This window comes from Natronoflexus pectinivorans (assembly GCF_004345615.1).
In the GTDB taxonomy this organism is placed as follows: Bacteria; Bacteroidota; Bacteroidia; order Bacteroidales; family Marinilabiliaceae; genus Natronoflexus; species Natronoflexus pectinivorans.
Map to the genome: position 1 here is coordinate 1 of NZ_SLWK01000002.1, position 57,671 is coordinate 57,671.

The 57,671-nt window shown below is 41.4% G+C and carries 32 protein-coding genes and 1 tRNA gene (1 of these 33 running past the window's edge); 19 read left to right on the forward strand and 14 right to left on the reverse strand.

Translation table 11 applies throughout. From position 1 onward, the window contains the following. Window positions 1-360 precede the first annotated feature (360 nt). A complete protein-coding gene (locus tag EV194_RS03575) occupies window positions 361-1,122 on the forward strand; it encodes a hypothetical protein (protein ID WP_132432235.1) in 762 nt (253 codons plus the stop codon). Between the two features lie 146 nt (window positions 1,123-1,268). Here the strand turns inward: EV194_RS03575 and EV194_RS03580 are convergent, their stop codons facing one another. The 3 genes from EV194_RS03580 to EV194_RS03590 form a co-directional block, all read right to left on the reverse strand. Continuing rightward, window positions 1,269-1,844 carry a DUF975 family protein gene (locus EV194_RS03580; RefSeq protein WP_132432237.1) on the reverse strand — a complete coding sequence of 192 codons (576 nt, stop codon included), beginning with the start codon at window positions 1,842-1,844 and terminating at the stop codon, window positions 1,269-1,271. 72 nt (window positions 1,845-1,916) lie between these two features. Beyond that, window positions 1,917-4,484, reverse strand: coding sequence for a T9SS type A sorting domain-containing protein (locus EV194_RS03585; protein ID WP_165921793.1), 2,568 nt, complete (start codon window positions 4,482-4,484; stop codon window positions 1,917-1,919). Between the two features lie 40 nt (window positions 4,485-4,524). Continuing rightward, the gene (locus EV194_RS03590; RefSeq protein WP_132432241.1) at window positions 4,525-5,424 is read right to left on the reverse strand and encodes a hypothetical protein; all 900 of its coding nucleotides are present in this window, start codon (window positions 5,422-5,424) and stop codon (window positions 4,525-4,527) included. A gap of 478 nt (window positions 5,425-5,902) precedes the next feature. Between EV194_RS03590 and EV194_RS03595 the strand changes: the two genes are divergently transcribed. From EV194_RS03595 to EV194_RS03605, 3 genes are all read left to right on the forward strand, one after another. Then, window positions 5,903-9,517: a PAS domain S-box protein gene (locus tag EV194_RS03595; protein ID WP_132432243.1), complete on the forward strand. Its 3,615-nt coding sequence runs from the start codon at window positions 5,903-5,905 to the stop codon at window positions 9,515-9,517. A gap of 70 nt (window positions 9,518-9,587) precedes the next feature. Further along, window positions 9,588-10,442 (forward strand): hypothetical protein, encoded by an 855-nt coding sequence (locus EV194_RS03600; protein WP_132432245.1) that lies wholly within the window; start codon window positions 9,588-9,590, stop codon window positions 10,440-10,442. A gap of 28 nt (window positions 10,443-10,470) precedes the next feature. Beyond that, window positions 10,471-10,905 carry a hypothetical protein gene (locus EV194_RS03605; protein ID WP_132432247.1) on the forward strand — a complete coding sequence of 145 codons (435 nt, stop codon included), beginning with the start codon at window positions 10,471-10,473 and terminating at the stop codon, window positions 10,903-10,905. Window positions 10,906-11,229: 324 nt separating this feature from the next. Here the strand turns inward: EV194_RS03605 and EV194_RS03610 are convergent, their stop codons facing one another. Next, a complete protein-coding gene (locus EV194_RS03610; RefSeq protein WP_132432249.1) occupies window positions 11,230-13,065 on the reverse strand; it encodes a right-handed parallel beta-helix repeat-containing protein in 1,836 nt (611 codons plus the stop codon). A gap of 374 nt (window positions 13,066-13,439) precedes the next feature. Here EV194_RS03610 and EV194_RS03615 point away from each other — a divergent pair, with 374 nt between their 5' ends. After that, entirely contained in the window at window positions 13,440-13,739 is a 300-nt protein-coding gene (locus tag EV194_RS03615; protein ID WP_132432251.1) for a hypothetical protein, read from the forward strand. A 202-nt stretch (window positions 13,740-13,941) separates the two neighbouring features. Here the strand turns inward: EV194_RS03615 and EV194_RS03620 are convergent, their stop codons facing one another. The 4 genes from EV194_RS03620 to EV194_RS03635 form a co-directional block, all read right to left on the reverse strand. Then, on the reverse strand, window positions 13,942-14,688 hold the full coding sequence (locus EV194_RS03620) for a glycoside hydrolase family 11 protein (protein WP_132432253.1): 747 nt from the start codon (window positions 14,686-14,688) through the stop codon (window positions 13,942-13,944). A 127-nt stretch (window positions 14,689-14,815) separates the two neighbouring features. Beyond that, window positions 14,816-14,932, reverse strand: a complete 117-nt coding sequence (locus EV194_RS17190) for a carboxylesterase family protein (RefSeq protein ID WP_394346315.1) — start codon at window positions 14,930-14,932, stop codon at window positions 14,816-14,818. Between the two features lie 193 nt (window positions 14,933-15,125). After that, complete coding sequence (locus tag EV194_RS03630) at window positions 15,126-16,076, reverse strand: alpha/beta hydrolase (protein ID WP_165921794.1); 951 nt, start codon at window positions 16,074-16,076, stop codon at window positions 15,126-15,128. A gap of 406 nt (window positions 16,077-16,482) precedes the next feature. Next, window positions 16,483-16,557 (reverse strand) — tRNA-Arg (locus tag EV194_RS03635). 260 nt (window positions 16,558-16,817) lie between these two features. Between EV194_RS03635 and EV194_RS03640 the strand changes: the two genes are divergently transcribed. After that, window positions 16,818-17,288 (forward strand): aminoacyl-tRNA deacylase, encoded by a 471-nt coding sequence (locus EV194_RS03640; RefSeq protein WP_132432257.1) that lies wholly within the window; start codon window positions 16,818-16,820, stop codon window positions 17,286-17,288. 255 nt (window positions 17,289-17,543) lie between these two features. Here the strand turns inward: EV194_RS03640 and EV194_RS03645 are convergent, their stop codons facing one another. Further along, on the reverse strand, window positions 17,544-18,464 hold the full coding sequence (locus EV194_RS03645; RefSeq protein WP_132432259.1) for a D-hexose-6-phosphate mutarotase: 921 nt from the start codon (window positions 18,462-18,464) through the stop codon (window positions 17,544-17,546). A gap of 345 nt (window positions 18,465-18,809) precedes the next feature. Here EV194_RS03645 and leuS point away from each other — a divergent pair, with 345 nt between their 5' ends. From leuS to EV194_RS03660, 3 genes are all read left to right on the forward strand, one after another. Then, window positions 18,810-21,596 (forward strand): leucine--tRNA ligase, encoded by a 2,787-nt coding sequence (gene leuS / locus EV194_RS03650; RefSeq protein ID WP_132432261.1) that lies wholly within the window; start codon window positions 18,810-18,812, stop codon window positions 21,594-21,596. Continuing rightward, window positions 21,596-22,459 carry a YitT family protein gene (locus EV194_RS03655; protein ID WP_132432263.1) on the forward strand — a complete coding sequence of 288 codons (864 nt, stop codon included), beginning with the start codon at window positions 21,596-21,598 and terminating at the stop codon, window positions 22,457-22,459. Before leuS ends, EV194_RS03655 begins: the two co-directional genes overlap by 1 nt. Before the next feature lie 383 nt (window positions 22,460-22,842). Further along, entirely contained in the window at window positions 22,843-24,141 is a 1,299-nt protein-coding gene (locus EV194_RS03660; RefSeq protein WP_132432265.1) for a M23 family metallopeptidase, read from the forward strand. A 229-nt stretch (window positions 24,142-24,370) separates the two neighbouring features. On the opposite strand, the gene purN is transcribed toward EV194_RS03660, so the two are convergent. Next, window positions 24,371-24,934 (reverse strand): phosphoribosylglycinamide formyltransferase, encoded by a 564-nt coding sequence (gene purN, locus EV194_RS03665; protein WP_132432267.1) that lies wholly within the window; start codon window positions 24,932-24,934, stop codon window positions 24,371-24,373. A 173-nt stretch (window positions 24,935-25,107) separates the two neighbouring features. Here purN and EV194_RS03670 point away from each other — a divergent pair, with 173 nt between their 5' ends. The 10 genes from EV194_RS03670 to EV194_RS03715 all read left to right on the forward strand — a co-directional run bounded on the left by EV194_RS03670 (window position 25,108) and on the right by EV194_RS03715 (window position 54,233). Then, on the forward strand, window positions 25,108-25,344 hold the full coding sequence (locus EV194_RS03670) for an acyl carrier protein (protein WP_132432269.1): 237 nt from the start codon (window positions 25,108-25,110) through the stop codon (window positions 25,342-25,344). Window positions 25,345-25,376: 32 nt separating this feature from the next. Continuing rightward, window positions 25,377-26,627, forward strand: a complete 1,251-nt coding sequence (gene fabF / locus EV194_RS03675; RefSeq protein ID WP_132432271.1) for a beta-ketoacyl-ACP synthase II — start codon at window positions 25,377-25,379, stop codon at window positions 26,625-26,627. Between the two features lie 4 nt (window positions 26,628-26,631). Continuing rightward, window positions 26,632-27,411 carry a ribonuclease III gene (rnc, locus tag EV194_RS03680; protein ID WP_132432273.1) on the forward strand — a complete coding sequence of 260 codons (780 nt, stop codon included), beginning with the start codon at window positions 26,632-26,634 and terminating at the stop codon, window positions 27,409-27,411. Between the two features lie 220 nt (window positions 27,412-27,631). Next, window positions 27,632-29,233: a sensor histidine kinase gene (locus EV194_RS03685; RefSeq protein WP_132432275.1), complete on the forward strand. Its 1,602-nt coding sequence runs from the start codon at window positions 27,632-27,634 to the stop codon at window positions 29,231-29,233. Further along, the gene (gene rprY, locus EV194_RS03690; RefSeq protein WP_079556385.1) at window positions 29,206-29,889 is read left to right on the forward strand and encodes a response regulator transcription factor RprY; all 684 of its coding nucleotides are present in this window, start codon (window positions 29,206-29,208) and stop codon (window positions 29,887-29,889) included. The genes EV194_RS03685 and rprY overlap by 28 nt, the downstream gene beginning before the upstream one ends. A gap of 320 nt (window positions 29,890-30,209) precedes the next feature. Next, complete coding sequence (locus tag EV194_RS03695; RefSeq protein ID WP_132432277.1) at window positions 30,210-30,716, forward strand: YfiR family protein; 507 nt, start codon at window positions 30,210-30,212, stop codon at window positions 30,714-30,716. A 534-nt stretch (window positions 30,717-31,250) separates the two neighbouring features. Then, window positions 31,251-50,939: a PKD domain-containing protein gene (locus tag EV194_RS03700; protein ID WP_165921795.1), complete on the forward strand. Its 19,689-nt coding sequence runs from the start codon at window positions 31,251-31,253 to the stop codon at window positions 50,937-50,939. Between the two features lie 35 nt (window positions 50,940-50,974). After that, the gene (locus EV194_RS03705) at window positions 50,975-52,027 is read left to right on the forward strand and encodes a PorP/SprF family type IX secretion system membrane protein (protein ID WP_132432281.1); all 1,053 of its coding nucleotides are present in this window, start codon (window positions 50,975-50,977) and stop codon (window positions 52,025-52,027) included. A 220-nt stretch (window positions 52,028-52,247) separates the two neighbouring features. Then, complete coding sequence (locus EV194_RS03710; RefSeq protein WP_243699320.1) at window positions 52,248-52,862, forward strand: OmpH family outer membrane protein; 615 nt, start codon at window positions 52,248-52,250, stop codon at window positions 52,860-52,862. 78 nt (window positions 52,863-52,940) lie between these two features. After that, a complete protein-coding gene (locus EV194_RS03715; protein ID WP_132432283.1) occupies window positions 52,941-54,233 on the forward strand; it encodes a glycosyltransferase in 1,293 nt (430 codons plus the stop codon). A 59-nt stretch (window positions 54,234-54,292) separates the two neighbouring features. Here the strand turns inward: EV194_RS03715 and EV194_RS03720 are convergent, their stop codons facing one another. The 4 genes from EV194_RS03720 to EV194_RS03735 all read right to left on the reverse strand — a co-directional run. Further along, window positions 54,293-54,610, reverse strand: a complete 318-nt coding sequence (locus EV194_RS03720) for a hypothetical protein (protein WP_132432285.1) — start codon at window positions 54,608-54,610, stop codon at window positions 54,293-54,295. A gap of 119 nt (window positions 54,611-54,729) precedes the next feature. Next, window positions 54,730-55,038, reverse strand: a complete 309-nt coding sequence (locus EV194_RS03725; RefSeq protein WP_132432287.1) for an FtsB family cell division protein — start codon at window positions 55,036-55,038, stop codon at window positions 54,730-54,732. A gap of 37 nt (window positions 55,039-55,075) precedes the next feature. After that, entirely contained in the window at window positions 55,076-56,707 is a 1,632-nt protein-coding gene (gene pruA, locus EV194_RS03730; RefSeq protein WP_132432289.1) for an L-glutamate gamma-semialdehyde dehydrogenase, read from the reverse strand. Window positions 56,708-56,814: 107 nt separating this feature from the next. Further along, window positions 56,815-57,671 carry the 3' portion of a type IX secretion system plug protein gene (locus tag EV194_RS03735; protein WP_132432291.1) on the reverse strand. It continues 517 nt past the right edge of the window, so the window shows 857 of its 1,374 coding nt (coding positions 518-1,374); its start codon lies beyond the right edge, outside the window; the stop codon is at window positions 56,815-56,817.

Here is a 57,671-nt window from a genome sequence, read left to right on the forward strand (position 1 = left end):
TTTTTTTTTTTTTTTTTTTTTTTTTTTTTTTTTTTTTTTTTTTTTTTTTTTTTTTGTGTGGGTTTGGGTGTTTTGTTGGTGGGGCCCCCCCCCCCCCCCCCCCCCCCCCCACCACTCTCTCCTTGACCTCCTGAAGGTTTTGTTGTTTCGGGCAGAGCGAGAAATCTATATTTATTAGTCGGTCAATAGTGTAATTAAAGATTTACCTGGCAGGATTAGGAAGAAAGCTATCTTTGAAAAGAACTATCCTGTTGTAGAGTATTTGCTAATTCTGTATCTTTGATCTTTGCAGATTATGACGTATAACAAGGGAAATGTCATTCATGCAAAGTTGATAAGTCCCATAATTTAAACTTCAATATGAAAACACACTTAACCCTTCTATCTCTCTTAGGTCTGATTATTATTTCATCCGGATGCTCAACTTATCATTACGTGAGCTTTAACAGTGAACTTCCTCAGGAATTCAGAAATGACATGGTTTTGGATCTTGATTCTGTCATTGTCAGGCATGTTTTTACAGAGGATAACCAGATTTTATTTGAGGTAAAAAATCAGTCCGGACAAATGATTTATGTTGATAAAACCCGCTCCTTTTTGATTTTTGGAGATGAAAGTTTTCCTATCTGGCAAGATTTGACACATACAAATATGTCGGGTACAATAACTGAATCCGGCCAATATTCAAACAGAAGTTTTATAAATGCTCATAGTGCTTCAATTCGCGATCTGGCAGTGGTCGCAATCCCACCGGGTACCCGAATTTCTGAAAGCGCCGGGGTGATACCAAATATCAATTATGATGAAAAATCTGAACATGATAAAGTAATCATTCCTGGAAAAGGAGTTGGGTTTAACGGGAAGGTATATAGATACAATGAGGATAATTCTCCATTGTCTCTCAGGGTTTACCTGACTCTATATTTTGATCAGGAGATAGATTCCAGACTGATAATAGATGAGCGCTTTTGGGTTTCTGAAATTTTGACGACCGACATGGGGCCGGGTTATCGAAATGAAGCAATGATAAATAAGGTTATTCAGACAAATGATAGCGGTGATAAAACCGCCGGACTTTTTTTTATTGGAGCATTGTTTGTTGTGTTATTTGTAGCGATGTAAGCTATGGCATTTAAATCATAAAGGGAGTGAGTTCAGATATCATAAAAAAGTCCACAAAGGAGATTCCCCTTTGTGGACTTTTGTGTTTTAATCAAATAGTAGGTGTTTTCTGCGTCTTGAATTAAAGAAAACCCCTAATTATATGTTCATCCTTCCTCAATATCCCCCGCAAGTTGGCCGTAAATACTGGCCATGGCACAAAGTGATATTGGAGTTAAAAGAATCAGGTAAATAATTGCCAATGGAGTCCATATCCAGCCTAATATAATGTATGGAATTGCAAGGACGATCCAAACAAGAAAAATTGTCCATTTGTTGCCATGAGTAATTGTGTTGCTCAGTTTTAAAGCTTCGGTTGCACCTTTGCCTTTATCAACCACTAATAAAGGAGCGAGACAATATGCTATTCCCATAACAATGCCGGGAATAATCATGAAAAGGGTCGCTATAAATATGATCAGCATGCCAAGACTTACCACCAGGAAGTATTCCCCCATAAACTTGCGGTATTTGCCATCAAAAATCTCCAGCGGATTAATCATTTTTCCCTTACTGAGAGCAGCTGGCAAGGTTACCATAGCAATGGTGGTTCCAACATTCAAATATGGAATCCAGATTGTCAGCATCCAAAGAAGATAACATGCAATCAGTGATAGAAAATTCTTCAGTCCATTCGTAAATGCGTAGCTGAGAACGTCACCAAATTCGAGTTTTTTTTCCATGATTTTACTGTTTAAGGTTTAATAAAACCCAATTTACAGAAACATTCTATTAATAACCAAATGTTTGAGCATCTATTCTATAAGAATCTTATGAGTAACTATTTTATGGTCAATCGGATTCCTGATCTGGAGCAGGTAGATTCCTGCGGATATTCCACTCAATTCTAATTGATGATCGCCCTGATTAACACTTTTTCTTAACACTTCTTGTCCTGACATGTTTTTTAGGGTTAAAATGGAGTTTTCTTTTGTAATGTTTACATGTAGATAATCCTTTGCAGGGTTTGGGTATGGTTTTGAACCATAATTTAACTCCATTTGCTCTGTTGAGGTATATCCATCTATCAGGTTTCCTGAAACCAGGATGTTGTCAAATCTGTTGTTTCCTGCATCGCCTGTATTGTTTTCTCCGGTGAAGAGAATGCGAAACTGCAAATTGGCGTTATTCTCTGTTTCTGCATATGCCGACAGAGGGAATGAGTAAACATGATAGTCGGTTTCAATTTCATAACCCAGAGCAATTGGAACCCATGATGCACCCTGATCAACGGAATAATGCAGGTTTTGCTGTGTTGGGCCATTGTTAGATCGGTGCACTTCAAATGTTAAATGTAAGTTGGTAAATCCCGATGAAGGTGCATCAATGATAAGCTCTCTGCTGATGGCCGGGTTTCTTACACGAAGCGCAGCTCCGGCATCTGCATCCATCTGAAGGTTGTACGCTGAGCCATTATCAAAAAAGTCCATATAGCCGTCGCCTGTTCCGGGATAGGTAATAATTCCCGGTTCGAAAGCAGAATAATCTGCTGTTATTTCTGTCAGAACACCGCCGGGCAGCTCATTAAAATGCCAATAATGAATAATATTATCCCCCAATTCGGGTTCAAAAATGGCGGTGAGAGTAAGATCATTATCAGGCATGGTAAATGTAAACTCAGTATTGGTGGATACTTCGTTGTTCTCGTAATCTACCCATCGGATAAAGTTAAATCCGTATAATGGAAGAGCTTCTGCAACAACTTCTGCGCCTGCCTGAAATTCGCCCGTGCCAATAACAGTTCCTCCACCGGGCATATTGTAAGTCAGTACCAAATTTCTTAGATAGCTATTTGCAATAATGTTTATACCCTGCGAGGCTTCAAGATCATCCGCATTTGCACGTATTTCAAATTCTTCTGCCACATCGTATAAAATACCTGATATGGTAGTGTTTTGCAGACCTTCAGGGATGTTACCGGTAATTGTTCCGGTTAACTCTCCATTGCCTGAAACCAGCTCCAGGGTGATCTCGGTATCTGCTTCAGCTGCTGAGGGTTTGCCATCTGCATTGTAAATGCCTACTTGCAAGCTAAATGGATGATCAGCATATACCGGATTGTTTTCGTTTACTGATTCAATCTTTAATACTGTGGGGTTAGGATACAGGATTATTTCGCCGGAGAAAGCGACATTACGCAACCTCCAGTTTCCTTCGGGGCTGTATGGACTGCCACCGTCGTCAGCGTCACGTGCTCGATGGTAGGCTATATTTGCGCCAAAATCAATATCTGGTACACCCGGGTTAAATGATCCCGGAGAGAATATTGAAACCATTCGGACTCCAAAATCGGGATTATCATTGGCTTCGGGTATTTCGCTCAGGTCTATCATAAATGGATGGAAAATATCTCTGGGAGCTAATCCACCATCATTGTTTCCATAAGTCTGCCATGTAACACCCCCATCGGTGGTGTATTGAAACTGAACCCAACGGCTGGCAGTACCCGATGCTCTTTGTTCGAAATTAAGGATGATGTTTTCATAACCTTCAGTATTTACCATAAAGGAAGCGCCGGCTGTGCCTGATGCTGCTCCCTGAATGGGAAAGTTGTCAAATCGCCATCCGCTTTCCGAATCAATAGAAACCTCTGAGGTTTCTCCAATCAGCTGTGCCACACCTTCACCTTCGGATGGTTCTGTAGTTCCTTCAAAATCCCATCGAGCAAAAACCTGATGGTTGTCAGGAGTAATAAACTCTCCCGTGAAATTTACATCTCTCAGTCTCCAGTTGCCGTCAGGACTGTATTCGCTTCCTCCTTCATCACGTGCACGCTGATAGGCTGTATTGGCTTCAAACTGTTGATCAGGTTTCCCGGGGTTGAACTCCACAGGGCTGAAAATTGAAACTATACGCACTCCAAAATCGGGGTTGTTGTTGACCGCTTCAACTCCTGAAAAATCCATGGAGAATGGATAAAAAGTATCTCTGGGAAATAACCCCCCATTATTATTTCCATAGACGTTCCATGAATTACCTCCATCTGTGGTATACTCAAATTGAGCCCATCTGCTGGCGGTTCCGGAAGAGCGGTGCGCAAATTCCATAATGATGTTCTGATACCCTTCAGTGCTGATCATAAATTGTGCACCGGCAGTACCTGAATTCTGATTTTGTTCAGGGAAGTTAATGAATCTCCAACCATTATCAGCTTCCACGGAATGTTGTTCTGTCCCGCCGATAAGGGAAGCAGAACCCTCCCCAATAACTGGTTCGGTAATTCCGTCAAATGTCCATCGGGTGATGGTTTGCCTTACATCGCTGTATGAGAAATGTAATGTCACAAACAGCAAAATGATCGTAATGGGTAAATTTCGTCTCATAAAAATATACTTTTTTGTGTCTGAATTCATGAATGATTTATTATTGAGCAAGGTTTACCCTATAAAGTAATCCTCTGCGATCTTCGTCACTCTCCTCGGAAATATAAAGTGAGCTCCCGTTTATAAAACCAATTCCCTCAACCTGCCCAACGCGTTCAATAAACCGGTAGTCGGTAACTTCACCCTGGAAAAATCTGGTGCCGGGGTAATTGGTAAATGAAAGAAGATGTGAACGGGTCAATAAAATTACTTCTCCGGTTTCGAAATTGATATCTGCTCCTGTTACTCGTGAACGATTGTTTCTGTTGTCAATGTATAGAGAATCCAGGAGTTTTGCTGTGTGACTTCCCGGTGAGGCGGGTACTCCATACATTTTGGTGTAGCCGGTTAGCGGTTCACTTCTATCTTTTGTAAACATGAAAATGGAGTCCGATTTCCATATGATGGCTTCAATGCAGAAGTTTCTGTTGCTTCTTGGTGGTGGAAACTCTTTCTGATCTTCAAGTGTAAAAGCAATGGCATGAGCAAACGTAGAATTTCCGGTGGTTTTGTCGGGATGTGGAATGCGCCAAATTTTCAGGTCTTTACGATCGTTGTTGTTGTTGCCGGCATCATTGATGTATACATATCCATCCGGATCAATGGCAAGGTCTTCCCAGTCAATGTTGGTTGCATTGGAGATAACCAGTGTTCTTTGAAGCACTCCCGTTGAATCAATTAAATAAAGTTCGTTGGGATTACTCGAGTCATTATGAGTCCAGATGTTATTGGGCGATGTGACGATAAGGCCTGAACTTTCAGGAACTTCCAAAGGAAGTTCTCCCATGGTTTCAACATGGACATGCTTTACAATAAATCCTGCATGACTTGTTGTTTTCTTATCGCATCCGCAAATAAAAAGGTATGTTGATAAAAGAACTGTACAGATTATAAATCTCATGGGACGCATCATTATTTGGTTTCTTTTTTGATTGCTGAATCAAAAAAGGCATTTAAAGTTAAGAATATTATTCTGAATGGTCAATTATTGTGGAGGCTTGTGGCCGGAATAGTAGGAAGTTAAAACTTCCTCAGCTCAAAGATAAGCTGTTAGTTAAAATGCTTTTTAAGGGAGATTTAGGTCGTATTTAAACTTCAAATCATCACTAAAATATTCGAATAAGGATATCCTCGGAAACGAGTAGGTATTTCACATCTGGTTCGGGAAACATTTCAGTTTAAAATGCGTATAAAAATTCAGATATTTTTTGCATGGCTTTATTAATCAAGCCAAGCTGCCTGTTTAAAGGATGTGTACATCCTGTATTCCTTCCCAAAATTAGTTGGTAACGTGCATTCTTTTTGCTACTTCTGGTTGTATGTTAATCAGAGGGGCTGTTTTAATGCATAATTGTAATTGATAAAATCGGGATATTTAAATGACGATATTAAGGAAATTGTTGCATGTACTAAAAGGGTTTAATTCTTTTTTGATGGGTTGTGGATCGGCTGGCACTGAGGCTAAGGAGCCTGTTGCACGAGATGTCATTCCTTTGGAATTACATCCTGATTTCGGAAGTTTTATGGCTGCCAACGATTATGGAGTAATATGTCTTTCTGAATATTTTGAGATCATAAGTGTGAATACATCCGCTTTGAAAACTCTCCAATTGATTGATGGAGCAGATCTTTGCGGACAGGACTTTTGGAATTTACCTTTGGAGTTTTTCAACGAAGGAGAGGAACTTCTTTCAAAAGAACTAAATCCGATTTGGATTTCTCATCATGAAGAAGAAAATTCCACAACAGTGCTGAAAATCGTTAATTCAATAAAGAATTATTCGAGCTGGTTTCAGGTTGAATGCAAGGTTCATTTTATAAATAGTAGAAGTAATGATGATTACCAGATTGTAATCGTCCTTAAAGACATTTCGGATGAAAAGAAGCAGCATCTAAAAACCGCTTATAAGCTCAAAATGGAGATGTTGCTTTCTGATCTATCCAATCGATTTGCAAGTGTTAATCTTGATGAAGCAGATTATGAAATAACTTACGCTCTTCAGGAGCTAGGTAAACTTACTGGTGTTGATCAAAGTTATCTTTTTCTTTATAACAAGCAGGGCACAAGTATTTCTTGTACACACGAATGGTGCAAATCAGGAGTAGATAGTCAAATTGAGAATCTTCAAGATTTACCAACTGAAGACTACCAGTGGTGGGATAGCATGCTGAATAACGGCGAACCTGTTATAATTAACCAAACCGACGAATTTCCGGATGCTGCGTTGAGAGAGAAGCAGCTTGTGGAGGATCTTAATGTTGAATCACTATTGGCAGTTCCTGTTATTCATACAGGAAAAGTAGCAGGTTTTTTTGGTTTTGCAACAGTAAATAATAAAAGAAAATGGAATGACGGTGATCTGCGTTTACTCAAAATTGCCGCCGGCAGTATTGCCGGAATGCTAAAAAACATTGATGTATTTCGAAAGTTGTTAACCAGTGAAAGAAAATTCAGAGGCATCATAGAAAATTCAGGGGTTGGAGTGTTGGTGATTGATACCAATGGTTTGTACAGATTTGCAAATCGTCAGATTTATGATCAATTAGAAATTGATAAAAATATTGAAGGTTTTTCGGTGTACGATGTGCTTCCTAGTCATACTGCTGAAGAGATTATGAAGGACATAAAATTTGTGCTCACCGGAAATGAGATATTATGTAAAGATTATGTTTTTAATTATGGCGGTATTACGAGGTGGTATCAGACAACTATTCAGCCCTTGACAAATCCGGAAGATGGGCTGGAAGAAATCATTATGTATACTCAGGATATTTATGAGAGAAAAGAGAATGAAGAGAGAATTGAAAGTCTGTATCGTATCAGCAAATTAATTCTGAACGGTTTTGATCATGAGCGAGATCTTTTTGCCAATGTTCTGGAGGTCATTCATAAACTTTTGCCTGCTAAATGTTCAGCTGTAGTTGAACTTGAAAAGACCGGCAAATATCATCCGGTAGCTGTATTTCCAGTTAACTGTACCGGACATGAAGGTGCTCGATACGATCTTGGCAGAAACCTGGATAAGTCGCAGATAGAAGGCGTAAAAAATCTGTTTGTTATAACCGATAAATATGATGTGAGAGCCGTTTTGGGAATTAATGCTTTCCCTGAAGCCAAGAGTTTGCTGTTGATGCGATTAGAGTCCGAAAGTGACAGAGATCAGTACTTAATGATGGTTTCAGAGACTGTGGACTTTTTTAATGAGAAAAGAATCAACATGGTTAAAGAAATGACTCATCAACTAAATATTGGCCTACGACAGAAGCATCTCAACAACCAAATAGTGAAATACAATCAAAACCTTGAGGTTTTGGTTGCCGAACGTACACGTGAAAAGCAAGAACTAAATAAACTAAATGAAACCATCATTGAAACCACCCGCGCCATAGTAATCTCTTCATCAAACGAAGGCATAGTTACCAGTTTTAATCCCATGGCAGAAACTGTTTTAGGTTATCAGGCAATGGATGTAGTTGGTCGCATGTCTGTTCTGGAATTATTCGACCCCTCCCATATCAGGCAAGCGGTTGAGTTGGCAGTAGAAATGAGTGGGTCTGTATTTGAGTCGGATTTTAAGGCTCTCGTTTATCTGTCTGAAAAACTTCCGCCTGAAAATGTGGAGTTTGCATTTTATACAAAAAGCGGTAAATCTGTCCCTGTATTGTTATCCAGAAAAGTCATCAATAATGATGTGAATGTAAAGGAAGGATACCTCAATGTGGCAATGGATATCAGTCGTCTAAAGAAGGCCGAGCTTTCATCAAAGTTGTATTGGTCAGCTTTCGAGAAATTTGTCTACGCGTTGGTCATTGCTGACAAAGACGGAAAGATTGTATGGGCCAACAACAGCTATCTCGAACTCTCGGGGTATAATCATGATGAAGTAGTTCAGAGAAAAGTAGGCGAACTACAGGGCAGCGGTATTCAGGATGAAGCTTTTTATAAGAAAATGTGGAATGAATTATCTTCCGGCAGAACATGGAAAGGAGAGGTGTTTAATAAGCGGAAAGATGAAACCATTTATACTGAAGAACTAGCCATTTCTCCCATCAGCGATGATAACGGTAATATTATAAACTACCTGGCCATTAAGATAGATGTTTCTGATCATAAGAAATTAACGGAGGAACTATCATCCGCAAATCAACAATTGAGCACTCTGATTAATAATTTGCCTTCGGTCATTGTCTTTGAGGATGTTCAACGACGTATCCAACTTGTTAACCAAACCTATTGCGATACTTTTGGTGGGGAGTATGATCCGCATCACTTTGTTGGGAAAGATTGTCAGATGTTAAGCGAAGCCTTTGCCGATTCAACCATTGATCCTGATGGCTTTTTAAATCGCATGGATGAGCTCATTAAAAACCTGGAACCTGTTTTAAATGACCGTTTGCAATTGACCGATGGCAGGGTTTTTATTCGAAATTTCTTCCCGGTTTGGATCAACAACGAACTGTCCGGCTATTTATGGAGGCTTCAGGATATTACTCAGCAGAACCAGATTGAAAAGCATAGAATGATTCAAAGATTGATGGGTTATAAATTGGCAGCAACCATTCATCAGCAGGAAGCACTTAAAATTATGGTAAACCATTTAGTTCAGATTTCCTCTACGGAGGGTGTTGGCATTTATTTACAAAAAGATGATGACGATGCCTCACTTTCTGTATCCAAAGGGTTTTCTGATCTGGTGAAAAAGCAGTTCCCTGTTTTTCATTTGTGGGTCAGTGCGTTGCACCTTGAAGTTATTAATAAACCATCTTATTACTTATCAAAAGAATTTTATAACCCTGAGGTGTTGAATAACGTAAACGTGAAAAAAATTGCCATTACTCCGCTCACGTTCGATAACACCGGAGTTAAGGGATATGTGGTTCACATATCATCTTCCGATGAAATGTGGGATTACAATTCAAAGTTAACTATGGAGGGTATGGTATCTCAGGTTGCTCCTGTTTTAAACCGGATTTGGAAACAAAATCCTGCATAAGCAGTATAACATAGTATTATAACCTCATTAACCCGATTGATTTAATTTGTTATCAGAAAATGAATAGAATATGAAAATGTTTTATAAACAGAAGTTTACGTGGTTTTTAGCGGTGCTTTTAATATGGTCTTCGTCGGCGTTTGCACGGGATGTTGAGTCGCAGGATGAAGAGTTTATCGTTGAGTTTTATTCAATCCCATCGCCCGACGAGATATTGACCTATATTCACAACAGTGAAATTCAGTTTACTCCCCGTTTGCTGAATGATGTCAGGAAGAGCGACAGCTACAATACGTTTCGTGAACGTTTGTTGGCTTATGGGTTTTATATGGCAAATTTGGCATATTCTATCAGCTTTGAACAGAATAATACGGGTTTGCAGTATTTTAATACTGTAGATGAGATGGGTCGGCAATTGAATATTTTCCCTCCTGAAGTAGAGGAATTGGGACACCGTTTAATGAGAAATATGAACCAGATGGATTCGTTAAATTTGATCTATGATGAATTATATCTTCTGGTGATCGCCAATTTACACGATACTGACAGGTTTGGAGAGTACGCACTTATTTCGGCGGGGGGATTTGTGGAGAGTCTTTACCTGGCACTCAATTCTGATGGGTCAAAAATTCACGATGACGGTTTCAGAATGAGAGTTTGGGATCAGAAATTAATTATAAATCAGCTGGTCATCATGTTTAGTCGCCATTTAACCGCCTCGGTTAAAAACTCCATGATGAATGATATGCAGGGGTTGATTGATGCATTTAACGAGTTTACCATTGAAACTGAATCCACAAAGGTGGCTGGAACCTCAAATGGAGTGATAACCATTGGAGGTGGAAGAGCAACCGGATCTACAGTCAACTCCATCAGGCGAATACATGAGGAGGTGAACAAACTTAGAGAGAAATGGGTCAATTAATCTTAAGAGAACTTTAAAATATAGAGAGATGTTGCAGTTTTTTAAATATATCATTCCGTTAATATTGATCTTTTCAGGTTTTGCAACCATTGATGCTCAGTTTTGCAGAAATTACGAACAAAAACATTGTTCCGAACCACCTGCAGATTTTGTCAATAGCTCGGTGTCTCGTGCTTTTACTTTAGGGAAAGATCATGTTGTTCGCTTCAATCAGATTTTATACGGGGGGCGCACCTATTTTTTAAGTGTCTGTGGTGAGAAAAAATTAGGAAATATTGAATTTCGCCTGTTAGCCGATGATGAAGCTGGCACAGTGCTCTATTCAAATTCGTCTAATGGATATATTGGCGAACAAACTTTCCAAATAGAAAACTCCATAAAACTGGTGATAGAAATTCTGGCTCCTGATTATTCTGTTGCAGACAACCACCGGTGTGCAGGGCTGAAAATATATTATAAATAACCCCTTCTCCTCTCACAACGCAACAGCTTGTCATTTCGAGCGAAGAGAGAAATCTATTATATGATTATTAATAAAAATAGTAGTTCGTTAAGCTTTTTTATTTGCCTAATTACCAAACGTTTATGAATTTGCTGTAGTAGTGCTTAATTAGTTGAGAATAAGAAGCTTACTTGTGTCTTATATCTAATAATCTATTAGTCTAACGATCTATTGTAAAAAAGAACTTAGTCGGACAGCAGTGATAAATAATATAACACCCTGAATGATTTAATAAATCAGTTCAGGGTGTTTTTTCAGAGTCAGAGATAAACTACTTTTAGTCAGTTATTTGAAAGCTTTGGCTCCGATAAAAGGAGCATCGCTTTTCCATCCTGTTACTGCACGGATGTGTTCCGGGATTTCGACTCCGGCATCTGTGCCTGGGAATTGAGGAGATATTTTATAATTTTCTTCGAAAATAGTTTCTCTAAAGCTCAGGTAAAACCTGCTGTCTGCTTCAAATTCCGGAAACTCCTTGTTTAGCTCTTCTATAGAGTAGAAAGATGTCTGGCATCTTTCGTTTGAATAGGGGCTCCAAAGATATAGCCGTCCACTTTCTGAGGTCTTTTTTACATAAACATTGTTGTTTATGTATTTAATGGGTGAGTCGGGCAATCTTTGACATAACTCTGCAGGTTGCCAAAGTTGAATCATTGGAAATACGTAATCATTCTCAAATACCATTAAGTTGTTGACAAATACATGTCCATCGCGCTCTTCAACTCCGGGGCCTGTGCTTGGGTGCCAGCCAAAATGGTCGGGATCGTCACCTCTGGCGGTTCTTCCAAAACTTGCTCTGCTGTTAATAAATGTGTTGTTGTAAATTTCAACGTCGCAACTATTCAGAATCAGTATAGCCTGATTGCAATTCACGAATACGTTCCCAGCACAAATGGCTCCATTAGATATTTCAAAAAAGAACCCGTTGCTGCTCGGCCATACCTGTTCATCACGAAATGGTTCGTTTGGACTTCCAACGTTTTCAACGAGGTTGTTTACAAATACGCCGTTGTTGTTGCCTACGTCATACCAAACCCCATTTGAGTTGGGATGGTCTGTTACCAGGTTTTCACGGAAAGTTGCGTTATGGCTTTGGTTGAATATCTTTACAGCCGCCGGATAAAATCCCGTCCACTTTTCAATGTTATTGTTTCTGAATATGTTATGCTCTATTAGAACATCGGCAGATGCTACCACATATAGGCCTTCGGTGTTGGTGTCATAGAATTTACAATTTCGCATCACCATGTTGTCGCTGATGCTGAAAACAGCAATTCGGAAATTTTTTGAAAACACACAGTTTTCAAAATAGGTGCCTTCAACATCCCTTCCATGCTGATCAATGGCCAAACCAACGCCTCCTATGTGAACCATGGTGTCAGGGTATTGAGTAAAGGTGATGCCTTTAATGATTGGGCCTTTGTTGTCTGGCTGTTTACCATGAACCTCATAAAGAGGACGATAAAGTGCTTTTCTAAACGCTGTGATCTCAATGGTTCGTCCTTCAGGGTTTAATCCGATGTAGATTTTTTTGTTTTCGTAATCTACGTAATAGGTTTCAGCTGTAACCTCTTCTTTGCTTCCGGCTGATTGCAGAAATTGTCCGTCAACAAAAACTCCATCGTTGTTAAATCTGTGCAATGGTGTGGTTTCTTCAAATATTTCTCTTCTCCACCAATCTTCAGGCCCGGCTGGGAATAGGTAGTCCCAGTCTGTTGCCCATAATAGTTCGCCGTCTTGTTGCCAATCGTTGGCAATCAGAGTCCCATTCAAAACTGGCCTTTCATCCATGTATGCTTGAATGGTAATTGCTTGATTAAAAACAAGGTCGCCAGTGCGGTAAGTACCTCCTCTTAAAACAATGGCATCTCCGGAAACAACTTTACTGATTGCAACCTCAATAGCGGTTGGGTTTTCCAGGGTAGTCCCTTCTGATTCAGGATTCCCGTCAGGCGATACAAAATAGATCGTACCGCTAACATCAGGCAACTCATAAACGGTATCAATGGGGCCATAATGTATCTGTTTTGTCTCTTTAACTTCCGGTTCGCCACAGGAAATAAGAGCAGCAGGAATAATAAGAAATAAAAGCCGGGAAATCTTGGTGAGAATTGTTTTCATTTGTCTTATAGTTTGAAGTTTTGTTAAAGTTAGTGGAGTAGATTGAAAATGAGGTAGAAATATTTTCCTATATGGTGGACATTTTTAGAGACAGAGTGTTTTAGTTTGACGAAGATGGACATCATTTGATCAGAATAAAAGATTCCATCTTGATTATATTAAAGTGCAAACCGTTTAATTTGCCTTTAGGTTTGATATTGGTTAAATTTAGATATTACTTATCCGAAGCAAAAGATAAATAGCTTAAGATTTTATTAATATCTAATAGATCAAGAATTTCAATCTTATCCGGATTTATGCAAAATTCCAGCTATGCATGGTGTCTTGTAGGGTTAAGCTCTCTTCCGAGCCATTAATAAACAAAATTTAAGCAGATGGATAATGATGGATATTTGCCGGTAGATCCTGATTTCTTCAAGATTCTGGATGATGCCATAGAAAAAGACCATGCCAGGATACATTTCTTTAACGAATCCAATGAAGTTGATTTTGTTAAGGGAAGTCCCATTAAACTTTGGACACCTGATGATTTTTCCTGGTTTCTCAAATTATTGGGCGACAAATCAGTTCGAATTGATCGCATAATAACTATTAATGGCCGACCCGGTCCCGCTTACGATGAATATGATCGATTTGCCTTGGAATGTCTAACTTGTATGGGGGGTATGGATTGATTTCTTCCAGTTATTGGGTATTTCAAAGGCGATGGTGGGATGTGGCAAAACCTTTTATAGTGTGAAGAGGGAGATAAGTTCAACACGATGTTAACAGCAGCTGGGTTTGATAGAGGAATAAAGCCTGTATCAATGCGGATGAGGCCCCTGAAATAACAAGTGCAGCAAGACCTAAATAGCCCTGCTGCACTAAAAATCAAAATTACTCGACCTTTACTTCCAATTCGGTAAACTCAAAGCTACCGTTGCTCATGTACCCTTCAACGACAAAAGCCACTTCGTTCATTTTACCCAAAACCATACCCAGCGACTCCCATTTGTCAAAATGCGCTGAGATATCGATGCTACCACTGTTCCTAACATCTCTTCGAATGCTGAAATACTGCTGAAAAGTAGCATCCCCAATTATAGAAGGCTGATTATAACGGGTACTCTCGTATATGTCGTAGATGCTACCATCAATCTCAAAAGTTCCTTTTAATTCACTGCCTTCAGCCATCGACGGAATCCAGCGACGCCAGTCCTCTACAACATAGAACTCGATCAGGGGCTCTACCGTCCATCCGTAAACAGACAAATAGGAATTGCCCGATTCGGTAGTGGGTTCATAAATACAACTGTAAGTGGTTGAGAAGCGCCCAATTTCATGATGCAATTGGGTTTCGTCAAACACCAAGCCTCTGCGCGCTAAATAATTATCGATACCTTGCCAGTGCCCACTAAACAAGGCACCCGCACCAATGGTCATACAGGCGTCACCCGCACCATTTTGGTTCCACAACTCATAAGCATAGCCATCATGCTCGCCTTTAAACTGTTCGTTGTCGGGGTCGGAACAAAAGGTAAGCACTTTTGACGTTTCTGCTCCTTTATCCGAGGCAAATTTGGCTGCTCCTCCAAAAGCGGCCATCACAATCATCACCAGAATTAATAAATTCAATCTTTTCATAATCAAATAAAAAAAATAATTACGTTAATTTTAAAAACAGATTTCCCTCTATTTCGGGAAACGTTCATGAATCAGGCTCATCGACTCCTGTCGTTATTGTTTTCAATTCGTTAAACCGAATCAAAAATCATGGTTTCACCATCTCATGCGAATAAACATTCCATTTCGGCAAATTTTCGTCCACATTAGGATTGCCTTTCCTGGCAAAATTTGTCCAGGCTTTACTCATTTTCCCGGCCAGAATTACCGCATATTCTCTATTTTAGGGCTGGATGCATCATCTTCTGGATCTGCCAGGTAAGCAGGTAGGTATAAAGAGGTGCATCAACTTGCTCCGTGATGGTCAAAGGCCTAAACAACCTTTGTGGTGCCCACGCATACAATCAGATAACCCGAGTACAATTAAGGAATATCCCAGAATCAATCCCAGCAATAATCTATTTATTGAGGAAGCCGTTTACTTCTAACCAATACATGAAAGAACCAAACCAGCGATTACTGGTTCGATCCGGGTTTCCCAAACCAAAACCGTGACCACCATTTTGATACAAATGAAACTCTACAGGAATACCTGCCTTGTACCACGACTCAATAATGCCGAACTGACCGTTAAAGAGGAAATCGTCGGTGGCAATCACATTAAACATGGGAGGTGCATTTTTTGGTACTTCAACAGCATTCATCCCACCGTAAATCGGACCGATAAAAGCCAGATCCATTATTTCGGAATTTAAAGTAGAATGCATGGTTAATCCTGCACCGGCCGAAAAGCCAATCATACCAATGCGTGATACATCAACGCCCCATTTCTCAGCGTTATTAACAATTAAAGTATAAGCGGCTTCTGCATCTTCCAGCTGATTATCAAGGCTCCATGCCATTCTTCGTTCCCGAGTAGGTGCCGGAGCTGCTTCAGCCTCTCCTTCTTCTCTTGGGGTGGCCTCAGCAAAGGTGCGATTCATCGACTCGGTAAAGCCCTCTAAAGACTCAGGCGTTGGAAACAGACGGTATTTCAAAACAAAGGCTGCAATACCCTGATCAGCTAAAGCCTGGGCGACTTTCCAGCCCTCGTTGGACAGAGATAGCCAACGGAAGCCTCCACCCGGAGCTACAATAACGGCAGCACCAGTGGCCTTCTCAGGATCGGGTAAAAAAGGCGTAAGCGTTGCAGTAGTTATGTTACGGGCCATTGGGTCGCCCCACTGACGAAACCAGGATTCCTGGGCAGGCTGGTTCTCTACCCCTCCTGTTCCTAAAACAATGGCATTGGGCTCATCGGGATTATCCATCGGATAAATTGTTCCGTCCTGAGCAAGAGCATTTGAAGCAAAGCCGATAAAGATGAGTGCCAAGGCTGAGCGTGTGATTTTCATAAAATTTAAAGGCATGGTAAAGATGTTTTTAGTTAATACGTTAAAAAACCAAAATTAGATAAAAGCAGTCATTAATAAAAGTGGGAATTACACCAAAGTCAGCTTTAGCTAAAATTGAGATTCCTTCGATTAGGCTAACCGCATCATGTTTATTGTTTGAATAAATACATAACCAATTAAGCCCATTTTAAAACTAGCTGGTAAGATGGGATTTTTTATATTAGAAGAAATGAACCTGGGGCGCTTCTCAAATGTACCATAATCGATGATTTCGAATAGTTCTGTACTGTCTACTTTAATGGTAATCACTGTTCTAAGATCTTCCAAAACATAGATCAATCAAGGGGAATTCTTTATAAAAAACAAAAACCGCTGTAAATCAATCAATTTACAGCGGTTTGGTGTTTTTTGTAATGTGCTTTGGTGGTCCCAACGGGATTCGAACCCATATCGCTGGAACCGGAATCCAGTATTCTATCCATTGAACTATGGGACCATTTAATTCTGACTGCGAAAATAGATAATTTATCCTATTGCTACAATCTTTTTTCTCTTTTTTGCTGAAGCCCTATTTTATAGATGGTATGTAAACTGTTAAGTTGGTCAAATTAGTTGACCATCGGCGTCTCTCTTTTGTAACTTTATAATTATTGGATTAGCGAAAGGTATTTGGCGTGATTCCTCATCTGATAAAGAGTCTGCTTTAATTCAGACGTTGCGTAAGGATTTCTATTTTAATGCTTAAAATCTACTGTTATGCCGGTACAAGTTTTAAGGGATTATTTGGACAAACATGGTATTAGGTATCTTACCATTTCTCATTCAAGGGCTTATACCATGCAGAAGATTGCCGCTTTAACACACATTTCTGGTAACGAAATTGCTAAAACGGTGATGGTTAAAGTGGATGGGAAAATGGTGATGGCCGTGCTTCCGGCTTCCACCAGAATAAATTTCTCTGCCTTCAAAGATTATTTTGATGCAACGGAAGTGCGTTTGGCTCAGGAAAGTGAATTTAAAGATGTGTTCCCTCACTGCGAAGTTGGAGCCATGCCGCCTTTTGGTAATCTGTGGAACATCCCTGTTTTTGTGGCCGAAAAATTAACACGCCAGAAAAACATCTCCTTCAATGCTGGAAATCACATGGAACTCATCCAAATGAATTACAAAGATTACGATCAGTTGGTTCAGCCATACGTTTTTCAGTATGCTTACCAATCTGTCTGATTTCTGTTCTTAAATCAAATACTTAGTGATTTTTCCACAACTCGTTTTAATTTATCGAAGAATAACTCACATAAAAACCCGGGGCACAGCCACCGGGTTTTTTATGTGAATGGATCATCTCAAGTTTCCCCAATCCAATCTCCTAATCCTCTATGTTTTATCCCGCTTTCCGGTCTCCTGTTCCGCTACGCGGAATTTCACTACGTTCTATACTCCTTTCTCCTTTCTCCGATTTCCATTCTCCTTTTAACCCTTTTACCTTACCACCTTTCTCCCTTCTTCCCTCTCTTCAACAACCATCCTCATAACATGTTTCTCACCCGGTTCAATTAAAACTGCATTATGAAGTAGGTTGGCTGCTTCCACGCAGACAAATTGATTAAAGTCATCGCTTTTCAGATCCTGCATTTTGTTGGAAAGTTCAGCCCACGGATTCCATACCACAGTGGAGTTGCTTCCGCTTTTCTTTATTAAAATGGTTCGCTGTAAAGATGGGTCAATAATTTTGCAGAAATTGATGGTGTCGGTATAAGTTCTGTCTGTTTCCCGGTGAAACTTAATGGGAGCAACCTCTCCTGAAAACGGGTCATCCGAACGAATTTCCTCCATAAAGGGAGTGTTTTCCAAACCGGTAATACTCACTTCGTGAATACTGCCCACATTAAAATAGGTGTGCAAAGCGTTGGATATTTTAAACGAATCGTTACTGCTGCTAAGCGTGGTCCATTTCATCATCAGTTCCTTGCCGGCAGTTATTTCCAGAGTGCATTTAAAACTGAACGGGAAATATTGTTTTGTGTAGTCATTGTCAGTAAGCGACATTGAGATTTTTGTCTCTCCGCTTATCAACTGTTCAGTTGCATCAACATTCCAAAACATTAGGCGGGCAAAACCATGTTTTGGAAATGTGTTGTTTTCCTCATGTGGGCCAAACCATGGAAAGCAAAGTGGAATACCCCCTCTGATGGCAACACCCGGCTCGTAAACCGCTGCTTCACTTACCCATATAAGGTTTTTTGAGTTTGCAGGGATGAATGATAAAACCTGTGCGCCATAGATGGATATCTTGCAGGTGCATAGGTTGTTGCTGATGATTGCAACAGGCATCCCGTTCTCTTCTGAGAACTGAAGCCGGTCTTTGATTCCCCATTTTTGGTTAAGTTCGTCTATGGTCATATGATTATTGAGATAAAATTTATTCAAAACAGCTTAAGCTGTTTTAACCTGTTTTATTGCCTAAGGGCGAACTTCGTTTCATGAATTGTCGTTATGAGATGATTAAATACCAATAAATACGGACAACCGCAAAGAAAATTGATGAAGGTAATAATTGATTATTTTCAAGTCAATTTTATTGAGGACGTCAGTATTTAGCAGGTAGTTGATCATCGTAATAGATAATTTGTGAATAATACAGGTTAAAGTCAAGGACTATTAGAAAAGTAAATACCATCTTAATGCTATTTTTTTTCTAAATTCGCACCTTATTATTTAAATGAAATTTTTACTGCAAAACCGGTTATGGAATACAATTTTAATGAAATTGAGCGTAAGTGGCAAAAGTACTGGGTTGATAATAAAACCTACAAAACAGAAATCGACCCGTCGAGGCCAAAGTTTTATGTGTTGGATATGTTCCCGTACCCTTCGGGAGCTGGACTTCATGTTGGGCATCCACTGGGTTATATTGCTTCCGACATCTATAGCCGTTATAAGCGATTGAATGGGTTTAATGTTTTGCACCCCATGGGTTATGATGCCTATGGCCTTCCGGCAGAACAGTACGCCATTCAAACCGGACAACATCCGGCCATCACCACAGAGCAGAACATTGCCCGCTATCGCGAGCAATTAGATAAAATAGGGTTTTCGTACGATTGGGACAGAGAGGTGAAAACCTGCGATCCCGATTATTATAAATGGACCCAATGGGCATTTATTAAAATGTTTGAGCATTATTACGACAATGATGCAAAAAAAGCCATGCCCATAACGAACTTAATCAGCCATTTTGAAAAAAATGGAACGGAAGGCATCAACGCTTCACAAACTGAAGAACTTGCTTTTACCGCATCGGAATGGAAGAGCAAATCTGAAAAAGAGCAACAAGAGATTCTTTTAAATTATCGTCTGGCCTATCTGGCCGATACCATGGTTAACTGGTGTCCGGCGTTGGGAACGGTTTTGGCAAACGATGAGGTGAAAGATGGTTTCTCTGAAAGAGGCGGGCATCCGGTGGAGCAAAAGCGTATGAAACAGTGGTTGTTGCGCGTTTCCGCATACGCGGAACGCTTGCTTACCGGGTTGGATACCATTGAGTGGAGTGATTCTCTCAAAGAGATTCAACGCAACTGGATTGGGCGCTCCGAAGGGGCTGAAATGATTTTCCCAGTAAAAGATTCCGATGTGGAGATGAAAATCTTCACCACTCGTGCCGATACGGTTTTTGGCGTCACTTTTATGGTGTTGGCACCGGAAAGTGAGTTGGTTCTGCAACTCACAAAACCGGAGCATAAAGCAGAGGTAAATGCCTATCTTGAAGAAACCAAAAAACGCACAGAGCGTGAGCGACAAACAGAAGTAAAAAGAGTCACCGGTGTATTCACCGGCTCGTATGCCATCAATCCGCTGAATAATCAGGAAATTCCAGTTTGGATTAGTGATTACGTGCTGGCCGGATACGGAACCGGAGCCATTATGGCCGTTCCGGCGCACGACAGTCGGGACTTTGCTTTTGCCCGTGCATTTAATCTGCCCATTCCGCAGGTGGTGGTGCCAAAAGGAGAGGAGCCTGCCGACACCTCAACCTGGAGCGATTCCATCGACTCCAAAGAGGGATATATGATTAATTCCGGTTTTATCAATGGGTTGGATGTTCCCGATGCCATTGAAAAAACCAAACAATACATCACTGAAAAGGGCATTGGCCGGGTGAAGGTGAACTATCGTTTGCGCGATGCTATTTTCAGCCGACAAAGATATTGGGGCGAGCCTTTCCCGGTTTATTATAAGGATGGCATGCCAAACATGCTTTCATTGGAGAAGCTTCCGTTGGAACTGCCGGAGGTGGATAAATACCTACCAACCGAAAAGGGAGAGCCGCCATTGGGACGTGCCAAAAACTGGGAAACTGAGGATGGTCATCCGCTTGAGTTGAACACCATGCCTGGGTTTGCCGGATCGTCGGCTTACTACCTGCGCTACATGGATCCAAAAAACAACGATGCATTGGTCAGCAAAGATGCCAACAACTATTGGCAGGATGTGGATCTTTACATCGGGGGAACCGAGCATGCCACAGGTCACCTGGTTTATTCAAGGTTCTGGAATAAGTTTTTGTACGATTTTGGTGAGGTTTGTAAAGATGAGCCATTCAAAAAACTGGTGAACCAGGGAATGATTCAGGGACGATCCAACTTTGTTTACAGAATAAAAGGAAGCAATCAGTTTGTATCGCTGAATCTGAAAAAGGATTACGATGTGATGGAAATCCATGTGGATGTGAACATCGTTCACAACGATGTTCTCGATATTGAATCATTCAAAGCATGGAATCCTGAATATAAAGATGCAGAATTCATCCTTGAAGATGGAAAATACATTTGCGGATGGGCGGTTGAGAAGATGTCCAAATCCATGTATAACGTGGTTAACCCCGACACCATTGTGGAGCAATATGGAGCCGATACTTTAAGGCTTTACGAAATGTTCCTGGGGCCATTGGAGCAGTCAAAACCTTGGGATACCAATGGCATTGACGGAGTACATAAATTCCTGCGCAAGCTTTGGCGATTGTTTGTTAACCGCGAAGGTGAATTTATTGTGACAGATGAAGCACCCAATAAGGATGAGTTGAAAGTATTGCATCGTACCATCAAAAAAACTGCCGACGATGTTGAACGTTTCTCGTTCAACACCGCTGTGAGCTCATTTATGATTTGCGTAAATGATTTGAACGATTTAAAATGTCATAAAAAAGCCATTTTAGAACCTCTATTGGTGCTTTTAGCGCCATTTGCACCACACATCGCAGAGGAGTTGTGGCAAAAGCTTGGTAATTCAGGCTCCATTTGCGATGCAAATTGGCCTGAGTTTAATGCCGGTCATCTGGTTGAGAGCTCTGTATTGTATCCTGTTTCCTTCAACGGGAAGATGCGTTTTAAATTGGAGCTTCCTGTCGACATGAAAGTGCCTGAAGTTGAAAAAGCAGCAGTTGAAAACGAGCAATCCCAAAAATGGATTGAAGGCAAACAGGTGAAAAAGGTGATTGTAGTACCCGGAAAAATCATAAATATTGTGGTGGGGTAATGACGTTTAAAGATATCAGGAAGGAGATTCAATCCTATGTTTTTCTCACCATTGGTTTGGCCATTGGCACCATTGGGTGGGCGGGATTTATCATTCCTTCTGAAATCATCGGTGGTGGTGTCACAGGCATTGCCACCGTTTTTCATTTTGCCACTGGAATGGATGTGGGTTTGCTGGCATTTGTTATGAATGTAGCACTCATATTAATATCCATGAAAGTGATTGGGGCTAAATTTGGTGTTAAAACCATCTATTGCATAGCTCTTTTTTCAATTTTCCTTTCCATTATTTCCATTTACGTAAAGGAGCCTCTGGTCTCTGAGAAGTTTATGGCTACAGTAACCGGGAGCATTTTGGCAGGAGCAGGGAGCGGAATTGTTTTTTTGAATGGAGGGAGCACCGGTGGCTCAGATATCATTGCCCTGATGATAAATAAATATCGGAACATCAGTTTGGGACGATTATTGTTGTACATCGACTCTGTTATCATCAGCTCTTCATTTTTTCTGTTTCAATCCATCGAAACCATGATTTATGGTTTCGTTTCCATGGCCATACTGGCCTACACGGTGGATATGGTGATCAGTGGAAACAAGCAAACAGTGCAGTTCTTTATCTTTTCAAAAAAACATGAAGAACTCAGGCATCACATCATACATGTTGCCAAGCGGGGGTTAACGGTACTGCCCGGTGTAGGCGGGTATTCAGGTGAAGAAGTTAAGGTGTTAATGGTGATTGCACGAAAAAGCGACAGTCAGGTTATTTTTCGGCTCATAAAACAAATAGACCCCAATGCGTTTATAACCATGGGAAGTGTGATGGGGGTATACGGGCAGGGTTTTGATACCATTAAAGGAAGATGAAGATATCTTATGCAGGTTTCTTATCGTAATCTGGATTATTCATTGTTCTTTTTTTATTTTTGAACGTTTTAATATTTTAATAGTTCGTTAATCTTTTTTATTAGATTGATTGCCAACTGAGTGTGAAGTTGTCTGATGGTTTATAAATTGATCATAATCAACAAGATAATATTGTCTAATCCCGCTTAGCGGGACTTCGCTATACTCAGTATCTTACATCTATAATTCTTAAAGTCTAACGATCTATTAATATTTCACATAGAGTTCTATTATGTCATTTTTTTAACCTAAGCCTCAATAAAGAGTTTACAGCAACGTAGGGTTATGCCCTTGGATATTAAAGACTGTGCCGATATGATCGGCATTAACAATCTATTAAAAATATGAAGAAACTTATTATTACTTCAGCTGTCTTAGTCATCATCATCATTTCAATTTCCATATATGTACGCCATTGGCGTGCAGTTAATGATTTGAATATCAGTTTGCAGGACTCTACTTTAGTAGAGGAGTTACCCCCGCTTCCTCCACCTCCCATGCTGTATGGTTTCATTGAAGACTCTTTTTATATTGAGCATGGTTCGGTGCGTAGAAACCAAAATCTTGCATCCATCCTTTTAGCCAACAATGTTGATTACTCTACCATTCACAATTTGGCAGAGAACAGCAGGGATTTTTTTGATGTACGGCGAATTAGAGCAGGTAATCCATATACAGTTTTTTTTAGTCCCGACTCCTTAAGAAACCCAGAGTGGTTTGTTTATGAGATTAATAATACAGATTACCTTGTTATGCAATTGACGGACTCATTAAAAATTTACCGTGATACAAAGCCCATTCGCACAGTTCGGAAATCAGGAGCCGGAGTGCTCAACTCCAGTCTTTGGAACGCTATGCGTGCCAATAATTTGAACCCGATGCTGGCCATTGAAATGTCGGAAATCTATGCCTGGACGGTGGATTTCTTTGGTATAGAAAGAGGAGATAATTTCAGGATACTCTATGATGAAACTTACGTGGATACAGTATCTGTTGGAATCTCGGAAGTGCATGCCGCTCATTTTGTGCATAAAGGACGCGATTTTTATGCTTTTCGATATAAAGAGGATAGTGTTTGGAGCTATTTTGACGAGGAAGGAAACAGCCTTAGAAAGGCTTTCCTGAAAGCTCCGCTCAACTTTTCCAGAATCAGTTCCCGATTCAGTAACAACCGTTTTCACCCGGTTTTAAGAATCTATCGCCCTCATCATGGAGTGGATTACGCGGCGCCGGCCGGTACGCCTGTATATGCCATTGGTGATGGCACCATTGTGGCGCGCGGTTGGGATAACCGTGGAGGCGGTAATTTTGTGCGGATTCGTCACAACAGTGTTTACACTACTGTATATATGCATTTACAGGGTTTTGCGCGGGGATTGCATAAAGGACAACATGTACAGCAGGGACAGTTGATCGGATATGTAGGACAAACTGGATTGGCTACGGGGCCTCATCTCGATTTCAGGGTGTTTCAGAATGGACAACCCGTTGACCCGCTAAGCATCGAGGCACCTCCTGTTGATCCCATCAGCGAAGAGAATATGGAGCGATACCTTGAATACATCCGCCCCCTGAAGGATGAGTTAAGACAGATTCCTTTGTCAATGAACGGTGATCAGTTAAAAATGGCCAGTGAACAGTGATCAATTGGCAGTGATCAGTGAACAATGACCAGCGGGCAATTGTAAGTGCCTTCCGGTTCTGCATTGCGGAATTCATTCTCTAGGTCATTCCACTTCCGATTCCGCTTTGCTCTGTCCCGTCTTGGGAAACTCTGTTATAACTTGGCCTCCGATTCTGTCATGGCGGAATTCCGCTGCGCTTCATCTCCGGTTTCCGGTTTCCGGTTTCCGGTTTCCCGTTTCCGTTCTCTTATCCCAACAATCCTTCAATCACTTTCGGAAAATGCGCATGCTCCAACTCATGGATTTTTTCAGCCAGCGATTCCGGAGTGTCGTTCTCACTTATGGAACATGAAGCCTGGAAAATAATATCCCCTTCATCGTAATTCTCATTCACGAAATGAATGGTAATACCTGATTTGTTCTCTTTGTTTTCAATAACTGCCTTGTGAACATGCTCCCCGTACATGCCTTTTCCTCCATATGCGGGCAGAAGTGCCGGATGGATATTAACAATGCGGTTTGGGAAAGCTCTAACGATTTTTGGTGGAACCAGTAACAGAAATCCTGCTAAAACAATAAGATCCGGTTGCTTTTCAATTAAAAAATCCAGAACTTTATTATGTATGGAAAAATCCTCTTTTGAAAATATCATAGTATTGACATTGAGGTTTTTAGCACGTGTGATTGCATAGGCCTCCTTTTTGTTCGATAACAACCAGGTGACCTTTGCCGTATTGGTGTTGATAAAATATTTTATAATATTTTCTGCATTGGTTCCCGAGCCCGAAGCAAGTATGATTATGTTTTTCATTATGAGTGTTTTATTGTTGTGATTTTGAGGTATTTTAAACCATAAAAATATATAAAAAGAACCCTTAAAAAGAATTTCGTTCGAAGAATATTTGATTTATTTTCCACAAATCTTTTTCTTTGCACAATTATTTTTTCAAACAAAACTGAATTATTAACTTAAAATTTAAAGCTATGTCAGACATTGCATCAAGAGTTAAAGCAATTATTGTAGACAAGTTAGGCGTTGACGAAACAGAAGTTACTGCAGAAGCAAGCTTCACCAACGACCTTGGTGCTGACTCTCTTGACACTGTTGAGCTGATCATGGAGTTCGAAAAAGAATTCAACATTGCTATTCCTGATGATCAGGCTGAAAACATCGGTACAGTAGGTGATGCTATTGCATACATCGAAGAGAATGCCAAGTAAGACAGTAAATTAGTATTTCTGAAAATTTATTTATGGAGTTAAAAAGAGTAGTCGTAACCGGGCTAGGTGCCATTACGCCCATTGGTAATACCATTGATGCATTTTGGGACAGCCTCTCCAAAGGAGTGAGCGGAGCCGGCCCTATCACTCGATTTGACACCACCAATTTCAAGACTAAATTTGCTTGCGAGGTAAAGGATTTCAATCCTACTGATTACCTGGATCGTAAGGAAGTCAGAAAATTAGATTTGTTTGCTCAGTATGCCATGGCGGCTTCTGAGCAGGCAATTCTGGATTCCGGTTTAAACCCCGAAGAAGTTGATCCCGACGAAGCCGGGGTTATTTGGGGTGCAGGTATTGGAGGGATTATCACATTCATGGAGGAGGTTCGTAACTACGTTGAAGGAAACGGAACTCCCCGGTTTAGCCCGTTTTTTATTCCTAAAATGATTTCGGACATTGCGGCCGGTCATATTTCTATGAAATACGGATTCCGGGGGCCAAATTATGGAACCGTTTCAGCATGTGCGTCTTCAACTCATGCAATTGCCGATGCCTTTAACCTGATTAGGTGGGGTAAGGCAAAAGTATTCATAACAGGAGGTTCCGAAGCAGCCATTAATGAAGCAGGCGTTGGCGGATTTAATGCTTTGCAGGCACTTTCTACCCGAAACGACGATCCGGCGACGGCCTCGCGTCCATTTGACAAAGGCAGAGACGGTTTTGTGATGGGAGAAGGTGGAGGATCTTTAATACTTGAAGAGTACGAACATGCTGTAAGCAGAGGTGCGACAATATACTGTGAAGTAGCTGGTGCAGGAATGACAGCCGATGCACATCACCTCACAGCACCACATCCCGAAGGGTTGGGTGCCAAAAAAGTGATGGAAAAAGCCATCAGCGACGGTAATATTAAACCTGAAGAGGTTGATTATATTAACGTTCATGGTACTGCTACACCACTGGGAGATATTGCTGAAACCAAAGCCATTAAGGACGTTTTTGGCGAACATGCTTACAAATTGAATATTAGTTCAACCAAATCAATGACCGGACACCTTTTGGGTGCTGCCGGTGCTGTTGAATCCATTGCTGCTATTCTCGCGATTAAACACGGAATTGTTCCCCCAACCATTAATCATTTTGAAGACGATCCTGATATTGATAATAAACTCAATTTAACTTTTAATAAAGCACAGGAACGCAAGGTAAGGGTAGCAATCTCAAATACATTTGGATTTGGTGGTCACAACGCGTCTGTGGCCTTTAAAGCTATTGAATAACATTGTGTTAAAAGATTTATTCACATCAGTAAAACTTCTTACCCGAAAGGGTAAGAAGTTTTCTTGTTTAATCCATAAAGTAACCGGGTTTTATCCCAAAAACCCGGAATACTACCGTTTGGCCTTTCAGCACAAATCTCTTATGATGCGTGACGAAACCGGTATGCCTGTTAACAATGAACGTCTCGAATATCTTGGTGATGCTGTATTAAGTGCAGTTGTAGCGCACGAACTGTTTATGCGTTTTCCTGAAAAGGATGAGGGAGCACTCACCAAAATGCGATCTCGCATTGTGAACCGGACAACTCTAAATCATTTGGCCGCAAAAATGGGGTTAAATAAACTCATAAAAACTCAGCCATTGAATGATCTGGCTCAAACCCATATACCAGGCGATGCCCTCGAAGCGCTAATTGGAGCGGTTTATCTTGACCGGGGTTATTTGTGTGCCCGCTCATTTATCATTTCCGGTATCATGGAGCACTTCAACGATGAGGAGGCGCTTGTGGAGAATGATACCAACTTTAAGTCACTTCTTATCGAATGGGCACAAAAAAACAGATGCGACATCCATTTTATAACTGAAGAGCATCACCCAAATTTACCTTCCCGGGAAACAGCTTTTATAGCCAAAGCTTGTATAGATGGTCAGGTAATTGGGGAAGGAAATGGGGCGTCAAAAAAAGAAGCACAGCAAAATGCTGCCGGTCATGCCTTGAAATCCCTCGATTCTTATGCGTTTGATTTTTCTGGACTACAGGATCAAACTCTTTTAACTACTTGATAAAGCCTTTCAATGAAGGCCTATTAGTAATGTGCAGCTATTTTTATTTAATTTTTGCATTAAAAAGATTAAAAAAATGCTATTAGCTAACCGTTTATGTTGTTCTGAAGTAGGCTGTTTTCAATATTCTTACTGAAACATCTTAAGAACCTGCTGAAATATCAAGTTAATTAATGTTAAACAAGGTGGTAGTTTGCTGTAAGCCGTTATTTTTGTCAATATGAGTAGAAGGTTTATCCAAATCCTTGTGGTGGTTATTGCCATAACGCTTATTGGTTTGATATACATGCAGACGTTATGGATCAAAAATGCTACCCGTATCAAAGAAGATCATTTTGACCAACTGGTTCGTCAATCGATGGATCAGGTTGTATACCGTTTGGAAATAAATGAAACTTCTATGCTTGGAGCTCAACTTGATTTTAATCCGTCTTTAACTATTCCATCAGGATTACGCCGTGAAACCAAGTACTTTTCCGGACAGAGCCAGAGCTTATTGGATGAGAGTATGCTCCAATATGGGATATCTTTAGATCTTACCATACAGGGCGATCATTTGAGCACCCGATTATCTACCTATCAAAAAGATTCTCTCATTTATAGTTATCAGGAACAAACCCCTGTGGTTTACAATCCACAGGACAGGATTGATCCACTTTCGCATGCGCTGAATCATTTAAAATCGCAGTTACAGAACCGAATTGAAGAGCAACAGGCTCGCTTGTTAAAGGATATTTTTACTTCTGACAGACCATTAAAAGAGAGAATTTCCCGGGAGATGACAGATGTATATCTGGTTCAGGCTTTTGAAGAGAGGGGGATTTCTGTGCCATTCGAGTTTGGAGTGTATGATTCGCGTGGAAACCTTGTTGTTTCTACCGCCCGTTATGATAGAGAAGAGGCCGGACAAACCTATCAAAAGCAACTTTTTCCAAACGATGTGCATCCAAGAGCCAATTATATGATGGTTTATTTCCCAAAAAAACCTAACTTTATCATGGAATCGATGGGAATGGTTTTACCAACTGTTATATTTACCATCGTAATGATCTTGACATCCATATTAACTTTGTTTATTATTGTTAAACAAAAACGTTTGGACGAAATCAAGAATGATTTCATTAACAATATGACCCATGAGTTTAAAACACCCATATCAACCATCTCGTTGGCATCACAAATGTTAAAAGATGGAGCAGTGACGAAAACCCCGTCAACACTACAACATATATCGGGTGTTATACAAGATGAGAGTAAAAGACTTTCATTTCAGGTTGAAAAAGTCCTGCAAATGGCTATCTTTGATAAAGGAAAAGCCAGTTTAAAGACGCAGAAAACCAATATCAATGATCTGGTTCACGGCGTGGTTAACACTTTTCGTATTAAAGTAGAGTCGCAGAACGGCAAAATTATTGAAAAATTAGAGGCGAAAAATCCTCATGCCCATGTTGATCAGGTGCATTTTACAAATGTTATTTTTAACTTGCTGGATAATGCACTAAAATATAGAAGAGGAAAACCGGTGTTTTATGTTAAAACATGGAATAGACCCACCGGAATAGTGATAAACATAGAAGACAATGGTCTTGGTATATCTAAGGATAACTTAAAAAGGATTTTTGAAAAGTTTTATCGCGTGCCTACCGGGAACGTCCATAATGTAAAGGGGTTTGGGTTAGGATTGGCTTATGTAAAGAAAATTGTGGAGGACCATGGCGCCGAAATTAAAGTTGAAAGTGAAATAAATGTAGGAACTAAATTCGAAATATTTTTACCCCTTAAAAGCAACAAGGAATGGAAAAAGAATATAAAATTCTCCTGACCGAAGACGATGAAAACCTGGGGATGTTACTCCGGGAGTATCTGGTAGCCAAAGGTTACGAAACCGATTTATTGCCCGATGGAGAAGCGGGATATGAGGCATTCATGAGTAAAAAATACGATGTGTGCGTATTTGATGTGATGATGCCTAAAAAAGATGGGTTTACACTGGCAAAAGAAATAAGAATGGTGAATACCGAGGTACCCATAATTTTTCTGACAGCCAAATCCATGAAAGAAGATATTTTTCAGGGTTTCAAAATTGGTGCCGACGATTATTTGACCAAGCCTTTCAGTATGGAAGAACTTCTTTTCCGTATTGAGGCCATTCTTCGACGCACCAAAGGCACTTTGGCAAGCCAGGATGTATTCCAGATTGGAAAATACAAATTTGATACCCAAAAGCAGCAACTCATCGATGGAGAAAAAGTTGTGAAGCTTACCACCAAAGAGTCTGAATTGCTGAAGCTTTTATGCAACAATGCCAATAAAGTATTGGAACGCAATTTTGCACTCAAAACCATTTGGGTTGATGATAATTATTTCAATGCACGCAGCATGGATGTTTATATTACGAAACTGCGTAAGCATCTTAAGGATGAACCTGCCGTTGAAATACTTAATGTCCACGGAAAAGGATATAAGTTGGTGATGTAGTTTTATCATCAGCACAAATTTAGCAGAGCATAAAAACTAAGTTCCGTATTACGGAACTTAGTTTTTATGCTCTGCTTCTATCTGTTTACTTCATTCAAATTTCTCTGTTTTCGGGGCATAAATATGACAATGCTTTTAACCAACACAACCTGTAGTTAAAACATTTTGTGCAAAAAGGAGTATAAATATCGTCAGGCTTATTATATTTGTTATGACTGTGCCTTTTTCCCATATCCAAATATGGTATGGGAATTGCAGTGTAAAATGAAAGAAATTATTTGCCCTATGTTAGGTTGGCATTTATACCAAATCTGTCAGTTATGAAGCGATATATGATTCTGTTGAGCACCATATTGTTTTTTATGGTGCCGCAAGAGTCTGAAGCTCAAATAGAAAAGTTTCAGGTCCAATTTATATATAATTTCACCAGATTGGTGCAATGGCCCGGACTGGAACGTCAATTAACGTTTAGAATTGGGGTTCTTGGAAAAGATCAGCCAATAACAAAGGAGTTGCTGGAAAGTGCACATGAACGAAATGTTGCAGGTAAACCAATTGAGATTATTGAATTTGAGAGTCTTGACAAACTCACTGCTTGTCATATCTTATTTGTCCCCAATAACCAGCTGGCATTTTTACGACGTGCTTCAAATATGCTTCTGGGAGTCCCGGTTTTAATCATAACCGAAGCCCAGGATTTTACTCCCAACGAGGCTGTTATTAATCTATATGTCGACAACGAAAGAATGCGCTACCGATTAAGCGAGAGAAGAGCCGAAGAACGTAACCTCACATTGAGCCGTCAGATTATTCACTATTCAAGATAGGAAATCAGGTCGATGAGAAGTTTAGACGCATATCATGACGACTTCAATTGACGGGTTAGCAAAGTGAGTTTGGCTTGCCCCCCCCCCCGCCCAGATAGAGGCAAGCGATGATGACAATTCAGTGACCCTACACATTAAACAGAATATGCGGGTTGGTCTAGCATATACTCCATTTAAAAGATGTAAATCATTTGTCTCAAATACCGGTTTATCTGATATATTTTATCATTCCAAGAACCGAAAAAAGACTCGCACCAAAGTCTTTCTATTTTTATGTAATTCGAAATTTTGACGAATATGTGTTTTTGTTACACAAAAGGATGGTTTATTTCCACTAGTTTAATCCTGATACTCTTGGTCTTCCTAATCATTTTCCCCGTCAATCTTATTTTAACATTGTTTTTTAGCGTTTTTGACTAACTTTTTTTAGTAGTTTTGCGTATGAATGATAGCGAATGTTGTTGATTTTTAACGTTGTTTGATTAATTTAAAAACATCGTTGTTTTGCTTATGCAATTTACTAATGTCCTTTTGATGAGTCTGAAAAGTATTTTAATAAACCGTTCCTTAATAGTTCTGCTGATATTCATTGGCTTGAATTATAATTTGGATGCCCAGGACATCCATCAAAATGTATGTTTAGGAGGTCAAAGACTGGTTAGCCTTACAGGTTCTACCCCTAATCAGGTTCGATGGCATGTAGAAAACGTTACTGCAGGGACAACAGTATCTTATACTACAAATGAAGGTTCTTATAATTTTCAAATGCCATCATCTGGTTCTGATGTTTACGCAGTATATGCACAAACAAGAGCCAATTCAACTCAACCATGGGGGAATGCAACAAACCGGGTTGTAATGTACCCCTATTCAATGCCGGATGCAATCATAGATCCTTCAGGATCAGTTCCACTCAATGGAGGAGTTCCGTTAAATGGTTACCTGGATGGAGCAGTTCCAGGCTCGGGAGCACCTATTACTGTTGACCTAGATTTACGATATGAATGGAGGCATGATGGAGATTTAATTGACGATGGAGTGGGTACTTCAGACGTGTTAACAGCGACCAATGAAGGATATTATAGATTCCGAGTATATGATCCACACGAAAGAGTTTCCGGTTGTGAATCCACATCTCCAGCTACTTTGGTTACGCAAAATACAGTTTGGGATTACCCTGTTTGTGAAGGTGGGTTCATTATTGGTGATGCATTATTGGCTCATTCAGGTATACCAGCCGGGCAAAGAAGTGGCGGTGAGTGGACTGTTACATCCGGACTAAATTTCTCTACAACAGACGGAGCAAATCCAACCATAAGCGGTTTTACGCAGGGGAATTCATACTTAGTTACATGGCAGAGAAATCCAGCGCAGTCATACTCTTTCAATTTGATTACCGGAGCCGATCAAAATATTGAGCTTTTAAACGAATCTGGGAACACTTCCGGTGTCATTTTATGTGCGGCCAGCCATAACTTTACTGTATCCCCCGCAGGGGATATTCATACTTTCCTATATCGCAATTCTGCAGGAACAAGCACTATTTTAGTTGGAAATGTAGCAAATCCTGTCTACTCTTTCACGCCACCGACTCCCGGTGAGAATTATGAAATTTATGCCATTGTTGAACGTGGGGGGTGTTTTTTTGAGACAAATTCTATTGATATATCTTCCGACGAAGATATAGAGATTCGTGTAGATGGCGACCGATCAATTTGTGAGGGTGACCTTAATTTCAGTCTCAGGGTGGTTCCTTTTGATTCTGATTATTCATATTCCTGGGAACGAAATAGCATAGAAATTTCAACTGGAGAATTTGCTGATGTTTCTGTGCATGGTGAAGGAACTTATATTGTCACAGTAACCGGATGCGGAGGAAATGAATATAGCTCACAGCCGGTTGAAATTGTCAATCATTCTCTTCCCGAGGTTTTAATTGCATATGATAACCTAATTTTATGCAGCGGCACTACAAAACTTTTGAATGGCTATCTAAATGGAGCTCATCCTACCGGTGAAGATATGGTTTATCGTTGGCTTTATAACAGCGGTGAGGTTTTAGATGATGGTTTTGGATCTTCTTCAACATGGAATGCTGCCAACTCAGGCCAATATAGTTTTATGGTTATGGAGGATGGGAATTCTTTATGTTATGCAATTTCTGATCCTGTTTCTCTATCATCAATAGAACTTGAGGTATCTGCCTTTTATGCAAATGGTCCAACGGTATTTTGCGGACTTACATTTGCTTCTGCAACAGTAGAAGCGAGGCTAACCGGAGCTGCAGGTCAGATTACAGTTGAATTATCCAATATTACATCGGGAACCACTCAATCCGTCATTCTTAACAGCGGGGAGCCTGTTTCAGTTCCTTTGGGTATATTAAGTACTTCCACAACTTTCAGAATCACTTCGGTTTCAGCAGGAGGATGTTCTTTATCTCCTGCCGAAATAAATCTTATTCCGGAAATTAACTATATAAGGGAGACAGACCCGTTGGTTTTTAACGTAACCGGTAATGATGAATGTAGCTCTGGTAACGTAGGAGTAGCTCTGTCTGAGATTGGTGTTGACTATTTTCTTTATAGAAATGGGGTATATACCGGACAGAAAGTTGATGGTACCGGGCTACCGGTTTCTTTTGGTGAACAAGCACAGTCAGGTATTTATACAGTTAGAGCTGAACGCAGTGGGTGTGAAAACCTTATTAACATGAATGGGCAGGTGGTAATTTATGAAGAGCCACTCACAGATCAAAACATCGTATTCACTGGTTCCGGTTGCTCCGGTAATCCTCATTCATTTAGGGTAGAAAATGCTGAAGCCGATGTGTTTTATTCCCTTAATCGTGATAATGTTCAGGTAAGGACACCAAGAAGACCACAAGTTGGAACTGATTTTGTTGAATTTGCAGGAGAAATCCTTCCGGGTACTTATTCTATTGTAGCCTCCCGAGGTGCATGTAGTGTTGAGTTCAGTCAGACATTTATCATAGATCAAACTCCTCTGCAACAGGTTATAACTGAAACTGAAGGTTGTGAGGGAACTCCATTACTTATAGGACTTGAAAATTCTGAAGAAAATTTTGAATATCATTTATATAATGGACCCAATGGAACTGGATCTATTATAAGAAGTTTAACTGGTAATGGTGAAGCTGTTTCTTTTGCCGGAACTATTTCTGCTGCAGGGACTTACTCTGTTGTAGCCACTAACCCCGGAACCGGATGCTCCGTTATTTTTGATGATAACATTGTGATTAGTGCAAGACCTGAGTTATCTTATACCTTATCTACATCAAGTGATCCGATTTGTGGAAATGCCAATCACATCATTACATTGTCAAATTCACAGGGAGGCATTCGTTATAGATTGTATTTGAATGATTACGATATTGATTCACGGGTAAATGCTCAATGGGGTAATGAAGGCAACCCCATTAACTTTGCTCCCCAGGGAGTAGTTGGAACATATTTAGTCACAGCAGATAACAATGGTTGTGAATATCCGTTGCCAAACGCAGCGTTAACCATCAACCCGGTTCCTTTAGTTCGTGTATTGCAAGGTGACAATGTGTGTGCAGGCGAGGTTGCTGTAATTTCCATTGCGAATTCGCAACCTGGCGTTCAGTATCTACTCTTACGGGATGGAAACCCACATACAACAGCGATTAGTGGAACCGGGGGAACCATAAATTGGAGTGGAGAATTTCCCACCGGGATTTATACAGCCATAGCTGATGTGGAAGGATGTATCACTCCTATGACAGGAGATGTAAGGGTTAATCCGCTTCCTTCAAATGTAACAATTAATAACTTAGGGTCAAACTATTGCGATGGAGCAGGGATTATTTCTTTTAATGGTTTCCCTATAGCTGGGAATAACCGATGGATTGTAGAGGAGTTTGATCCTCTTCTTCCTACATGGTTTACTGATGGAGGAAACCACACGGCATCAATTAATGTTGATGAAGCAATATCAGCATCCGGCCCAGGTTCTTATACTATTACATACGAATATCAGGATCCTAATAATGGATGTATCAACACCGCCTCAAGAGTTGTCAATTTTCATCCGGATATTACTGACGATCTTGATTTTGAATTTCGCTACAGCGATGCATCTCCATGGCAAAATTTTAGTTCTATCGATCCTATTATTCTCTGTCAGGATATCGATCCCATCGATTTACGAGCGGTGTTTTTGAGTGGCATTGCAATTGGAGATGGAGATTTTAGTTCTTCGGGTTCCGGATTGATAAACACCGGAAGTGGTACTGCAACCTTTGATCCAAATATTGCTGGTATAGGAATGCATACCATTGTCTACACTTATACAGATACAAATGGATGTACCGGTTCAATCGATTACCAAATACAGGTAGGTGTTCAGCTACAGTTTTTCAATTTGAATACATTATATTGTATAGATGATGCGACATTCACTGTCAGTGCAGGACCGGTTGATGCTGCACTTCCATTAGGAGGGGTGTTAAGTATTTACCGAGAGGGAGAGGCAACTCCCATTGCAACAGATAATCAGACTCCTATTCCTGCAGGAACCAATCCGTCGTTAAGCATTAACCCTGCAATTATTGGTGCAGGAACCTATATTTTTGAATATGTTTATGAAACCGGTAGTGGTGATGACTTTTGTGCAAACACCATTACACGACAAGTTGTAATTCCTCAAAACCTTTCAGCTGAATTTGTCACCCAATCGGGTAATACTCAGTTTTGTGAAAGCCAGAACAATGTTGTACTGGTACCCGATCAACCCGGAGGTGTATTTATCGGAACAGGTGTGTCAGGAAATGTGTTTAGTCCAGCTGTAGCAGGATCCGGTGATCATCAGGTAACATATACCATTAATACCGGCGGGTGTTTCGAGTCTGAATCAAGAATGTTAACAGTCGTTGAATTGCCTGATATATATATTAATAATCTTGCTTCAATATACTGTGAGTCTGAATCACAATTTCAAATATCTGCAAACACTTTAGGTGATGGTGGTGATGTGACATTTTCTTCAACCCTTAACTCTGAAGGTGTGTCTCCAATAGTGGTTGACAATGGAGATGGAACTGCTGAATTTGATCCAGCTGTTGCAGGTCCGGGAATTTATTTTGTTACAATGACCTATGAGCATCCTTTATCAGGATGCGTTAATAGTGTTACGGATAGAGTAGAGGTATTTGCGCTTACTTATGTTAATTTTGATGACGACAGGCCGGGAGATGATTTAGAATATTGTCAAAATGGTGGCGATGTTACATTCACTGCTAATTTAGGTGTTGGTGCAACAGGTGTTGGAACATTTATATTATCTGGGGGTGTAGGTACTGAGTTGGTTAATCATGGAGATAATACTGCAACACTTGATCCTTCTGCTTTATCCCCGGGTAATTATACACTGACTTTTTCGTATGAAAATATTAATGGTTGTATTGCAGAAAGAGTAAAGGAGATAACAATACTTATTGCCCCATTGGTTTTTGAAGTGCAAGGTGGAGGTACATATTGTATCGGCGGATCCGGGGTGAATGTCTTATTAAGTGGTTCTCAGCCCAATGTGACGTATGAATTGTTGTTAAATGGATTACCATTTGCTACACCCATTCAGGTTGCCGGAACAGGGAATTCCATTGTTTTCTCAGATATTACAGCTGCCGGAACTTATTCAATAAGAGCAGTAAACAACACTTCCGGATGCGAAGCATTAATGAATGGATCTGCCACAGTTTTAGTAAATGAGGTATCATTACTTGTTCAAAACATTCAAAATGCCTCTTGTAACTCCGGCAACGATGCATCTATTCAAGTTACAGCCTCAGGAGGAAGTGTTCCTTATGTTTACTACCTTTATGAATCGGATGGGACAACACTTATATCATCAAATGCTTCAGGATTGTTTATAGGTTTGTCTGCCGGTAATTATTTTGTTGAAGTAGAAGATGCCATTGGTTGTGAGTTGATTGCGCCTGTTTCGGTCATCATCAACGAACCTGCCTCGCCGCTTACTATAAATGCATCATCACAACCTGTGGGTTGCATGCCATGTACTGATGGTGTCGATTGTGAAGGTTCTGCCTCCATTACCATCAGCGGAGGAACTCCTTTTTCCGATTTAACAACCTATCCAACAGGGTTTAATATTGAATGGCGCGATTCCGGAAATAATATTATTGGAAGTGGTTTATCCATTAACCAAAAACCGGCCGGAGATTATACCTACATTGTAGAAGATGCCAATGGTTGCATCATTACAGGTTCCATTGAGATAGAAACCATTGCCCCCATCACAGTTAATGAAGATTTGTCAGAACATGTTGATGTTCTTTGCAATGGAAACAACACCGGAGAGTTTCTGGTTATTGCAGCAGGTGGAGCTACAGGTGCTGTATATCAGTTTTCTCTAGATGGTGTGAATTGGTTCCCGGCTAACGTAGGAACAGACGGACGGCGGTTTGTCAATCGAGTTGCGGGGACATATTCCGTTTCAGTCAGAGATGTTAATTCTCCACGATGCATATACACATCAGACCCAATCGTTATCTCTCAGCCCGATCCACTAACACTCGATCTGGTTCCAGGTTCCAGAGTTCATGTGGATTGTTTTGGAAATAACACAGGTAGTTTTCAAGTAGTCGCCGATGGAGGAAGCGGAGATTATGAGTTCTCAATTAATAATGGAATGACATGGGTAACCAATCCTGTGTTTATAGATTTGCCAGCAAACAGTTACAATGTAAGAGTTCGCGATGCTCAATCAACATCGTGCATGCGGTCATTGTCGGTTGAGGTTACACAACCAAGTTTACTTAGCATCACCAATTTATCAGCTACACATGTATCCTGCCATGCAGGAAATAATGGAACCCTTTCTGTTACGGCATCCGGAGGCACAGCTCCTTACGGTTATCGTTGGGAGTTTAACGATGGCGGCACATGGACTGAAATAGGAACTTCTTCAGAAATAAATAACAGAATTGCCGGAACTTATAGGGTTATCATAACCGATGCTAATGGCTGTGGCATTCAAAGTAATGAAATTACCATCAATCAACCTGCATCATCATTGAATATTTCTGTAACTTCTAATCCTACAGTTTGTTCTGATGTTGATACAGGATCAGCCACTGTAACCATTGCAGGAGGTACCCCCTTATACTCAGTATTTTGGTATCAAGCAGGTGTTGTTTTTAACAACAATGAAACCGTCACCGACCTCTCTGCCGGTTCCTACTCCGTTCGTGTTGAAGATGCCAACGGTTGTTGGGTGGAGGAATCTTTTACCATAGCGGCTTTACCGTCATTGGTCATTGAAAATGTTACGGTTGATGATCATGTTTTATGCAACGGTGGCAACAATGGGCGATTAACTGTGAGGGTATCCGGAGGCTCTGAGTTATACCGTTTCTCACTCGATGGAAACAACTGGTTCGCAGTAGCATCCCAACTTACAGATAATGGAGATGGCACATTCAGCTATCAGTTTGAAAACCTGACTGCCGATAACTATACGGTTTATGTAAAAGATGCTGCAAATCATAGCTGCCAGATTCAGTTTAGTGATGTCCTCATCAATGAACCGGTCGCACTCTCATTACAGGTACAACTTAAACAAGATGTTACCTGCTACTCAGGCAATAACGGTCTCATACGTTTTGAAGCACAGGGAGGTACACCAGATTACGAGTATTCAATTAATGGAGGAGCTTGGCAATCTTCCAACGAATTTACAAACCTTTCTGCCGGTAGCCATAACATACGTGTGCGCGATGACAACGGATGCGTTTACCAAATGGCTCCTGTGAACATTGCACAGCCTGTTCAACTTCAGGTGTTTGTGGATGACAGAGGCGATGCGTCCTGTTTTGGCGCAGCAGATGGTTTCATTTTAGCCAGAGCCACAGGAGGTAGCGGTAATTATGTTTACTCGCTGGATGGAACCGATTGGCAGGCAAACCCACTGTTTGAAAATTTAGCCGCCGCCACCTACCAGTTGCATGTGCGCGATGCCGATGATGCTTCATGCGAGAGCACTCAGTTGGCAGTAATCATTACTCAGCCTGCGCAATTGGTCGTGACCGAAGTTGCCGCTAATCATCAAAATGTTAGTTGCCATGGAGGAAACAATGGCTCATTCAGAGTTCGGGGAGAAGGTGGCACAGGCAATTACGAGTTTTCAATCAACAATATTGACTGGTTTACCAACAATACAGCGTATTATACTTTCAACAATTTGGAAGCAGGAAGTTATAATGTATATATCAAAGAACAAGGTGACGACGACTGTTCTGCTGTTATTGATGATGCCATTATAATAACTGAACCCACTCAAAGCATTGCAATTACCGATGCAACCCTCAACCATGTTGAGTGTCATGGTGAGTCAACCGGAAGTATCAACATCACTGTGGAAGGTGGTAATGAAACTGACCCATACAATTATGTATGGGAGCGTCCACTATCCGGAGGTGGTTGGACTTTGCTTGGCGCAGCCAATGACGGCACCACCGCTTCTCCCACCAATTTGCAAGCCGGTACTTACAGGGTTGTGGTGACGGACTCTGAAGGATGCAGCGTTACCGCTACCTATGAAATTACACAGCCAGCCTCACCACTAAGTGTTACGCTTGCCTCGGTACAGCACGTTACAGCCAATGGCGGTAGTAATGGTGCGCTATCTATTAATATTACAGGAGGTACGGGAGGTTATGTTATTGCTTGGACTGGCGAAGATGTCAATGGAGACCCCATTGCCGGATTGCCGATAAACCAAACCGACTTATCAGGGTTAGTTGCCGGTATTTACACCGCCGATGTTACCGATGGTAATAACTGTACTGCAATCATTAACGTTGAGATTCTGGAGCCCGGGCATCCCTTGCAATTGATCCAGGAGGATATTACTCATCCGTTATGTTTTGGAGAAAACACAGGGGGAATTGAACTGAGAGCCACAGGTGGAGTTTTCCCATATACAGTAACTTTAACCCGTTCATCGGGCGAAGTTGTTACAGCTGCTTCTGTATCAGGGAATATATATAACTATACCGGCTTATCGGCAGGATTCTACAATGCCGTGGTCGAAGATGGCAATGGAGAGACTTTCTCAATACCTAACATTGAGATTACGCAGCCTACACAATTGGCTCTAAATGTTTCAAGTACTGTTGATGCCACTTGTTTTGGAAATTCTGACGGACAATTATCCTTCAGTACCACAGGTGGGTCTCCAGGCTACACTTATACTCTTATTCCTGATAATGGTGCTTCTCGTCTTCTATCCGTACCCGACGATGCCACTCAACTGTATAACGACTTGCCCGCCGACAGGTACCGATTAATGGTGCAGGATGCCAATGGATGTGCTACTCCCCAACAGGTGATAACCATTGGGGAGCCTGATGAAATTAGCATAACCGGAACGCCAACCAACATCAGTTGCTTTGGTGCTGATGATGGTCGTATTACCATTGATGTTACCGGTGGCCGAGGTACAGTGGCTTACGATTATTTTTGGTATGAAGTGAGCCAACCTGCAGTTCAGATTGCCAATACCCGCGACATAACCAATTTGGAGTCCGGTAGTTACCAGCTTCAAATTACAGAACAGGCCGGAACCACTTGTTCTGCCACATCAGATATTTTCACTATCACCGAACCCTCCGAGATTGTTGTGTCGGTAGATGCATTTGATGTAAATACCTGCACAGGCGATTGTTCCGGTCGACTGGTGGTGAATGTAACAGGAGGCACCGCTCCTTACCTGATTGATTATGAAGCCGGAACCACAACCGGCTCAGGTCCGCTCTTTAACATCGAAAACCTGATAGCCGGAAATTATACCGTACGTGTTGTTGATAACAATGGTGTTGGTTGTGAGATAGTTATTCCCGATAATGTCATCGGTGAACCTGCAGCTCCAATTTCTTTGGTTTCATTAGATTTCGGAATTGATTGCGATGCAACTCAAACCACATCGGGATTTGTTACTTTTGAGGTAACAGGTGGATTATCCGGTGGCGATTATGAAGCTGTTTTGCGCAACATATCCAACCCCGCCCAACCGCCCATTGGTCTAACCATTCTGGAAGGTGATGTACAACCTCTAACCATACCTAATTTGCGCGCTGCGCAATATGAACTCACCATTACCAATCGAAATGTAGCACCAACTGCTGTATGTCCTGCCATTGTGGAAACATTTGAGCTAACCCACCTGGTGGTTTCAGGCAATGTAACCCCTGCCACTTGCTCAGGTGCAAATAATGGAGCCATCGATATCACCATTGCAGGCGGAAGCGGTTCTTATACATACTCATGGACAAAGGATGGTGAGCCCGGATTTTCCTCAACTGAACAGGATTTGAGTGGATTAACTGCCGGTTCATATACTGTTGCGGGTACGGATGTTGATCGTGGTTGTACTGTTTCTCAAACATTCGTGGTACAGGATGGAAAAACCCTGGTTGTTGAGGCTTCTGTATCTGCGGTTTCATGCAATGGCGGGAATAATGGTGCCATCATCGTAACCAATGTTGCAAATGCAGCACCTCCGTTACAATTCTATTGGAATGGCGTGCCTGGAACAGACAGTAATACAGGATTAACAGCCGGTGTTTATGAACTGCGTGTGGTAGATGGAGAGGGATGTGAAGTTATTCGTTCATTTACTGTTCCTGAACCTCCGACCATTAGCTATACACTTTCTTCCACGTTGGATGTTTGTGAGCCATTCAGCCGTTCCATCGAAATCGAAACTCTTACAGGTGGTGTATCACCATACACTATTACTTGGAGTGGCCCGGGTACATTCACTGTTGTCGGAGGCAATCTTTCAATTTCCGACATCTCTCAAGCCGGTACTTACAAGGCTTTGGTGCGCGATTCCCGCGGTTGTGAAACTGAACGTTCTATTACCGTTCCCGGCAGAATGAATCTTTCTGCTAACGTTACGCATATCAGTTGCAAGGGTGGCAACAATGGAATGATTGATTTGGTGATCTCCGGTGGTAGTGGGAATTACCAATATGCATGGATAAAAGATGGTGTTTCTATTGCAAATACAACCCAGGACATTGATAACCTCGAAGCCGGTACTTACCGGGTTGTGGTGACCGATGTGAATCAGGTTTGCGATAATACCGGCGACCCATATACCGAAGAGCTTGAAGTTATAGTTGCTGAACCTACTGCCATCTCCATTAACTTTACCAAACAGCACCTCACTTGTGCCGGAGATGCCAATGGCATCATCAATATTACCGAAATCACGGGTGGTACAGGAAGTTACACATTAACCTGGGCACCCGCATCGGCTCCCGGTATTATACAGGGTCAATGGATTCAGCGAGATTTGCAGGGTGGTGAATATACAGTAACCATTAGAGATGAAAACAATTGCGTGTTGGTTCAGAGTTTTGAAATTATTGAACCGGCACCGCTCAATTTCACACTTGAGGTTGACGACACCGATTGCGATGGCAACAATCGGATAGGAATTACTAACCCTGTTGGAGGAAGTGGATTATACACTTATGTATGGGCTGGTCCCGGAATCCCTGCCGGGTTCAGTGGGTTGGAACAAACCGACCTACCTGGTGGAGAATACACCATTACCATGGTTGATAATGATCCGGGAATTGGTAACTGTGCCATTGAGAAGAGTGTCATCCTGACCCGACCATTACAGGTTGAGGCGGTGGTGACCAATGCCTCTTGTCCCGGTGTGCACAATGGCGCCATCACTTTAAACATCACCCATGGTGTTGCGCCCTATACATTTAACTGGGAAACCATTTCTGGTACGGCAGTCAATGCATCGGATATGAACCAGAGCGGTTTGCGGGCAGGCCTTTATCGTGTTACGGTTACCGATGCACGAGGCTGCGATTTTCTAATTGATAACATTGAAGTAGAGTTTATGAACCAACTGGATATTGGTTTATCTGTTGTTAACGTTACCTGTCATGGCGATAGCAATGGAAGAATCGAAGCTACAGTTTCCGGTGGTTCAGGAGAATATCAATTCTCACTTGATGGAGCAGACTGGACAACTGGTTTCGCCTTAACACATACCTTTGAAGATTTAACCAGCGGCAGCTATACGGTTTTCGTCAGAGATGTGAATTTATCCGGATGCTACACCACCAAAACGGTAGATGTACTGCAACCTGCTGCTCCGATTGATGTCGTGGAAACAATTACCCACGTCCTTTGTAAAGATGATTTCACTGGTGAAATTGAGGTTGAAGTTGCAGGAGGTACTGCGCCATACACATATCAATGGACTACCACCACAGGTGGAGGGCTGGTCAATTCCGCTCAAAACCAGGATGGACTCTCTGCCGGTATTTATCATCTGCGAGTTGTGGATGCTGAAGGTTGTGTGGCGAATTTCGGACCTTTTGAAGTAACAGAGCCTGTACTGGCACTAAATGTTGAGATTGTAGAAGTGGTTAACGTTGCCATACCCGGCGATGCCACAGGTGCCATTGAAGTAAGTGCAACAGGGGGCTCAATGGGTTATAGTTATGCCTGGGAACTTTATGATGAAGATTTGGATGTTTGGAATCCAATTACAGGTGTATCTCATCGAATCGAAAATCGCATAGCCGGCCTATACCGTGTTACCGTAACCGATGGAAATGGCTGTGTAGCTTCGCTTCAACAACGGATTACTGAGCCTGGAACTCCGCTAACCATCGATACTCAAGTGGATCATATTGGCCCGTGCCATGGCGCAGCCAATGGCTCCATTGAAATTAATATTTCCGGAGGCAATCCAAAAATGGATGGCGGACAACCGGGTTACGATGTTGTTGTGGTTGGCCCGGGCATGAATGAAACCCGATATGGTACATCATTTACTTTTAATAATCTTCTTCCCGGGACATATCAAATCTCTGCAACTGATGATTCGGGCATAATTGAGGAGGTTGATGTAACCATCAATCAACCCGATGAATTGATTGTTAATATTGAAGTTATAGATGATGTAACCTGTTATGCAGGCAATGATGGACGCATTAGGGTAACTGTTTCGGGAGGTATGCCAAATACAGATGCAGGAGCCGGGGGCAATTACAGAATTCGACTTTCCGGCAATGGCGTCAACCGCATAGAGGAGGTAGATGATCTGTTTTTATTTGAGAACCTGGCTGCAGGGTCTTATCAGGTCACCGTTTGGGACGATTTTAATGGAGATGGTCTTTTTAATTCAAATTATGATTGTCGCAATGTTTTCAATGACATTATTATAACACAGCCCGAAGCGCACGCTGTTTTAAGTGTGATGCCGGGAAGTACTTCTATTTGTGAAGGAAATATTCCGCAATTGCAGGTCATTGTGAGTAATTGGGATGTGGTTGCAAATCCATTGGAATTAACATTAAACGATGGAACAGTTGTCACAGTAAATCAAACACCTTATGTGTTTGATGCGGATGAAATTCCTCCGGTTGGAATCAGTGAGTATGCCATTGTTAGCTTAATCAATCCGGCTACAACTTGTTCAGCGGGGACTTTTACCGGCACACCTTCGGTGGTGGTAAATCCGTTGCCCACTGCTACCATATCCGGAGATAACGGGGTCTGTTTGGGCGGCACCGTTGATTTAAGGGTTGATTTAACCGGAACTCCTCCATGGAATATTACTTACTCCAATGGAGTTGAAAGCTTTGAAATCCATGGAATAACCGAATCAATCTATACCATTGAAAATGTTGAGCCGTTAGAAACCAGAACATTTACCATTCTGGAAGTGACAGATGTTCATTGTACAAACAGCGGCAGCGGTTCTGCCGTTGTAACTGTAGACCAGCCAACAACTGTTGAGTTTGTGGAAACTGACTTAGGTGATATATGTAGGGGAGAGAATATTGAGCTTCAATTCAGATTTAACCCTTCCGATACTGGCCCATGGGTGCTCCGATACAGGGAGATAGATCCTTCTGGAACGGTGTTACCTGTTCTTCGCCAATTGCTTGTTAATAGCACAGACCTTGATGGAGATATTCTCACTATTGAAGCAGAGCCTCGTCGTACGGCTCGTTATGAGATCGAACTGGTACGTGACAGGCATGGTTCAACCTCAGGTTATTCATGTAATGGCGTTGTATTGGGTGGTCCGGCAAATGTAATTGTTCGTCAATTACCATATGAACCTGATGCCATTGTTGGTGAGTCGGTTGTTTGTCAGGGAACTGAACATATATATTCTGTTCCTGCCGTTTTACATGCCGAAACTTACGAATGGACGGTACAGAAGAATGCTATAATTCTCTCCGGGCAGGGCACCCGAGAGATCAATGTTCGTTTTAGCGATGATGTTCAATCGGGTTATATCTATGTAAAAGGAATCAATAGTTGTGGAGATGGCTCCATACAGAGGCATTATGTAACGATAAATCCGTTGCCATTGCAAACGGCAGTTATTGAAGGCCCGGTAAATATTTGTCAGGGTTCATCTGAAATTATTTTCAGAACAGATCAGGTGATACATGCCACCAGTTATATCTGGAATGTGCCGGATGGCTTTACCATTAATGGGGATGCCACAGGGGCAACCATTAGCATTACTCCAAACCCCGATATTGATACTTTCACTGGTCAGATATCGGTCACACCGGTAAATGATTGCGGTGAGTCCTTGTTTACCGCCACACATACATTCAATGTGCGCCCATTGCCGAGTGCAAATGCCGGATTGAATGCACAGATTTGCGGAACAACTCATACCTTAGGAGCAGATGCACTGCTAGCCGGAGAAACCGGTTTGTGGATGCTTGTTCCCGGCTCTGGTTTTGCAGAGATTGTAAACCCGGATCAGCCTAACTCAGAGTTAGATAATATAGCACGAGGCAATACTGTTTTAAGATGGACTGTAACGTCAGAGTTCGGATGTAGCTCTTCAGATGAAGTCACCATCCGAAACAATCAACTGCCTGTTTATGCCTATGCGGAAAATAATCTGGTATGTGATGGCACAGCGTCTCTATTTGGTTCGGTTGTGCAGAGTTATCCTAACACCTCCGGAGTTTGGAGTGCTGTTGAACCTGTAGGTTCAACAGCTGCATTTGCCAACGCTGCATCCAATGAAACAACCGTCAGCAATCTTGCCCCAGGCTCCAACCTATTACGTTGGACCATCACTCAAAATGGTTGCCCAAGCTATGCCGATGTTGAAGTGGTGAACCATAGACCAGATGATGCCATCATTCAGGGAGCCAAAGTCATTGATCGTTGTGATGAGGAAAATATTTCTCTCGAAGCAGAAGAGGTAACTAACGGAACAGGAAGATGGAGCATTATTGAAGGATTTGTAACCATATCTCCCAATCCTGAAAGCCGTAATATTACAGTTTCTGAATTCTCTGAAGGAGAAATTGTTATACGCTGGGCTGTAACCAATAACAGTTGCTCTGTTTACGATGAAGTTACCATTCGTAATAACAAAGTAGTTGTAAGTGCCGGTGCTACCCAGGAAGTGTGCGAAAATGAGGTGTTTCTCTCAGGAACAGAAGTTCCCGCCGGAGCTACTGGAAGTTGGGAATTCATAACAGGCAGTGGTAACTTTAATAATGGAACCATTCACAACCCGCATGTAACCAATTTGGCTTATGGCATTAATGAGTTGGAATGGAGAATTGAAAAAAATGGCTGTATAAGTGCCAGCCGGGTAATAATTACCAATAACTCCCCTGCAACAGCAACGGTGGGCAGTCCTCAAATCAAATGTAGCTTCGCTACAGAGCTCACGGGTAATAACCCCAACGGACAAGGTGTTGGAAGATGGAGCATCGTTACGGGCAGTGGTGATTTTGATGATATTACTGACCCTGTCACCGAGGTCACCAACCTGGGTTATGGAGAGAATATTTTCCGCTGGACCATATCCAATGGCTCGTGCAGTTCATCGGCCGATTTGGTTGTAAATAATCTGCATGTGGCGGTAGATGCAGGAAAAGATTTTGCTACATGTACCAGAACGGTCACAATGAATGGTAGTCCTGTACCTGCTGGAATGACAGGACTGTGGCAAATATCTTCCGGATCAGGAGGAGCAACCATACCTTTGGATGAAAGAAACAAGCCAAATGCTACCATCAGTGTGGACTATGGAACAACGACACTAATTTGGACCATAACAAATGGGACTTGTGTCAGCAGTGATAATGTAATTGTTACGAACAACATGCCTTATCCCGTTGAAGCCGGCCCATACAGAGAAATTGATGGGTCTACTTATACTTTTGAGGCAACTCCGGTAATCCAGGGTACTGGCAATTGGGAGTTAATCTCAGGTGGTGGGGAAATTCTGAACCCCAGTCTGCCCAATGCACAGGTGACCAATTTACGAAGAGGTGAAAACATTTTTAGGTGGACAGTAACTCATGGGGACTGTACAATATACGATGAAGTAACCATAGTTAATGGTCAGGTTACCGAAGCGAATGCTGGATTAGACAGAGTTATTTGTAGTAGTTCGGCCACATTAAATGCCAACGATCCTGATGTGGCCGTAGGTACTTGGTCTGTTGTTTCAGGTACTGCTAATTTTGAAAATCGAAACAATCCAAGAACCCGAGTTACCAATTTAAGCCCCGGGCCTAATGTGTTGCGATGGACTATTGAGTATTCAACCAGTTCAAGTTACGATGAGGTTACCATAACCAATAATACGCCAACAGAGCCTAGTGCAGGGTTCTTTTCTGCACATTCATTGGGAAGAGACAATGCAATTTGTGCTGATAACGTTACCCTTACCGGGAACAATCCCGGAGCCGATATGGGAGAACCTTCCTGGCATCTTGTGCAGGGAGGTGGGACAATAGTCAGCCCCAACTCTTCGGAAACTGAGGTAAACGGACTGGCAAGAGGTGTTAATGAATTTATATATCGAATTACCAAGGGAAGTTGTGAACTTGAAAATCGCATCACCATCATAAATGGAACTCCCTCAACTCCTGATGCAGGAGAGGATGTGACCATTTGTAGTGGAAGTTATCAGTTAAGGCCTTTGCCACAGGTTCCCGACCATGGCGTAGCATCTTGGCGGGCTTTAAGTGCTGGAGAAATTACTTTCAATGGAAACTGGGTGCACGGTTTGTCGCAAGGCGAGAATGTTTTAGCATATGAAATTTCTACAGAGTATTGTACTTTAACCGATGAGGTTGTCATTACCAACAACGAAGTAATCCCTGCTTATGCTGGGGAAGACCGACGTACTTGTGGTAATGAGGTTGTGCTTGAAGCGTGGGAGGCAGGTACTGCTGGAGATGGCATGGCAGTTGGAACGTGGAGCCGCATTTCAGGAGGAGGAACTTTTGATGATCCAAACGATCCAAATGCGACCATAACCGGGCTTGTAGCAGGTGCCAACCGTTTGCGCTGGACTGTTTCTTACGGAGCTTGTTCCGATTATGACGAGGTTATTATTTACAATGATCATAGAAGCGCTGAAATTCTTCTGGATGATTATACTCACTGTGCGGATACTATGGCTATATCAGCCCGAGTTCCAAGAGATGGTTCTGGTAGCTGGGGTATAGCACAGGGAAGAGGTAACTTCGATGATCATCGTTCTGCCAATACTATTGTCAGAAATCTACAGCGTGGAGATAATGTGATCACCTGGACGGTGAATCATCGAAATTGTACAGATACAGATCAACTGACCATTACTAATAATATGGCAACCCATGCATTTGCCGGAGAAGATGAATCTTTCTGTGTGGATCAAGCCACACTATCAGGCAGTGTTAAGAGGGATGTTGAAACTTCAACATGGACACTTATTGATGGAAGCGGAGAGATCGCAACACCAGATAATTCAGCTGTTACAACTGTCTCAGGACTTGGTTTTGGGGAGAATATTTTCCGTTATACCATTCGCCATCAGGATTGTATTTCCTATGATGAGGTAACCATTGAGAATAATCACATTGCTGCCAATGCAGGCCCCGATCGGACATACTGTAGTAATGAGGCTGTTCTTGCCGGAAGCAATCCTGGATTAGGTGTAGGAACATGGTCTGTTCCAGGTGGATTAGGGGCTGCTGTGTTTGATAACCCCAATAGTCCAACAACAAGAGTTACCAATCTTGGTAAAGGGAACAATACATTGAGATGGACTGTACGTTATAAAGGGTGTACACATTCTGATGACGTAATCATTACCAATAATCTTCCCGTAACGCCCAATGCGGGTAATACTCAAATTCTTTGTCGTGATAATACAACATTGGAAGCTTCTCCTTTAGGAGCCGGAGAGCAGGGAGTATGGGAAGTGTTAACAGGTTCTGCTGATTTTGCTGATGAAAACCTCCATAATACCCAGGTTGCAAATTTGGGTAAAGGCGACAATATTCTCAGATGGACAACCTGGCGAGTAGACGGATGTCCTTTATCTGAAGAGGTTCTCATTAGAAACAATGATCCTTATGAGCCAAACGCAGGCAGCGATTATGAAGAGGTATGTGAACGTACATTCACTCTAAAAGCAGATGCTCCTGAATTTGGGACAGGTAGTTGGAGTTTTGTTCAGGGAGGTGGAAACCTGAGTGATCCTTACGATCCCAGAGCAACCATCACCAATCTCGATCATGGAACCAATATTTTGAAGTGGACTGTAGAACAGGGTAACTGTGCTCGTTCGGCTAGGGTTACCATCGAAAACAATACACCCAACAGGGCAAATGCAGGGCCCGATATTGAGGACTGTAAAGATTTTCATGTTCTTGATGCCAACGTTCCATTACACGGTGCAACAGGCCGTTGGGAGCGGATGAGTGGCTATGGCGAGTTTGATGATGATTTTGATCCCAAAACAACTGTTCGTAACCTTGAGTTTGGAATGAATCAATTCCGATGGATCATCGAGAAAGGCAATTGTTTTTCTTCGGATGTAATAACCATTTTTAATATGGTTCCCGACCGTGCAGACGCGGGTTCAGATCGCATTGGAATCTGTGAGAATTATCTCACTCTGAATGCTAATAATCCGCAGTCGGGCACAGGGCGATGGAGTGTGGTGAAAGGAACAGGAACTTTTGACAATCCCGAGGAGTACAACTCTGTTGTGCGTAATGTCGGCTTTGGTGAGAATATTTACAGATGGTCCATATCTTATGGCTCTTGTTCCACCGAGGATGAAATGACCGTAGTAAGTCACAAAACCAATGCCTACGCCGGTGAAGATCAGATCGTGTATGAGCCAAGGGCATTGTTGAATGCCAACAATGCCGGAAATCTGAATGCCCGTTGGATTGTTGTGGGAACGAGCACTGCGGAGTTTGATGATGAAACCTTTTTCAATACAAATGTGTATAACCTAAGCGATGGCATTAATACATTCCGTTGGGAAATAGAAGTGGAAGGATGTATTGCTTCTGATCAGGTCAGCATTGATTACAGAGTCGTACCCGATGCCGGTTTTATCACAGATGTGGATTCGGGTTGCTTCCCGCTTAGAGTTCTGTTTACCAACTATTCGGTAGGAGGTAGTGATTATATCTGGGATTTTGACGACGGTCATTCCTCCGGGGAGAGAAATCCGGTTCATGTATTCGAATCGCCCGGTGTTTATAATGTCAGGTTGATAGCACCCGGGCCTGATGGAAGAGATGGAGAGTATTTCAAGGAAATAGTAGTACACGATCATCCTGTAGCTGATTTCACAGTTAATCCGCAGGTTGTATACCTGCCGGGAGAAAAAGCACGGTTTTATGATCTGTCGATTGATGCCATAAGTTGGCTATGGAATTTTGGTGATGGCACCACCAGCTCAGACAGAAATCCGTCGTATGAATACAGAGATGAAGGTGTTTATGATGTTTCCTTAACCGTTACCAATGACAGGGGCTGTGTAAATACTTTCACACAATCAGGAATTATTACAGCCTATCAGCAAGGTTTTGTCAGATTCCCGAATGCTTTCAGACCCAGACCAGATGGAGCATCTGGAGGTATTGATCCGTCAGCTGAATATGTTGTGGTGTTTAAGCCTGCCTACAAGGATGTTGACGAGTTTAAACTTGAGATATTTAACCGCTGGGGGCAAAAGATATACGAAACCAACGACATTGATCAGGGTTGGGACGGTATGCACGATGGCCGTTTAGCTCCTCAGGCTGTTTATGTTTATCAGGTTTCGGGCAGATATATCAGCGGACGTGAATTCCGAAAAACTGGTAGTGTTTTATTGGTTCGTTAGAATTGGTTTTTAATAGACTGATTTAAAGTTGTAAGATGGTGAAAAGGTTTTTGCATATAATATTTGTATTTTTATTAATGGCTAATGCCGTTAAGCTCAGTGCACAGGATGTTTCATTCTCGCAGGTGTATTCAGCACCTTTGTATCTGAGTCCGTCATTTGCCGGATTTACCAGTGGAGGGAGAGTTATTTTAAACTATCGTGACCAGTGGCCAGGCGTGTCCAACACTTTTCGTTCTTATTCATTTTCATATGATGAGTATTTGAGTAATTATAACAGCGGTGTTGGAATACTATTCCTTCGTGATGACCAGGGTGGGGGCCAGCTTGTTACGCAGAATCTTGGGGTGGTGTACGCTTATGAATTAGCAATCAACCGATACCTTTTTGTCCGCCCGGGATTACAGTTTAAGTATTCCGAAAGAAAGATTGACCCTTCACGACTCACGCAGGTGGGCCCTGATGGTGAGGTTTTTCCCTGGATCAACGCCGAATTTCCGGTCGATCAGTTTAGAAAATTGGATGCAACAGCCTCCGCCATGGTTTATAGTCAGGATTTTTGGCTAGGTTTTACTGTGGACAACCTCGTGAAAAACAACATCGGTTTTACAGATGTTGAATCTACCATTCCTGTTAAAACAGTTGTTTATGGAGGAGCCCGATGGGTCTATAGACCATCGGGACTTGGATATAACGAACAGAGTGCAAGTTTTGCATTTATGTATCGTAATCAGCAATCTTTTCAACAACTTGATTTAGGTGTTTATTGGAATACTTATCCCATTGAAGTAGGTTTATGGTATCGCGGAATTCCAGGAATTAGTACTGAAAACCTGTCAAACAACGATGCATTGATATTTAGTCTTGGCGTGAATGTTGGAACGATTCACTTTGCATATTCCTACGACATGACCATAAGTGGTCTCACAGGATACAGTGGTGGAAGTAATGAGTTTTCACTGATTTACAGGTTTAATCGTGGCCCAATCATCACACGCCCTATTGGGCCTATACCATGTAGTGAACCTGCACATGGATGGGGATCTTCATCATCAAGTAATAGGCCGCAGCGCAGATCTCTGTTTTAGTTTTGTTATGTGTTGTAATACAGGGTAATATAGCGTTGCGAGTTGGACCGGTTTTTGAAGTTGTTCTCTTAATATGTGTGCTTTACATCTCAACCAGTGTAAATTAACACGATAAAACTACTTTATTTCTGCTTAATTGTAAAAAAAAGAGTGCTTAACAGTTTTTTTATCTTACTTAAAAGTTATATTTGTTCCCGTTAAATTAAACAGAGTAATAATCATGGCAGAAAATATGAAAAAAATATCTGTTATTGTAAATGTTGTTTTACTTGTGGCCGTGGCTGCATTGTATGTTGTTGTTCTATCAAACGGACGTACTCATTCTGAGGAGGAGAAAAAACCGGGAATGAGGGAAACATCAGATCATGGGATTGTATATATAAATACCGATTCCCTGATTATTAATTACGAATTTGCGCGGAAGCTAAGCGAAGATCTTTTAAGAAGAGAGGAGTCTTCCAGAACTGACTTTAATTCCAGAGCAAGAGTTTTTCAGGAAGATATGATGGAGTTTCAGAGAAAACTTCAAAACAATGGTTTTTTATCTTTAGAGAGGGCTCAAAATGAAGAGCGCCGACTTCGTCAGAAGGAGGTGGAGTTGCAGGAGCTTAATACACGCTTATCCAATGAGTTGATGCGCCATCAGGATCAGATGAATCAGCAACTCAGGGATACCATCACGAACTTCCTTTCAGAGTTCTCTGAAAAAAGATCTTATCGTATGGTTATAAGCAATACCATGGGAGATAATATCTTATATGCTGAACCTGTTTATGACATAACCAAAGATGTTGTTGAGATGTTGAATAAACGGTACAGAGCAGCTGGTAACTAAACTAATTAATGTTCTAATAAGATATCTGTCGGGTACCGTTTAAACGGTACCCGGCTTTTTTTTAACAGGAGACTCATAATGCCTAAGAAAACTGATTTTACCATTTTGGAAAAATACATCCGAAAGCACCCGATGCTGTGTGATTTTCACTCCGAGTGGAAAAAAAAGGGCGGCCTTATGGTGGTTATTCCTGTTTATAGAGAACAGGACTGGATCAATGAATCTTTGGAATCCATTATGAAATGCGACAATCCTGAGTGTGAGGTTGGAGTTGTTTTGGTATTTAATGCATCAGAATATGACTCTCCTGAAGTGGTGAGAGACCAGAAAACATCGGCAGAGTTTATTCGAGCTAATTACCAGAATAGGTTTCCCAGTTGGATGCATTTGTTCATCATGGAGGAGTATGCTTTACCCAAAAAGCATTTTGGAGCCGGATTTGCACGTAAAATTGGAATGGATGCTGCTGCCTACTGCTTTTTGAATGCTGAGGATCCGCACGGTGTTATTGTAACTTTGGATGCAGATACTACTGTTTCCCCAAATTATTTTGTGGCCATTCGGGACTGGTTTACTGAACCTAGTAATACAGGAGCTTCCATCTATTTTGAACATCCATTAAGTGGTCATGATTTCTCCGATGAGGTTTATGAAGGGATTACTCTTTACGAACTTCATCTTCGTTATTATTTGCAAGCTCACAGGTATGCAGGCTTTCCATATTCGTTTCATACCATGGGATCCGCGATGGCCTTAAGGGCTGTGGCTTATGCAAAAATAGGTGGCATGCCAAAAAAACAGGCCGGAGAAGATTTCTATTTTCTGCAAAAGTTAATTCCACTAGGCGGATTTGGAGATCTCAATACAACCGCCGTTTATCCGTCGCCCCGACCTTCCGACAGAGTGATTTTTGGAACTGGAGCTGCCATCACTTCCCATGTGGATGGATCAGTGAATATCGGAAAAACCTATCATATACAAGCTTTTGAGGATATAAAATTGTTTTTCGAACGGAAAAACGAGTATTATAATCTTAGTCCTAACAAATTGGAAGAGTGGAGTTATGAGTTTTCCGGACCGGTTCGCAGTTTCCTGCTAAATTATTCAGTGCTCAGCGATCTTCAGGTTATTAAAAAGGATTGCTCTTCCGTTGATGTTTTCAGCAAGCGATTCTTTGAAGTATTTAACGCCTTTAAGATGGTTAAATATTTGAACTATACTCATGAGCATTTTTTTGAGAAAATGCCTGTTTTTAATGCTTCTTTAGCCTTGCTTGAAAAACAGGGACACTCAGTAGATGAGTTTATGTTTGAAAAAGAGTTGTTGGAGTATTTTCGAAAACTTGAGAAGGGAATGGGAATTGGGAGTTGATGGTTTTGAATTGATGTGTAAGTCATTAACCCTCAACAACAAACTATAAACCCTAAACCCTAAAACCTCCTAAAACTGATATATAAATCCAGAACCGCTGAAATGGCCAGGAAAAGAACCCAATAACTTCTTCCGGTGAACATGGCTGCTCCCGCCAACGTAAGCATAATTGCACTTATTACTAAAATTCCGTGTTTTCTTCTGTTCTCCAGGCGTCCGATCATCAAATTATATACCCTGATGCCCAAAACAGGAAGTAATCCTAACGCATAGAGATACATCCCGGTTGATGATTCTGCGATATGAAGTATAATGCCGGCTAAAAGCGTCACCATTCCGATGTAGTAGAGCGTGCTTAGAAGTTTGTTTAATCCCATGTTTTGTGTTTGATTGTAGTTTGTCTGTTTAAGTCTTGTTTAGAAGGTGGTTTGAATGTTTTTACCCTCTTTTTTACATTCGTATAGAAAGAGGTATTTGCCCAATGATCAGCCCTTCTCTATCTCTCTTTAATAATAAAAAGTTCTTCATCAGGTTTTTTCATGAGATATTGCTCACGCGCAAATTTTTCCAGATTTTCGTGACTGCTTTGCAGTTCGTCCATCCTTTCCCTATTGCTTTTTATTTCGTTTTGGTAATGCTCTTTCTGTTTATTGAGTTCACTGATTCTCTTTGCCAACGAAACCCGGTCAACGATGTTGTTTTGGTCAAAAAAGCCAATCCATATAATGAATACCAGACCCGCTATTACGTATTTATTACGTAATAGCGGGAGCAGAATATGCATATATTTTTTGAGATACTTCATAATGGATTATTTCCATTACAAATGTAATGGTTTTGTTTTACTCTTCCATCATAAACGGATACTTGAAATCAACAGGAGGCACGAAGTTCTCTTTTATGGTTCTTGGGGAAACCCATCGCAACATATTAAGCATTGAACCGGCTTTATCATTGGTTCCTGAACCACGTGCGCCGCCAAATGGCTGCTGACCAACCACCGCACCGGTTGGTTTGTCATTTACATAGAAATTGCCGGCTGCGTTGGATAACCTCTTTGTTATTTTTTGAATGATTGCCCGATCATTTGCAAAAACGGCGCCGGTTAGTGCATAAATAGATGTTTTGTCCAGAACATTCAGGGTTTCATCAAGTTTTGAGTCATCATACACATAAATGGTTAAAATTGGGCCAAAAAGCTCCTCCTCCATTGTTTTGTAGGATGGATTGGTGGTAAGTATGATGGTGGGCTCAATAAAATACCCATGGGTTTTATCGTAGTTTCCTCCAAAGATTACTTTCGTGTCAGGATGGTTTTTAGCAGCGTCAATCTCAGAAGAAAGTTTGTCAAATGAAGGCTCATCAATCACTGCATTCATGAAATTTCTAAAATCCTCGGGAGATCCCATTTTAATCTCCTTCATATCTTTTTGAAGGTAACTTAATATCTCATCCCATCTGCCGGATGGCAGATAAGCTCTTGAAACGGCAGAGCATTTTTGTCCCTGATACTCAAACGCACCTCTAATCAGTGCCGTGGCAACTGCCCGTGCATCACAGCTTTTATGTGCGATGATAAAATCCTTTCCACCTGTTTCGCCAACTATTCTGGGGTAAGATTTATATTTATGTATGTTGTTACCAATGGTTTTCCAAATATCCTGAAACACCCCGGTAGAGCCGGTAAAATGGAAGCCTGCAAAATCAGGGTGATCAAAAACGGCTCTTGCCACCACCGGGCCGGGAGCAAATATCAGGTTAATGACACCGTCCGGGAGACCGGCTTCCCGAAACAGTTCCATGAGGATATGTGCAGAATAGATGGCTGTTTTTGATGGTTTCCAAATCACCACATTGCCCATCATGGCCGGAGCCGAAGGCAGGTTCCCGGCAATGGATGTAAAATTGAATGGGGTTAATGCAAACACGAATCCTTCCAGTGGACGATACTCCATGCGGTTCCATATCCCAGGGGCTGAGGCAGGTTGATCATTGTAAATGGCTGTCATGTAATGCACATTGAATCTCAGAAAATCTGCCATTTCGCATGCTGCATCGATTTCAGCCTGGTATACATTTTTTGATTGGCCCAACATGGTTGCAGCGTTTAGCTTTTGGCGGTATGGCCCGGATATTAAATCGGCCGCTTTCAAGAATATGGCTGCCCGCTCCTCCCAGTTCAGTGCTTCCCAACCCTCTTTTGCATTCAGGGCTGCGTCAATGGCACGGTAAACGTGTGTCTCGTCTCCTGCATGGTAGTGGCCTAAAGTGTGTTTGATATCATGAGGCGGGAATATTCTTACGGTATTTCCGGAGCGCACCTCTTCACCTCCAATGAACATGGGTATGTCCATTTCTGATGATTTATATTGTGCCATCTGTTCTTTTAGTGCTGCTCTTTCGGGTGATCCGGGTAAGTAGTTTAGTACCGGCTCATTTTTGGCTGTTGGAATTTTAAAGAATCCTTTTGACATAGAGATCGGTTTTATAATGTTTTTATCTAAATGAGTATTGCAACTAACCGTTAAGTTACAAATTCTTTAGATAAATTTCCATGCCAATTATCATGTGGATAATGTTTTCAGTGGCCCGGTCTGCTTCTTGGTTGCGGAAGTGTTGAATTAAATGTTTCAGCTCCAATGAGTCTGTGTACTCTGTCGGTAAGCCCCTTGTAATATATTAATATGAGATAATCATTTTCTGTTTGTTGAAAGCTGTTTTCCATAGGAAACAGCTTTCCTGTTTTTTCTCCCTCTTCAACTACCAGATAGTGGTAGTTGTAATATCCCTGCTTCAGCAGTAAAGATAATTCATAAGCATTGTTGGTTGGATTATAATGCATTTGCGAACTTTCATTCAGTTCCCAGTTTGTAAGTGCTCCGTTGAGATATACCCTTTGTGATAGTTGTGGTTGATTCACCCGCAGCCTGAAATGTACAAACATATAGTCTGCTTCCAGATCGGCATTGCTTCGCTCTTGAACCTCAATGTAATAGCGCCCGTTTAAATCCTGTCTGTATTGATAAGATGATGGGTTTCGGGGTAGATCGGCAAATAATCGTACGTGATAAAAGGGGTCGAGAAACACAATTTCCTCAATTTTATCGGAGTAAAACCGATAGCTTCGAATATCGAGGTAACGAAACTCGTTACCTCCTTCCATCATGGTTTCCCGGTTATAGTTAAAGTCTAATAAATCGTTACGGACAAACTGTGGTCTGAGCCCTTGAATGCGGTTGTCTTTTCGCCCATTCTGAATAATGGTTGCCGATATTTCATCCATTGGATTTCTGATGGTAAAGCCGGGGTGGTGAACCTCAAAGTTTATTTCATGATGAGAGGCGCGGATGGATGAACTGGCTGTATTTCTTATTCTTGGGACGATGTTAACCATTGGCTCAGAAATCATGAACTTTTTCTTTAATACAGGGTTATTCT

Coding starts and splice junctions, on each gene's coding strand:
- EV194_RS03580 (WP_132432237.1), bottom strand. CDS start 1,844: ATGGAAAAAAAACTCGAATTTGGTGACGTTCTCAGCTACGCATTTACG.
- EV194_RS03710 (WP_243699320.1), top strand. CDS start 52,248: ATGGCAGAAAATATGAAAAAAATATCTGTTATTGTAAATGTTGTTTTA.
- EV194_RS03725 (WP_132432287.1), bottom strand. CDS start 55,038: ATGAAGTATCTCAAAAAATATATGCATATTCTGCTCCCGCTATTACGT.
- EV194_RS03620 (WP_132432253.1), bottom strand. CDS start 14,688: ATGAAAAGATTGAATTTATTAATTCTGGTGATGATTGTGATGGCCGCT.
- rprY (WP_079556385.1), top strand. CDS start 29,206: ATGGAAAAAGAATATAAAATTCTCCTGACCGAAGACGATGAAAACCTG.
- EV194_RS03605 (WP_132432247.1), top strand. CDS start 10,471: ATGTTGCAGTTTTTTAAATATATCATTCCGTTAATATTGATCTTTTCA.
- EV194_RS03705 (WP_132432281.1), top strand. CDS start 50,975: ATGGTGAAAAGGTTTTTGCATATAATATTTGTATTTTTATTAATGGCT.
- EV194_RS03595 (WP_132432243.1), top strand. CDS start 5,903: ATGACGATATTAAGGAAATTGTTGCATGTACTAAAAGGGTTTAATTCT.
- EV194_RS03660 (WP_132432265.1), top strand. CDS start 22,843: ATGAAGAAACTTATTATTACTTCAGCTGTCTTAGTCATCATCATCATT.
- leuS (WP_132432261.1), top strand. CDS start 18,810: ATGGAATACAATTTTAATGAAATTGAGCGTAAGTGGCAAAAGTACTGG.
- EV194_RS03575 (WP_132432235.1), top strand. CDS start 361: ATGAAAACACACTTAACCCTTCTATCTCTCTTAGGTCTGATTATTATT.
- EV194_RS03610 (WP_132432249.1), bottom strand. CDS start 13,065: ATGAAAACAATTCTCACCAAGATTTCCCGGCTTTTATTTCTTATTATT.
- EV194_RS03700 (WP_165921795.1), top strand. CDS start 31,251: ATGAGTCTGAAAAGTATTTTAATAAACCGTTCCTTAATAGTTCTGCTG.
- EV194_RS03685 (WP_132432275.1), top strand. CDS start 27,632: ATGAGTAGAAGGTTTATCCAAATCCTTGTGGTGGTTATTGCCATAACG.
- EV194_RS03630 (WP_165921794.1), bottom strand. CDS start 16,076: ATGCCTTTAAATTTTATGAAAATCACACGCTCAGCCTTGGCACTCATC.
- pruA (WP_132432289.1), bottom strand. CDS start 56,707: ATGTCAAAAGGATTCTTTAAAATTCCAACAGCCAAAAATGAGCCGGTA.
- EV194_RS03600 (WP_132432245.1), top strand. CDS start 9,588: ATGAAAATGTTTTATAAACAGAAGTTTACGTGGTTTTTAGCGGTGCTT.
- EV194_RS03590 (WP_132432241.1), bottom strand. CDS start 5,424: ATGAGATTTATAATCTGTACAGTTCTTTTATCAACATACCTTTTTATT.
- EV194_RS03695 (WP_132432277.1), top strand. CDS start 30,210: ATGAAGCGATATATGATTCTGTTGAGCACCATATTGTTTTTTATGGTG.
- EV194_RS03645 (WP_132432259.1), bottom strand. CDS start 18,464: ATGACCATAGACGAACTTAACCAAAAATGGGGAATCAAAGACCGGCTT.
- EV194_RS03615 (WP_132432251.1), top strand. CDS start 13,440: ATGGATAATGATGGATATTTGCCGGTAGATCCTGATTTCTTCAAGATT.
- EV194_RS03655 (WP_132432263.1), top strand. CDS start 21,596: ATGACGTTTAAAGATATCAGGAAGGAGATTCAATCCTATGTTTTTCTC.
- EV194_RS03720 (WP_132432285.1), bottom strand. CDS start 54,610: ATGGGATTAAACAAACTTCTAAGCACGCTCTACTACATCGGAATGGTG.
- purN (WP_132432267.1), bottom strand. CDS start 24,934: ATGAAAAACATAATCATACTTGCTTCGGGCTCGGGAACCAATGCAGAA.
- EV194_RS03640 (WP_132432257.1), top strand. CDS start 16,818: ATGCCGGTACAAGTTTTAAGGGATTATTTGGACAAACATGGTATTAGG.
- EV194_RS03715 (WP_132432283.1), top strand. CDS start 52,941: ATGCCTAAGAAAACTGATTTTACCATTTTGGAAAAATACATCCGAAAG.
- EV194_RS03670 (WP_132432269.1), top strand. CDS start 25,108: ATGTCAGACATTGCATCAAGAGTTAAAGCAATTATTGTAGACAAGTTA.
- EV194_RS03585 (WP_165921793.1), bottom strand. CDS start 4,484: ATGAGACGAAATTTACCCATTACGATCATTTTGCTGTTTGTGACATTA.
- fabF (WP_132432271.1), top strand. CDS start 25,377: ATGGAGTTAAAAAGAGTAGTCGTAACCGGGCTAGGTGCCATTACGCCC.